The following is a 53,077-nucleotide window of genomic DNA, read 5'->3' on the forward strand; positions in this document are numbered from 1 at the left end:
TGGGCGGCGCCGGGGGCCTGGCGGGCGGCGGCGCGGGCGGTGAAGGGGGCGGGGCGGCCGCCATTCGGGTCAGGTCGGCGTGCAGTCGCACCCAGCGCGCGGCCTCCAGCGCGCGCCCGGCCTGAAGCGCCCGATTCAACCGCACCAGGGCGTGGGCCGCCATGGCCCCATAGTCGGGCAGACCGTCGGCCGTCTCGGCCTCCAGGTCGATCGGCTCGCGCAGGGGATCGGGCTGATCCTCGCGCCGCCAGCCCGCGTCCTTGGCGCGGGCGCGAAAGGTGCTGACCGCCATGCCATAGACGGCGCTGACCTCCTCGGCCGTGGAGCCGGCCAGATAGGCCGTGCCCGCCGCCTCCCACGCCTCTTTCGACAGGCGGCGATAGCCCCGGTTCTGCACCCGGTCGGCCGCGCGCGCGGCGGGGTCGGAGGTCACAAGGTCCGGCAGCCGCAACAGATGCATCGGCAGGCCGTGCGCGCGCCAGAAGGCCGCCTCGGCCTCGGGCGAGGAATCGTGATGCAGGGCGTCGCGATACGTCTGCTCCAGACCCGCCTCGCGCAGGATGCGGATCTGATCCAGCGCCTGCTGGGTCATCGCATCGTAAAACGGATCGCGCGGCCCCTCGAACCCGCCGTCGTCATAGCTGTGATCGTCGTCCATCCCATCCCCGGCCTGTCGCCCGCGCCCGACACAGGACGCGCCGCCAGTCTAAGGCCGCCCGGAAGAGTGGTAGGTTAGACGGCGTCGATTTCGCGAAAGGCGAGGGATTTCAACGGCCGGGGCAGGGACGTCGTGCATAGGTAAGGCGGCTAGCTGTGCATCCCCTCTCCCGTTGGGAGAGGGCTTGAGGCTCGCAGAGCGCAGCGATGCGCTAGCCGAAAGGGTGAGGGTCGTGCGTCCGCGGCGAGGCCGACCCTCACCCTTTCGCGCAAGTCTGATCGCCTGACGGTTCTCAGCCGCTCAAGCCCTCTCCCGACGGGAGAGGGAGGCCGCGTTCGGGTTCACGAACCGAAACGCCTCCGCCCGCTGACGCAGGAAGCGGTTGATGAAGGTGGTCTTTCCTGCCGGTCCGGCGAGGAGGGCGAGGAGGGCGAGGAGGGCGGAGGGTGGGCTTTGCTATAAACTACGCCGCCAAGAGATTGACCGCTATCACATGCATCTTTCGGTCATCCTTACACTGACTTAGTAGTCATCCGAAAATGACACGCCTCTGATTTCCATGAAGAACCGCGTGATATCCTCGAGATTTCGCTTTCTAGTGTTGGCTCTCAGTTTCACGACTTTCGATGTCGGACGAACGTTGCGTTTAGGATCGTAGAACACAACATTTCTAGCTGCCATTGGACGGAAGAAGTCATCGTTCATGACTCCTTTAGTATCGTTGAGCCAGCCGTGGCGGAAACCTTCATATGCTAATAGCCAAATCCAGTCGGAGCGCACTCGATCTTTAGTGCTCTCCGATTCCCATTTTGCTTTAGGCAACTTTCGGCCGAACAGTCCCCGGCTATCTAGGTCTAGCAAAACGAGTGCCAGAGCGCTGGAAGTGCCAGCCTCTGCCAGTTGTGCAATAGGCTTGGAATTTACGGATATGCCTAGGCCTCGGAGCGCGTAGAGTTGCCAAATAGACTCGTAAAGGTTGCCATTCATTAGATTTCGCGCGGCAAGTTCCGTAAGTCTGGGGCCTACCCTTCTGCGAGATATAGCTTTTGTGTCATGCTCAATATTAAGCAGAAGCTCGCAGACTCGAGACATAGAGCCGGGAGCAACAACAGCTGCTTTGAGTAAGAAGGATTCAAGAATTTCTACATCATCTTTAGATGTTCTGTGATTTTCAAGAACGGATAAAGCGTAATTGGTAACTGAGTGCTTCTCGTACTGTGTTTGAAGGCGGAGCGTGAGGGTTAGGAATTCTCGAAGCCGCCCGCCTGCCAAGGGGCCAGCGCGATGTGAAAGAAATGCTCCTAATTCTGAAACCCATGCCTCCTCGGTGTGTGCCACCATACGCGCAACAGACGTCTTGCTACCGTTAATCTCAAGGCCGTATGCTCTATAAACGCCGATGATTGATGCTAGAGCGCTCTCAGCAGCCTCCAACGATTTGAGACCGATAAACCAATCATCTTGGAGTCTATCAACTGCATCAACATTCAATTCGGGTTGAGAGAGTCGAAAATCATCATCTATCCGAGATGAAATGATTTCGGCTAGAATACGAGAAGTTTCAGGTCCTACTGGAATCCCGACCGTCTGATTACGGTTGCAGGCTCTCACCAAAACATCAAGCCGATCAGCAAATGAACCTTTATAGACGTTCAAATTTCCTTTTACACGCTCCTTACCGTATGCAGCCCAAGGGATAGAGTGGGTGTATATCGACGGATAAAATCTCGTTATATCGGTTTTAACCAACCAGTCGGCGCTGGCTTCTATGTAGCCTTTTTTGACCCGGTGCAGCGAAAAATTTATACCTTTCACGGCTCTTGAATGGCTCGAAGATACTTGAATCTCGTCCATGGAATAGCGCTGCCGGCTAAGCCATTTTTGAATGACCCTCCAATGCTGCGCCATCTCCATAGTTAGGAGCGCTTGAGGCAATGGATGAGTGATATGAACATCTCTGCGCTCATATCCCCTCTTTGGCGCAGAAATGACTTCTATTTCGGCATTAGGTAAAGAGTAGTTGTAACTGCCTCTTATGCGCTTTTTCTTGATTTTTTGCTGATCGGTTTTGAACAGCTTTGATGATGACCAGTCAGCGAGGATGGACTGAGCGTCCCGACTAAAATCCTCGGTGGTGAAGGCGGATGGAAGCTCTTTTGGAAAGTAGCCCTGCCTCAGGAGCGCCTTCATCACCTTGTCTTTAAACATTCTGCGCTCGCGACAAGCGTTGGGCAGTTCTAGAATAGTGGCAGCGAGTGATCATGCGTCAACCATGGCGCGAATTTGATCGACTGTCGACAGCTAGACTTTTACCTCCACCACCCCGCCGCCGGCCCGGAACTTTGCGCTCATCTCCGCCATGCCGGCTTCGGCTTCCGACAGGGAGGCGCCGGCGTCGTTTTGGGCGGCGGCGGCGTCGCGGATGTCCTGGCTGATCTTCATCGAGCAGAACTTGGGGCCGCACATGGAGCAGAAGTGGGCGGTCTTGTGGGCCTCCTTGGGCAGGGTGGCGTCGTGGTATTTGCGGGCGGTTTCGGGGTCTAACCCTAAGTTGAACTGATCCTCCCAGCGGAACTCGAACCGGGCGCGTGACAGGGCGTCGTCGTGCAGGCGGGCGGCGGGGTGGCCCTTGGCCAGGTCGGCGGCGTGGGCGGCGATCTTGTAGGTGATGACGCCGTCCTTGACGTCCTGACGGTCGGGCAGGCCCAGATGCTCCTTGGGCGTGACGTAACAGAGCATGGCCGTGCCGAACCAGCCGATCATGGCTGCCCCGATGGCGCTGGTGATGTGGTCATAGCCCGGCGCGATGTCGGTGGTGAGCGGGCCTAGCGTATAGAAGGGCGCCTCGTGGCAGTGCTTCAGCTGCTCGTCCATATTCTGTTTGATCTTGTGCATCGGCACGTGGCCGGGGCCCTCGATCATGACCTGGCAGCCCTTGGCCCAGGCGATCTTGGTCAGTTCGCCCAGGGTGCGCAGCTCGGCGAACTGGGCCTCGTCATTGGCGTCGGCGATGGAGCCGGGGCGCAGGCCGTCGCCCAGGCTGAAGCTGACATCATAGGCGCGCATGATGTCGCAGATGTCCTCGAAATGCTCGTAGAGGAAGCTCTCCTTGTGGTGGGCCAGGCACCATTTGGCCATGATGGAGCCGCCGCGGCTGACGATGCCCGTCACCCGCTTGGCCGTCATCGGCACGAAGGGCAGGCGCACGCCCGCGTGGATGGTGAAGTAGTCCACGCCCTGTTCGGCCTGTTCGATCAGGGTGTCGCGGAACACCTCCCACGTCAGGTCCTCGGCTATGCCGCCCACCTTCTCCAGCGCCTGATAGATGGGGACGGTGCCGATGGGGACGCTGGAGTTGCGGATGATCCAGTCGCGGATGTTGTGGATGTTGCGGCCCGTCGACAGGTCCATGACGTTGTCGGCGCCCCAGCGGGTGGCCCAGACCAGCTTGTCGACCTCGTCGTCGACACTGGAGAGCACCGCCGAGTTGCCGATGTTCGCATTGATCTTCACCAGGAAGTTGCGGCCGATGATCATCGGCTCGACCTCGGGGTGGTTGATGTTGTGGGGGATGATGGCGCGGCCGCGGGCGATCTCCTGCCGGACGAACTCGGGCGTCACGAAGTCGGGGATGCTGGCGCCGAAGTCCTCGCCGTCGCGGATGCAGGGCGCGTTCTGCTCGCGGCGCAGGTTCTCGCGGATGGCGACATATTCCATCTCGGGCGTGATGATGCCGGCCTGGGCGTATTCGTACTGGGTGACGGGGCGGCCCTCGACGCCCTTGAAGACGCGGTGGTTGGAGGTGTCGAAGCGCGGGGCCAGGTTCTTGCCGCTGGCGTGGCCGTTGTCCTCGGGCTTGACCTCGCGCGGATTGGCGACCGGGGCGATGTCGCCGCGATCCAGCTGCCAGCTGGATTTGACGTGGGGCAGGCCCTTCTTGATGTCGATCGTGACGGTGGGGTCGGTGTAGGGGCCCGATGAGTCATAGATGGTCACCGGCGGCTCGTTGGCCGAGGGGTGGACGGCGACCTCGCGGAAGGGGACGCGGATGTCGGGGTAGAGTTCGCCGGCGAAATAGACTTTGCGGCTGCCGGCCCGTTCTCCGGTCGGGATGGTTCCAGTCTCGCGCATGACCTGCTCGCGGGCGTCTTTCAGAGCCAACTCGACATTGGGTTCTTCAGGCAGGGCGGGCGGGGTGACTTGGATGTTCATGGCGGCCTCAAACGGTTTGAGGTCCGCCGACGTCGGGCGCGAGGGGTCCTGTGACGTCAGGACCGATAGCGTTACTCATCCCTTCGCCGGCATGACCCGGATCAGGTTCGACGGGTCAGGCGGCTACGCCAATCTCAGCCGCTCGATTGCGACCCCCCGGAGAACGCGTGCAGGCTAACCCGCGTCGCGGCAGATGTCGAGTTGTCCGAAATCGCACATAAGTCCTTGTAGGCGTGGCGGATTTATTGGGCTATGCGCAAGGCCTGGGCCGGGCGCCGGCGTCGCATGGGTGAAACGAGGATATGAGCCTGAACCTGGAACGCGTCCTCTACACCAGCCGCGCGCGGGGCAATTCGGACAGCCTGATGATGCAGGTGGACATCCTGGCCACCTCGCAGCGGAACAATGCGCGCGACGAGCTGACCGGGGCGCTGCTGATCCACGACGGGCGGTTCCTGCAGGTGCTTGAGGGCGCGGCGCAAGATCTGGACCGGCTGATGACGCGGCTGGCGGGCGATCCGCGCCATGACGAGGTGGTGGTGATCGAGCGCAAGCCGATCCCGGCGCGCGGCTTTTCCGGCTGGGCCATGGCCAGCGTGCGCGTGACCCCGGCGCTGGAGGAGACGCTGCGGGCCACGGTGGACGGCGCCGGCGCGCCTCAGCAGACGGTCGAGCGGATGCAGGACGCGGTCCTGGCCCAGGCGGCCTGAACGTCGTCTAGGGCGCCGACCAGCCCTTGACCGAGACGGCCGCCGCGCGCGGATCGGCGTCGAAGCGGAGGTAGGCCTTGGCGTGGCCGTGGCCGGGGACGTAGTCCAGGCTGGCGGTCGCGGTCTGGTCGCCCAGAACCCCTTCGATATCCACGGCGGCGGCGGTGTCGTCGCCGTCGTTCTGGACCCGGACGGTCGCCACCTGGCCTGCGGCGGTGACATCCACGGCGACGATGCGGGCGCTGAGCGCGGGCGGGGCCGTGGGCTGCAGCGCCTCCCACACCACGATGCCGATGGCGGTCAGGGTGATGACGGCGCCGAGCAGGGCCATGCTCCATTGCAACAGGGGGCGGGTCGATGCGGCGGGCTTTTTCTTCGTGGGCATGGGGTCAGACCAACAGACGGGCGGCGGCGGCGCCGATGGCGGCGGGGAAGCCCAGAACGACCATGGTCTGGACCACGCCGGCGACGGCATGGCCGTCGGTGCGGCCGAACAGGAACAGGGTGAACAGGCTGACGGCCAGGGCGATGACGTAGCCGGGCAGGGTGAAATGCAGGAAGGCCTTCATTGGATGATCGGCCTCTTCCTGACCGGCGAAGCCCGCCTTGAAGACGATCAGGTGCAGCAGGAGGATGGAGACGGCGATCAGGGCCAGGATGTGGGCGGGCGTCGCCTTGTAGGCGATCAGGATCATCTCTTCGGTCGGGGCGACGTTCAGGGCGAAGAACAGGGCGCCGGCCGCCATCAGGAACAGTTCGCCGAAATAGGAGGCCTGATCCTCATCCGTGTCGCCTCCGCCATCCCCGCTGAGCTGACGCCGGGCCAGAAGCGCGCCCATGGCGCCGGGAATGGCCTGAAGCGCGACCATGCCCAGGCCCTCGCGCGGCGGCGCGTCCCATTCGACGACGCCGAACAGGATCAGCAGCACCGAGGCGGTGATGAAGCCGACAGCCAGGGCCACGGCGGTGTCGAGCGCATCGTTGACCGGCCCGCGTCGCTTGGAGAAGCCGGCGTAATAGGCCAGGCCGTAAAGCAGCGGCAGGCCGGCGACAATGAAGGTCAGCAGCCGCCAACGGTCCATGATCACGCCCTGCGCCCACATCTCCATCGTCATCAAGAGCGGGATGTTGAACACCAGGGCGCCGGCGAAGGCGCGGCCCAGATCGCGGACATAGGCGCGCTCGCGTTGCAGATCCAAGGGCGGCGCGGCGGCGGTCATGCGGCGGCAACGCTTGGACATCGGCTTTGGCTCCGGGCCGCTTGTCGAACGGCGTTCAGGCGGCGTTCATTCGCAGCCAAGCTTGGTGTCAGCTCTAGGGAGAGGGAACGATGAAACAGATCAAGACGACCGCCATCCTGGCGGTTCTGGCGTGCGCGGGATTGACGGCCTGCGCCTCGGTGGAGGTCGGCGGCGAGCCGATGGCCCTGTCGCCCGCCATGGCCGAGCAGGCGCGGATCGGCAGCGTCACGACCACGACCGGCTGGCTGGATGCCGAGGACGACTTCGCCGACACCTTCAACGACGAGGTGCTGAGCGAAATGGGGCTGTGCGCCGGCGGCCGGCATCGGCTGAACCTGAGCATCCATGTCGAGGCGCTGAGCCGTGCGCCGCGCCTGGCCATTCTGGCGGGCGATCGCGCCGAACACCGGATGCGGGCGACCGCCGAACTGCGCGATCCGGCGCAGGGCGGTCAGGTGGTCGGGCGTTATCCGCTGGTCGTGACGGTGGATGCGGGGAGCGGGGTGCTGGACGCCCTGATGGACCGGCAGGCGGTCACGTCCCACGCCTTCGCCCAGGCCCTGTGCGACGCCGCCTTCGTCGCCCCGACGCGTGTGGCCGAGGCCGGCGCGCCGGGCTGAGGCCGAGGGCGGGGCGAAGGGGCCGGCGGCCTGGGTCTGGCGCTTTTGAATGTCACGGGCGCGGGCTATCAAGACGTCGAACAGGAAATCGTCTCATGCATCTCGCCCGTTTCGCCCGCATCCGCCTGGCCCATCTGCCGACGCCGCTGGAGCCGCTGCCCCGGTTGTCGGAAGAGCTGGGACTGGATCTGTGGATCAAGCGCGACGACTGCACCGGCCTGGCCGGCGGCGGCAACAAGACCCGCAAGCTGGAGTTCCTGCTGGGCGCGGCGTTCGAACAGGACGCCGACACCCTGGTGACGCAAGGGGCGGTGCAGTCGAACCATGTGCGCCAGACGGCGGCGGCGGCGGCGGCCCACGGTCTGGCCTGCGAGATCATTCTGGAAGAGCGGACGGGGTCCAGGGCGACGGACTATGTCGGCAACGGCAACGTGCTGCTGGACCGGCTGTTCGGCGCAACCCTGCGCACCGTGCCGGGCGGGACGGACATGGTCGCCGAGCTGGAGAAGACGGCGGCTGAGGTGCGGGCGCGGGGCGGCAAGCCCTATGTCATTCCGGGCGGCGGATCGAACCCGGTTGGGGCGCTGGGCTATGTCGATTGCGCGCGCGAGATCGTGGTCCAGGCCGATGAGATGGATCTGGAGGTCCACCGCATCGTGACGGCGACGGGCAGCGCGGGCACCCATGCGGGCCTGGTCGCCGGACTGGCGGTCATGGGGACGGACATTCCGGTGCTGGGCATCGGGGTGCGGGCGCCCAAGGACAGGCAGGAGGCGAACGTCTTCAAACTGGCCGAAGAGACGGCCGCCCTGCTGGGCCAGCCGGGCCGGGTGACGCGGGAGATGGTCGTCGCCAACTGCGACTATGTCGGCGAGGGCTATGGCCTGATCGACCAGGGGGTGATCGACGCCCTGACCCTGGCCGCGCGTCTGGACGGGATCGTGCTGGACCCGGTCTATTCCGGCAAGGCGATGAAGGGGCTGATCGCCCTGGCGCGGGCGGGGGAGTTCAAGGGCGAGACGGTGGTCTTCCTGCACACCGGCGGGGCGCAGGGGCTGTTCGGCTATCAGACCGAGATCGAAGGCGCGCTGTAGGGAGCGGCACCCGGCATGGACGCGCGCGAGGCGACGCTGGCGCTGCTGGCCGCCCGGGCCGAGGACGCCACCGTCTGCCCCAGCGAGGTCGCGCGGGCGGTTGCGGGCGAAGACGGCGCCTGGCGCGAGGCGATGAGTGACGTTCACGCCGCGGTGGACGCCCTGGTGGACGAGGGCGCGGTGCGACTGAGCTGGAAGGGGCGGCCGCTGGCGCTGCGCGCGGGGCCGTATCGGATCGCTAGGGCTCGAGGCGGTGAAGACGGGGGCGGCGGGTGACGGTACGCGAGATCGAACCAGTCCCGCCGGCGCTGTCTTTGGCGGCGGTGTTTCTGCGGTTCTTGCGGTTCGGGCTGCTGGCGTTTGGCGGGCCGGTGGCGCAGATCGCGATGATCCGGCGCGAGCTGGTCGATCAGGACCGTTGGATGTCCAGCGCGCGGTTCAACCGGCTGCTGGCGGTGTTGCAGGTCCTGCCGGGGCCGGAGGCGCACGAGCTGTGCGTGCACATGGGCATGCGGGCGCGGGGGCGGATCGGCGGTCTGCTGGCGGGCCTGGGGTTCATGCTGCCGGGGCTGATCCTGATGCTGGGGATCGGCTGGGCCTATGTGGCGCTGTCGCCGGTCGTGGGCCTGTTGGCCGGGGCGTTTCTGGGGGTTCAGGCGGCGGTGGTGGCGGTGATCGTGCGCGCCGTCTGCAAGATCGGATCGCATATTCTGGACGATCGCTGGCTGTGGGCCGTCGCCGTCGTCGGCTTTGCGGCGACCCTGGCCGGGGCGGCGTTCTGGATCGTGCTGGCGGCGGGCGGGGCGGCCTATCTGCTGGTCCGGGCCGGGCGGGTCGGTCTGGCCGTCGGGGTCGTGGCGCTGGCGGTCGTCGCGGCCTTGGCGATGCACGGGCTAGGGGACGGCGGGCCGGTGTTTGGACAGACGGCGGGGCCGGCGGGCGACGTCGGCTGGGTCGCGATGTTCTGGACGGGGCTGAAGGCGGGGCTGCTGACGTTCGGCGGCGCCTATACCGCCATTCCCTATGTGCGCGCCGATACGGTGGGGCGCGGGCTGATCGACGATGGGGCGTTTCTGGACGGGATCGCCTTTGCAGGGGTGATCCCGGCGCCGCTGGTGATCTTTTGCACCTTCGTCGGCTTCGTGGTTGCGGGCTGGGGCGGGGCGTTGGCGATGACAGCCGGGGTGTTCGCGCCGGCCTTCGCCTTTTCGATGATCTTCTATGAGCGGCTGGAGGCGGTGGTCGAGGACCGGCGGCTGCACGACGGTCTGGCCGGGGTCGCCGCCGCCGTCGTGGGCATCATCGCCGCGACCAGTGTCGAGCTGGGCTGGGCGACCTTGCAGCGGGCGCCGTCGATGGCGGCGGCCGTGGCGATCTTTACGGTCGCCCTGGCGGTGGCGTGGGCCTGGAAGAGCCGCTACGCCGTGCCGGCAGTTCTGGCCGCCGCTGCGGTCGCGGGATGGGGCGTGATGCGATGAGCAAGATCCTGGGCGTGATCGGCGGCATGGGACCGGCGGCGACGGTGGCGTTTCTGGCGCGGGTGCAGGCGCTGACGCCGGCCGAGGGCGACGCCGATCACATCCGGGTGGTGATGGACCTGAACCCCCAGGTGCCCGATCGCAACACGCAGCCGGGCGAGGCCGAGGCAGTGCTGGGGCAGATGGCCGAGGGGCTGGCGGCGGCCGGGGCCGAGGTGATCGCCATGCCCTGCAACACCGCCCATGCCCAGGCGGGAGCCATCCGCGCGGCGTGCGAGGCGAAGAGCCTGCGCTTCATCGACATGATCGCGGCGACGGCGGACGCGGCGGCGGCGTCAGGCGCCAAGCGGATCGGCGTGCTGGCGACGCCGGGGGGCGAGCGGCTTTACATTGAGGCGCTGGCGGCGCGCGGTATCGAGACGGTGCTGCTGGAGGGCGCGGACCGCGAGGCCTTCATGGGCCTGGTCTATGGGGTCAAGCGCGGCGAGGTCGGCAAGGCGGCGCGGGCAGGGATGTTGCGGCTGGCTCAGGCCCTGGCGGATGCGGGCGCGCACGGGCTGATCGCGGGCTGCACGGAGGTGCCGCTGCTGCTCAGGGCCGAGGATGCGCCGATCCCCCTGACGGATTCGGCCGAGGTGCTGGCCAAGGCGTGCGTGCAGGCGTGCGGGGAGGCGTGTCGGGTCTGAGGCGCGGTTGCGGCTTGCTCCGCGCGGCCCGCCTGCCTAGTCATGGGCGGTGTCTATTCAATCCCTGATCATCGATTGCGACCCCGGCGTGGATGACGCCGTGGCGCTGTTTCTGGCCTTCGCCGCGCCCGAGCTGGAGCTGCTGGCCGTCACCACGGTCGGGGGCAATGTTCCCGGCGCCAAGACCCAGCGCAATGCGCGCATCATCCGCCAGATCGCCGGGCGCGAGGAGGTGCCGGTGTTTGGTGGGGCAGAGCGGCCGCTGAAACGTCCGCCGGCGGGTGCGGGCGAGTTTCACGGCGTCGAGGGTCTGGGCGATCTGGAGCCGTTCGAGCCGACGGGGATCGTCGGCGACGGGCCGGCCGCCAACGCCATTGTCGATCTGGTGATGAGCCGGCCGGAAGGCTCGGTCGCCATCGCCGTTCTGGGGCCGATGACCAATCTGGCGTTGGCGATGCGGCGCGAGCGGCGGCTGGCCGAACGGCTGGGGTCGGTGGTCGTGATGGGCGGGGCGCGGTCGGAAGGCGGCAATGTCACCGCATCCGCCGAGTTCAACATCTGGGCCGATCCGGATGCGGCGGCCGTGGTGTTCGGATCGGGATGTCAGGTGGTCGCCTTCGGCCTGGACGCGACCCATCAGGTGCGCGCGACCGAGGACCGGATCGCGGCGATAGAGGCCATCGACAGCGAGGCCGCGCGGGCGGCGGCGTCGACGCTGCGGTTCTCGCAGCGGGTGGAGCGCGAGATCGTGGGCTGGGATGCAGCCCCCTTGCATGACCCGTGTCCCATCGCCTGGCTGATCCAGCCTGACCTGTTCGAAACCAAGCCCTGCCGGATCGAGGTGGAGACGGGTTCGGACCTGACGCGCGGGCATACGGCGGTCGAGTTCCGGATCGATGCGGCGACGGCGCGGCATCGCTGGGCGGTCGCGGCGGATGCGCAAGGGGTGTTCGATCTGATCGTCGCCAAGCTGAAGGCTCAGGCTCTGGAGACTCAGGCGCTGGAGGCCGGCGCATGAGGATCACCGTCGTCGGTTCGATCAACCTGGATCTGGTGGCCACCGCGCCCCAGCTGCCGGCGCCGGGCGAGACGGTGACCGGGGCGACCCTGGCGCGCCATCCCGGCGGCAAGGGCGCCAACCAGGCCCTGGCGGCCGAGAAGCTGGGGGCCGAGGTCTGTCTGATCGGCCGGGTCGGCAACGACGCCATGGCCGGCGAGGCCCTGGCCCTGATGGAGGACCTGGGCGTCGATCTGGCGGGGGTGGAGGTCGATGTGGCGGCGCCGACGGGGGTGGCTTTGATCGCCGTCGATCCGACCGGCGAGAACCAGATCGTGGTCGCGGCCGGCGCCAACCATATGGTCACCCCCGAACAACTGCCCCAGCGGATCGAGGGCGCGCTGATCGTACAGCTGGAGCTGCCGATCGAGACGGTCGAGGCAGCGGTGGGCCGGGCGACCGGCTTCGTCTGCGCCAATCTGGCGCCCGCCGCGCCGGTGTCGGAACTGCTGCTGCGCCGCGCCGACCTGATCGTCGTCAACGAGACCGAGGCGGCCTTCTATGGCGACGGCCTGCACCGGGGCGGGGGACGGGTGGTCGTCACCAAGGGCGCCCGAGGCGCGGCCATGTATCAGCGCGGCGTCGAGATGGCCTGGGCGACCCCGCCCGCCGTCGAGGCGGTCGATGCGACAGGCGCCGGCGACGCCTTCGTCGCCGCCATCACGGTGGCTTTGCTGGAAGGCATGGACCCGGCCGAGGCCCTTCGCTTCGCCTGCGCCGCCGGAGCCTTCGCCGCGACCCGCCCGGGCGCCCAACCGTCCGCGCCGGAGCGCGATCAGGTCGAGGCGCTGCTGGTTGGTTGAACGGTATCTTGCGTCCAGCAACCATGTGACACTGTAACGCTTAAACGGGTTGGCGTCGGCGTGCGGGCGGGGGTAGGTCTGGGGTTCGGGATTTGTGGGGACTTCAGACGATGATGATGCGTGGACGTGGGGTTGGGCTGGTTCTGGCGGCGGTGCTGCTGAGCGGCGTGGCGGGCGGGGCGTTCGCCCAGAATGCGGCGCCGGCTGCGGGACCGATGGTCTATCAGCAGCCGCCGGCGCCGATCGCGGACATCCTGGACGCCAGGCCGACGCCGTCGTCGATGCTGAGCCCGGATCGGCGGACGCTGGTGCTGATGGACCGGTCGAACCTGCCCAGCATCAAGGCCCTGGCCGAGCCGATGCTGAGGCTGGCGGGGACGCGGATCAATCCCAGGAACAACGGTGCGGCCGAAAGCCGGGTGGCGTGGCTGACGGGGCTGAGCCTGCAGGCGGTGGACGGCGGGCAACCTCGCGTCGTGGCCCTGCCCGACGGCGCGCGGTTCACGGCGCCGCGGTTCTCGCCGGACGCCAGGTCGCTGGCCTTCGTGCTGGACCGGCCGACGGGGCTGGAGCTGTGGGTCGTGGACGTGGCCTCGGCGCGGGCGAGGAAGCTGACCGATCCTGTGGTCAATATGACGGGCGGGACGGGTTATGAGTGGCTGCCCGACAGTTCGGGCCTGCTGGTCGAGGCGGCGCCGACGGGGCGCGGTCCGGCGCCGGACGTGACGGCGGCGCCCGCGGGGCCGAACATCGAGGAGACGGCCGGGCGGGTCGCGCCGGTGCGAACCTATCAGGACCTGCTGTCGAACCCCGGCGACGAGGCCCTGTTCGACCATTATTTCACCAGCCAGCTGACGCTGGTTCCGCTGAACGGCCGTGCACGGACGATCGGGGCGCCGGCGGTCTATCTGGACGCGTCGGTGTCGCCGGACGGCAAATACATCCTGCATGAGATCGCCAAGCGGCCCTACTCCTATGCGGTGCCGGACGACCTGTTCCCGACCGAGATCGTGGTGACGGATCTGAACGGTCGCGTGGTGCGCACGGTCGCCGACCTGCCGCTGCGGGACGATGTGCCGACCGCCTTCGACGCGGTGGCGCCAGGGCCGCGCGCGGTCGAGTGGCGGGCCGATGCGCCGGCGACCCTGACCTGGGTCGAGGCGCTGGACGGCGGGGACATCCGCCGCGAGGCCGAGTTCCGGGACCGGGTCTTCATGCAGGCCGCGCCCTTCACGGCCGAGCCCGTCAAGCTGATCGACCTGAAGGAACGGTTCGGCGGGATCGTGTGGGGCCGGGACGACCTGGCCATCGTCAACAGCCGCTGGTTCAACACCCGGCACGAGACGCGGTTCGTCGTCGATCCTTCCAATCCGGGCGAGGGCCGGGTGCTGCTGGAGCGGAACTATCAGGCGCGCTACGACAATCCGGGCCAGCCGGTGACCCAGCCGAATGCCCAAGGGCGCTCGGTGATCCGCTTCGATCCGCAGGGGCGCATCCTGATGTCGGGCGCCGGGGCGACGCCGCAAGGCGAGTTCCCCTTCCTGGCCGCGATGGACCCGGCGACGGGACGTAGCGAACGGCTGTGGACCTCGGCCAATACGGATTACGAGGCCGTGGTCGGCTTCCTGGATGCGGACGGCAAGCGAGTGGTCACGCAGCGCGAGACGCGGCTGGATCCGCCCAACCTGCAGATCCGCGATCTGACGACGGGCCAGACGACGCGGCTGACCAACTTCCCCGATCCGGCGCCGCAGCTGGCCGAGGCGACGCGGCAACTGGTGACCTATGAGCGGGCCGACGGGGTCAAGCTGTCGGGGACGCTGTATCTGCCGGCCGGCTACGACAAGGACCGCGACGGGCCGCTGCCGATGCTGATGTGGGCTTATCCGGCCGAGTTCACCGATGCGACGGTGGCGGGCCAGACGGTGGATGTGCAGAACCGCTTCGTGCGGCCGGGCGGGTCCAGCCATCTGTTCCTGCTGACCCAAGGCTATGCCATCTTCGACAACCCCTCCATGCCCATCATCGGCAAGGATGGGGCCGAGCCGAATGACACCTATGTCGAGCAGCTGACCGCCGATGCTCAGGCGGCGGTGGACGCGGTGGTGCGGATGGGGGTGGCCGACCGCGACCGGATCGCCGTGGGCGGCCACAGCTACGGCGCCTTCATGACGGCGAACCTGCTGGTTCACACCGACCTGTTCCGGACCGGGATCGCGCGGTCGGGCGCCTATAACCGCACCCTGACGCCGTTCGGCTTCCAGTCCGAACAGCGCAACTATTGGGAGGCGACCGAGGTCTATACCGAGATGTCGCCCTTCACCTATGCCGACAAGATGAACGAGCCGATCCTGCTGATCCACGGCGAGGCGGACGACAACTCGGGCACCTTCCCGATCCAGTCCGAGCGGTTCTATGCGGCGCTGAAGGGGCTGGGGGCGACGGCGCGTTACGTCACCCTGCCATTGGAGGCGCACGGATACCGCGCGCGGGAATCGGTCGGCCATACGCTGTGGGAAATGACCCGCTGGCTGGACCAGTATGTGAAGAACGCCCCGCCGAAGCCGACGGCCAACTGAGCGATCAGGGCTGGGACGCTGCGGCCTCCGCCGCGGCGTTGACGGCCGCGAGACGCGCGTCCTGCTCCGACTGGGGCGGGACGCCGAAGACGGCGCGCAGGCCGTCGGGGATCAGGGCGCGGTCATAGGGATCGAGGGTGGCCGGGGCGTCGCGGGTCTTGCGGGTCTGGGTGCCGTAGATCTGGGCCTTTTCGGTCATCTGCAGATAGCGATCCAGCGTCGCGGCGGCGATCCAGGCGCCTTCGGGCGAGCCCTTGGCCACGGCGGCGACGGCCAGGCTATGGGCCAGCAGATAATCCTCGGGCGTGGAGCCGTGCTGGAAGACGAAGGCGGCGGCGCGATAGTCCTCGCCGGTGCTGAGCGTGCCGGCGTCCAGCAGGGCGCGGGTCTGGACCCGGCGCGCGGCGTCTTCGGCGAGCATTGCTGTGACGCGGGCGCGGTCTTTGAAAAAGTCAGGCGTCAGATTCTGCCTTACGGCCTGATCGGCGGCGAAGATGGCGGCCATCTCGGCGTTGTTCTGAGGCGGAGTCTCTTGAGCCAATGCCGGAACGGCGAAGGCGAGGGCGAGGGCCGACATCGCGGCGGCGCAGGACAGGCGAGACGGGCGCATGGGAGATCTCCGCTTAAGCTTGAGCGGACATTGGTCTGCGGATTTGCGGCCGAAAGCGGGCCGCGAGATTACGGTGTCGTCACGGTTGTACGATCAGCCGCACGACCTCGCCGGCGTGGAGGCGGTCGAAGCCGGCGTTGATGTCGTCCAAGGGAATGACGCCGCTCATCAGGCGATCGACCGGCAGGCGGCCCTGGCGATAGAGGGCGACGTAGCGGGGGATGTCGCGGCTGGGGACACAGGTGCCGATGTAGGAACCCTTCAGCGTGCGCTCTTCGCCGACGAGGGAGACCACGTTGACGGCCAGCGCCGCATCGGGCGGCGGCAGGCCGGCGGTGACGGTGGTTCCGCCGCGCCGGGTCATCTTCCAGGCCGCCTCCAGCGCCCGGACCGAGCCGGCCATTTCGAAGGCGACGTCGGCGCCGCCGTTCGTCAGGGCGCGGACCTGATCGACCGCATCGGGGTCGGCGGCGCTGACCGTTTGAACGGGGCCGAGGGTGCGGGCCAGGGCCAGCTTGTCCTCGGACAAATCGACGGCGACGACGGGGCTGGCGCCCGAGGCCAGGGCGCCGAGCACGCTGGCCAGGCCCACGCCGCCCAGGCCGATGACGACCACGCTCTGGCCCGCGCGGACCTTGGCGGTGTTCACCACGGCCCCGACGCCGGTCAGGACGGCGCAACCGAACAGGGCCGCCTCCTCGAACGACAGGTCGGGATCGATCTTGACCAGGGAGCGGCGCGAGACGACAGCCCGCTCGGCGAAGGCGGAGCAGCCGAGGTGGTGGTTGACGGGCTCGCCCTCGCGGAAGATGCGACGGGCCCCGGACAGAAGCTCGCCCCGGCCGTTGGCGGCGGCGCCGGGCTCGCACAGGGCGGGACGGCCGCCAGCGCACGGATTGCAGTGGCCGCACGACGGCATGAAGACCATGACGACGTGATCGCCGATGGCCAGATCGGTGACGCCGTCGCCCAGCGCCTCGACCACGCCTGCCGCCTCGTGCCCCAGGGCCATGGGCAGGGGGCGGGGCCGGTCGCCGTTGATGACCGACAGGTCCGAATGGCACAGGCCCGCCGCCTTGATCGCGACCAGCACTTCGCCAGGGCCGGGCGGGTCCAGGGTGACGGTCTGGACCGACAGGGGGCGGCTGTCGGCGTAGGGGCGGGCGGCGCCCATGTCAGACAGAACGGCGGCGCGGGTCGTCAAGGTCATGTGGTCAAGCCTTCGTCATCAGCGACCTACCGATAGGCGCTTGACCTAACGTCGTCCAAGCTAGAGCGTCGGGATCGAGAGCGACGGTTCGCGTCGCCGAGGGAGACGACGATGCCGAAACGAGACGAGGGCGCGCTGGCGCAACGGGCGACCTACAAGGCCTTTCACATGGTCTCCACCCGCTGGGCCGACAACGACCAGTACGGCCATATCAACAACGCCAAATTCTACGAGTTCGTCGACTCGGCGGTGAACGCCCATCTGCTGATCGCCAATGCCCTGACGGAATCGATCGGCCTGGTGGTGGATTCGGGCTGTCGCTACACCTCGTCGCTGAAGTTTCCCGATGTGATCGAGGTGGGGATCAAGGTCGATGCGATCGGCACCTCCAGCGTCACCTACGGCTTTGCGGTGTTCAAGCGCAGCGTCGATGTTCCCGCCGCCATCGGCCATTTCGTCCATGTCTATGTCGACGCGGAAACGCGCCGGCCCAAGCCGCTGCCGGCGCGACTGAGAAGCGTGGTGGAGAATCTTCGCGCGGGGTAGGGGCTTTCGCCTTTCGCCTGAAATCCAGCGCCTGTTTGCGTGATGCCAATGCCTTCCGACCCCGCCGATCTCGATGACGCCTTCTATCTGAGCCTTACGGAGGCGGATGCATCAACGACCGGGGACGATCCGCGCGGAAGCCTGGAACTGGTCGTGTCCATGCGCATCGCCTTTGTCGCGCGAGCGTGGATCACGCGGGCCAATGCGCTGTTTCGCGGCCGAGGCTATACGGCGGCCCAGCGCGCGCACCTGTATGTTCTGGCGTCCAAGCCCAAGGGGCTGACGCAGTCGGAGCTGGCGGCGATCCTGCGGATATCCGAGGCGTCGCTGTCACGCCGCATCAAGCTGTCGATCGAAGAGGGGCTGGTGTCACGCCATCCGTTTTGCGGCGACGGACGCGCCAACCTGATCCGGCTGGAACCAAAGGGGCTAGAGGCGCTGAACGCCTCCGATCGTGTGGCGCGCGAGGATCGCACCCGACTGCTGGCGGGCGTGACCGACGAGGAACTGGCCATCACCGCCAAGGTGCTGAAACTGCTGACGGACCGTATTCCGCAGACGCCCGAACGGCCGGACGCCTAGTCGTGTAGATCAGTCGTCCAGACGGCCGATCAGGAACAGCGCGCCGACGGCGGTCAGGGCGCCCAAGGTGAAGGCGGTGACGATGGCGCCGGTGGCGACGGCGGTGGACACGGTGACCGGGCGGGCTTCGTACCATTCGACGATGTCGGCCTCGTGCAGGTCCTCGTCCATATAGCCTTCGGCTTCATAGATGGTGTCGTCGGCGGTCATGACTTTACGCTCCGTCTGTCTCGCCGGGATCAATACGCCCAAACGGTCGAGGTTCCACCCCCGCTGCCTATCGTGACAGGATGACGCTCTTCGTTTAGGACCGCCCGCTCAGGTTCAGAACGCTCAAAGACGATCCCATGGCCGGCCACTCGAAATTCAAGAACATCATGCACCGCAAGGGGCGCGCCGATGCGCAGCGCTCCAAGCTGTTCTCCAAACTGTCGCGCGACATCACCGTGGCGGCCAAGTCGGGCCTGCCGGATCCGGCGGCCAACCCGCGCCTGCGCCTGGCGGTGAACAACGCCAAGGCCGAAAGCCTGCCCAAGGACGTGATCCAGCGCGCCATCAACAAGGCCTCGGGCGGCGACGTCGATACGATGGAAGAAGTCCGCTACGAGGGCCGGGGCCCGGGCGGCGTGGGCATCATCGTCGAGGCCTTGACCGACAACCGCAACCGCGCGGCGTCGAACATCGGCGCGGCCTTCAAGAAGAACGGCGGCGCTCTGAGCGAGATGAACTCGGTCGCCTTCATGTGGGACAAGGTCGGCAAGATCACCTATGCCGCCGAGGCCGGTTCGGAAGACGCCGTGATGGAGGCCGCCATCGAGGCCGGCGCCCAGGACGTCGAGAGCGACCTGGTCAAGCCCGACATCTATGAGGACGCGCCGGGCCACACGATCTGGACCGCCTTCGAAGACCTGAACGACGTCGCCGAGGCCATGTCCAAGGTGCTGGGCGATCCCAAGTCCACCGCAATCGTGTGGAAGCCGCAGTCCGAAGTGCCGGTGACCGGCGAGGCGGTCGGCACCCTGTTCAAGCTGCTGGACGCGCTGGACGCCGAGGACGACGTCTCGGCGGTCTATTCCAACGAGGACATCTCCGACGAGGACGCGGCCAAGTACGCGGGCTGATTTCGAAGCTCTCGCGTCGGAACGGCCTTCGCGCTAAACTGGCGGTATGAACAGCGCCGCCGTCATTGCCGTCCTGCGTGAGCACGAAGGTGAGTTGCGTCGTCAGGGCGTAGCCCATGCCGCCTTGTTCGGATCGGTTGCGCGGGGCGACGCACGGCCCGACAGCGATCTGGACATCATGGTCCAGATCGACCCGGCGGCTGAGGTGAATCTCTACGACTACGTCGGCATCACCCAGTTCATCGGCGATCTGTTTGAGGGGCGCGCAGACGTGTCAGATCGCGAGATGCTGATTGAACAGGTCCGACGCGAAGCCGAGCGCGAGGCGATCTTTGCCTTCTGAGCCGGATCGCAAAGAGCGCCTCGCTTGGCGAGCCATTCTGGACAACAGCCTTTTGGCGCAGAGCTTCTGTGAAGCCCTGTCGGCCAACGAATTCGCGGCGGATCGCAAGACCTTCTATGCGGTCACCCGCTGTCTGGAGATCGTGTCCGAAGCCGCGCGGCGTCTTCGGGGCGCCCAACAGTCGGATCATCCGAACATTCGTTGGCGGCAGATCGAGGATTCCGGCAACGTCTTTCGGCACGTGTATCAGAATGTTGCGGAAAGCCGCGTTTGGGCGATTGTGCACGGCGAGCTGAACGATCTGATCGCCGCCGCAAATGCGGTTCTCGGCGACGAGCCGCTGCGGGAACATCAGCCGAAATAGGGCGCGAGTCGTTCGCACGGAACCGGGTCGTGCGCCGGGCGTAACGAGGCTTCACCGTTACGCCTGGAGCCCCCTATGGACATCACCCAGCTGATCCTCGACGACCATGCCGAACAGCGTCGGCTGTTTGCGATAATCGAACAGATCGACCCAAAGGACACCGATGCGCTGAGCGCCGTCTGGTCGCGGTTGTCGGCGTTCCTGGATGTGCACGCCGAGGCCGAGGAGCGGTTCTTCTATCCGGAGCTGCTGAAGCAGGGCGAGGGCGCCAACGACGCCGAGGACGGCACGGTCGAGGGCGAGACCGAAGACGCCATCGAGGACCACAACAAGCTGCGCGATGCGGTCAAGGCGGTCGAAAAGCACAAGGTCGGCACCAAGGCCTGGTTCGACGCCGTGGGCGAGGCGAACGTCGTCAACTCCAAACACATGGGCGAGGAAGAGCGGCAGGGGCTGACCGACTTCCGCATGAACGCCGACGTCGAGACGCGCCATGCGCTGGCGGTCAAGTTCGCCGCCTTCGAGGCCGAGTACATCACCGGCGTCAAGCCGGTGAACAAGGATCCCGAGACCTATATCGATAAGCACGGTTGAGGCGGTCGCTGCGACCACGATGTCGCAGCATCGTCCGTCCAAGGAACATCCGCGCCCGGCGCATCGTTGAGCGCGGATGAATCTGGGTAGTCTGGAAGGCGCCGTCCTGCCGATCCTCGGCGCGGTGATCGCGGGCGGGGTCATCGGCTTCGAGCGCGAATGGCGGGGTCGGGCGGCGGGCCTGAGAACGCACATCCTGGTCAGCCTGGCGTCAGCCCTGCTGATGCTGGCGGCCATGTCGCAGGCCGATTGGGCGTTCCGCGCCCTGCCCGACGAGAACATCGTCACAGACCCGACGCGGATGGCGCACGGCGTGCTGACGGGGATCGGGTTCCTGTGCGCAGGCGTGATCTTCCGCACCGGATTTTCGATCCACGGGCTGACCACGGCGGCGTCGCTGTGGATCACCTCGGCGATCGGCATTCTGTTCGGGGCAGGGCTCTATGCGCTGGGCGCGGGGGCAACGGTGGTCACGGCCCTGATTCTGATCGGGCTGAAGCTGATCAGCGGGCGTTTGCCGGTGCGCACGGTGGTGGACGCCGAAGTGTGCTGGGAACGGCGCGAAGAGTCGCCGGAGTCGGCGATCGAGGCGGCGCTGAAAGCCATCGATGCGGACGCGCGACACGATCGGTTCGAGCTGATCGATGGACAGACCGTGCGACGGACCTGGCGTTTGAAGGCCGCCGAGGAAAGCCAGTTGAAGCAGCTGGCGGAACAGCTGTGCGCCATACCGGGCGTGGTCGCCTACAGCCTGGACCCGCGCGACGACTGAAACCGTTCATTGCCCGATAACCCTCTTTGCGGCATGAGGGGAACGGATGGCGAACGAACCTGTCAGAATCATCGGCCTGGACCCCGGTCTGCGACGTACCGGCTGGGGGGTCGTCGTGTCCGACGGCGCGCGCCTGAGGTGGGTGGCGCACGGCGTGGTGGCCCCGCCCGAGACCGCGCCGTTCAGCGAGCGGCTGCTGCATCTGTTTGAGGCGCTGGGAACGATCTGCGCCGACCACGGCTGCGAGGAGGCGGCGGTGGAAGAGGTGTTCGTCAATGTGAACCCGTCCTCGACGCTGAAGCTGGGTCATGCGCGGGCGGCGGTGATGCTGGCGCCGGCCAAGGCGGGTCTGACGGTGGCGGAATATTCGCCGAACCTGATCAAGAAGGCGGTGGTGGGCGCAGGCCATGCCGACAAGAGTCAGATCGCCTTCATGGTCAAACGCCTGTTGCCGACGGCCGGGGACGTGAAGGCGGATGCGGCCGACGCCCTGGCGGTCGCTATCACCCATGCGCAGCTCAGGAAGCGGTCCTTGCTGGAAGCGATGCACCGGGGGGCGGCGTGATCGGGCGGTTGAGAGGCGTGCTGGCCGAGGTCGGGGAGGCGGAATGCCTGATCGACTGCGCGGGCGTGGGCTATGTCGTGTCGTGCGGGGCGCGGACGCTGGGGCGATTGCCGGCGCCGGGCGACGAGGCGACGGTGCATGTCCATTCCCAGTGGAGCGAAGATGCGGGGCCGCGCCTGTATGGATTTCTGACGCGCGACGAGCGGCGGGCCTTCACGACCCTGTTGGCCATTCAGGGCGTGGGGCCCAAGGCGGCGCTGGCGGTGCTGGATGTCCTGCCGCCCGGCGAACTGGCCTCGGCTGTGGCGCGCGAGGACAAGGCGGCGGTGGCGCGGGCCAACGGCGTGGGGCCCAAGCTGGCGCTGCGGATCGTGACCGAGCTGAAGGGCAAGGCGTTGGGCGACGCCAGTTTTGCGCCTGTCGCGCCCGGCATGCATGTCGAGATCGCACCGCCCGTTCCGTCCATCACCGGCGAGGCCGTGTCGGCCCTGCTTGGCCTGGGCGTCGCCGAGGTCAATGCGCGTCGGGCCGTGGATCAGGCGTTGTTTCGTCTGGGCGAAGAGGCGGAGCTGTCGGCGGTGATCCGTGCGGCGCTGCAGGAGTTGGGGCGGTGATTGGAAGGGAGTGGCGAGTGGCGAGTGGCGAGTGGCGAGAAGTGAGAAGTGCTAGTGAGCAAGAGGTGAGCTGCGGCGCGTCTGCGGTCTTCCGGATTCGCTCACCCCTGCGCTCACTTCCCGGCTCACTCTTCACTCTTCACTCGCCACTCGCCACTCGCCACTCAACAGCCACTCGCCACTCAACAGCCACTCGCCACTCAACAGCCACTCGCCACTCGGGCCAGCCATGACCCGCGTCATCTCCCCCGAGGCCGAGACCGGCGAATCCTTCGATCGCGCGCTGCGGCCGCAGACGTTGTCGGAATTCGTCGGCCAGTCGCAGGCCAAGGGCAATTTGAAGGTCTTCATCGATGCGGCGCGCGGGCGGGCCGAGGCGCTGGACCATGTGCTGCTGTTCGGACCGCCGGGACTGGGCAAGACGACGCTGGCGCAGATCGTGTCGCGCGAGCTGGGCGTGGGGTTCCGGGCGACCTCGGGGCCGATCCTGGCCAAGGCGGGCGATCTGGCGGCGATCCTGACCAACCTTGAGCCGCGCGACGTCCTGTTCATCGACGAGATCCACCGGCTAAGCCCCCAGGTCGAGGAGATCCTGTATCCGGCCATGGAAGATCATGTGCTGGACCTGATCATCGGCGAGGGGCCGTCGGCGCGCTCGGTGCGGATCGATCTGGCGCCGTTCACGCTGGTGGGGGCGACGACGCGGGCGGGCCTGTTGGCCACGCCGTTGCGCGACCGGTTCGGCATTCCGCTGCGGCTGGAGTTCTACACGCCCGACGAGTTGACGGCGGTGGTGCGCGGCACGGCGCGCAAGATGGGCGCGGGGATCGATGAAGGCGGCGCGCGCGAGATCGCGTCGCGGGCGCGCGGCACGCCCCGCATCGCCGGGCGTCTGCTGCGCCGGGTGCGGGATTTCGCCTCGGCCGAGGGGGCGGAGACGATCTCGAAACTGGTTGCGGCGCGGGCGCTGGCGCGGCTGGAGGTGGACGAGGCCGGACTGGACAGCCTGGACCGGCGGTTCCTGAAGGCGTTGATCGAGAACTATGGCGGCGGGCCGGTCGGGATGGACACCCTGGCGGCCGCCATCGCCGAGGCGCGCGACGCGGTCGAGGACGTGATCGAACCCTATCTGCTGCAGCAGGGCTTCATCATGCGCACGCCGCGCGGCCGCATGGCCTGCGCCAAGGCCTATGCGCATCTGGGCCTCAGCGCGCCGGCGCAACCGGCCGCCAGCCCCGTGCCGGGCGACCTGTTCGAATAGGCGTTGCCAAGCGGAGCGGGCGGGGGTTTGCTGGGGGCGAACCGGAGCCGTCGTCCCATGATCCTGCGCACCCTGGCCGTGATGGCGTTTGCGGCCGGCCTGACCGGTCTGGCGCCGCCTGCGAGAGCGGCGGCTCCCGTCTTCACCGACAAGGCCTGTCCCGGCGATTGGCCGACGGGTCTGCGCGAGGTGCGGTGCGGGACCCTGACGGTGGACGAGGCGCGCGACGGGTCGGTCAGCGATCGGCGCATCGATATCGCCGTGGTCATCTTCAAGGCCAGCGCGCCCTACAAGGACGCCTCGGGCCAGGCGCTGCCGCCGATGGTGATGTTCCACGGGGGGCCGGGCGGCGCCCTGACGCCGGGGGCGGGACGGATGCTGGCGGCGCTGCGTCGCAATCCGGAGGCCTTTGCGGTGGATCAGGACGTGATTGTGTTCGACCAGCGGGGCGGCGGGGCGAGCAACCCGTCGATGGACTGTCCGGGCGTCGAACTGACCGATGCGGGGCCGCCGTCCGACAAGGACCGCGACGGGCTGATCGCTTGTCTGAAGGGGTATCAGGCGCAAGGGATCGACCTGAACCAGTACAACGCCGCCGCCATCGCCGACGATGTGAAGGACATGGCCCAGGCCCTGGGTCTGGCCAAGATCGACCTGTGGGGCGGATCGTACGGGCCGCGCATCGAGGCGGCGGTCATCACCCACCAGCCCCGGATCGTGCGCGCCGCCGTGATGGACAGCCCCTGGCCGCCAGAGGGCAACTGGGCCGTCGGCACGCCTGAACAGGTGTCGGCGGCGGTGAAGATCATCCTGGCCAAATGCGCGGCCCAGCCGGCCTGCGCGGCGCAGCATCCGGACCTTCAGGCGCGGTTCGAGGCCGAGGCGCGCAAATGGCTGGCCGGTCCGGTGACGGGCGAGGACGGGCGCAGCTTCAACGTCGATGACCTGTCGGCCTTCCTGATGGACACGACCTATAGCGCGGCGGGGGTGCGCAGCCTGCCGGTCGATCTGGACAAGATCATCGCCGGCGACCTGACGCCGGTCGCGGAGATCGCAGAGGACCGCACCTATTATTTCGAGGGCCAGCACATGGCCCACCTGTGCAAGGAAGAACTGCCGTTCGAGTCCAAGGCGCGGCTGGCGGCCGGGGCGGCGGGCGATCCGGTTGCCGAGGTGCTGGTTCCGTCGCTGTCGCGGCTGTTCGACGTCTGCGCGGCGGTGGGCGAACGGCCGGCGCTGCCGATCGAGAACCTGCCGGTTCAGACGGACATCCCGACCCTGTTGGTCGCCGCCGAGATCGACCCGGGCTGTCCGCCGCCGCTGACCGAGGCGGCCGCCAAGGGCTATGCGAACAGCCAGGTGGTGATCGTGACCAATGCGACGCACGGCGTCATCAACGCCAGCCCCTGCACGCGCAAGATGGCGCGGGATTTCCTGCGTGATCCGTCCAGGCCGGTGGACCGGACCTGCCTGCCCGCCGCCGACACGCCGCTGGACTTCACCCTGGATGCGCCCGCCGCATGAGGGTGATGCGCCATCGCAGCCCGCTTCAGCAACGCCTGATGATCGCAGCGGCGCTGGTTCTCGCCCTGTGCGCGGTCGGCGTCTGGGTGCTGATGCAGCCGGCGAACACCCCGTCGCCCGAGCCGGCCGATGCGCGGGTGATGCGCCAGATCCGCACCCAGGCGGGGCGCGGCGCCGAGCTGCGCTACGCCGAGAATGGCGAGAGGCGATCGGTTTGCGGCTATCTCGGGCGCGTCGCCGGCGGGCCGGCGGTGGGCTTCGTCTCCATCCCCAATCGCATCCTGTTCAGCGACGACCCCCTGCCGACCGAGTTCCGCGAAATGCGCCAAAGCTACTGCCCCGGATTTTTGGAGAGGCCGGGATCGCAGGTGGTGCGCTAAAGTCCGTCTATGAACATCGACCAACCCACCGCCGGCCGTTTCGAAGGGCGCGATCACCTGTTGCCGGTGCGCGTCTATTACGAGGACACCGATTTCACCGGCCTGGTCTATCACGCCAACTATGTGCGCTATTTCGAGCGGGGGCGGTCCGATTTCCTGCGCGCCATCGGGGTGGGGCATGCCGATCTGCTGGAGGAGGCCGAGCCGCTGGCCTTCGTGGTGTCCGAGCTGAACATCAAATATCTGAAGCCCGCGCGGATCGACGACGCCCTGGTGGTACGCACCGTCTACGAGCAGGTGAAGGGCGTGCGGCTAATCATCCGCCAGAGCGTGGAGCGGGCCGGCGAGGTGCTGTGCCGGGCAGAGGTGACGGCGGTGTGCATCCATCTGGACGGGCGGCCGCGGCGGCCGTCGAAGGGTCTGGTCGAGAAGGTCACGCCGTGGCTGGCGGCCGGCGGAACCGCCGACTAGGATCGCGCCAACGAGGGGGAAACGTCATGGCCGCAGAAACCTACAAGATGTCCGCCAGCGCGGTGATCGTCACGATCCTGCTGTTCGTGCTGCTGATCGGCGGCGGCTTGGTGGGCTGTCCCTATTACAAGGTCTGGGAGCGCAAGATGGCGGGCCAGGCCGAGCTGCAATACCAGCAGGGCGCGCGCCAGGCCCTGATCGCGCAGGCCGCCGCCGAGGACGAGGCGGCGATCAAGCGCGCCGAGGCGGCGACGCGCCGGGTCCTGGGCTGGACCGACGCGGCCAAGCGCGGCTGCGCCGAACTGGGCCGGGCGGGCGATCGCCAGTGCGAGGAGCAACTGCTCAAGGACGCCGCCACCTATTCCATCGCCAAGGAAGGCCACGAGGGCGTCATCATCAGCGTCGGCGCCCCGGTCTCTGTCGCGGTCGATCCGAACGCGCGACGGACGGCGTCCGAGTAACCTGCCGTTAACCCTTATGACGCGCCTGTCAGATGACGGGCGGACGGGTCGGGGCTAAACGGGCCGGACGCCACACAATGGTCACGTCCGCTCGGTCGAAGAGGGGACGTGACGATCTCGATTCCGCCCGGAGCGCCTGAATGACCACGCCTGTCGACGCCGCGATGATGAACCCGGTCGAGCTGTTCATGACCGCCGACTGGGTGGTCAAGAGCGTGATGATCGGGCTGGCGGCGGCCTCGATCTGGTCGTGGACGATCATCATCGACAAGGCGGTCAGGTTCACGGCGCTGAACAAGCGCGCCGACGACTTCGAAAAGTCGGTTCAATCGGGCCGATCGCTGGAAGAGGTGGCGTCGCAGGCCGGACCCGAGCCGTACCACGCCCTGCCGCGCATGCTGGTGATCGCCCTGTCGGACTGGCGCGAGGCGCGTCAGCGCGGGGCGTTGAACGAGCATCAGGGCGAACTGCTGCTGGTGCGGATCGACAAGGCGATGAACAGCCTGATCTCGCGCGAGGGCCAGCGGATCGAAAACGGCCTGGGCGTACTGTCGGTGGTGGCCACGGCCTCGCCCTTCATCGGCCTGTTCGGCACGGTGTGGGGCATCATGAATGCGTTCGGGCGGATCGCGGCGGCGGGCAACACCAATCTGACCACGGTGGCGCCGGCCATTGCGGAGGCCCTGTTCGCCACGGCCATCGGCCTGGCGGCGGCCATCCCGGCCTATATCGCCTACAACAAGTTCTCGATCGACGCGGGCAAGTTCACGGGGCGCCTGGAGGCCTTCGCCGACGATCTGCAGGCCGCCGTGGCGCGCCGCCTGGGCAGCCCGTCGGCCCCGCCGCCTCCGCCCCCGCCGTCCAGCGACCTCAGCCTGAAGCGGGGCGTCTGAGCCATGGCCCTGGGCGGTGGTGGTGCGAGCGGCGGCGGGCGTCGAGGGCGCAGGGGGCGTAAAGGGCCTCTGACCGAGATCAACGTCACGCCCCTGGTGGACGTGATGCTGGTGCTGCTGATCATCTTCATGATCTCGGCTCCCCTGCTGACGGTGGGGGTGCCGGTCGAACTGCCCAAAACCGAGGCCAGCGCGGTCGAGATCAAGTCCGAACCCTTGTCGGTCAGCATCGACCAGCAGGGCGCGATCTTCGTCGGCGACAGCGAGACGGCGTTCGACGCTCTGTCCACGCGCCTGCTGACCGAGGCGGGCGGCGCCGACAAGGCGGCCGAGCGACCGGTGTTCGTGCGGCCCGACGGGCGCGCGCCCTATCAGGCGGTGGCGCGGGTGATGGCGCGGCTGAGCGCCTCGGGCTTCACCAAGCTGAACCTGATCACCGACACGGCGCCGGAGGCCTGACTCCTTTGCGTCGGCCGAGCCCCGCCATTCTGGGATCTCTCGCCCTGCACGCCGGGGTGATCGCGCTCGCCTTCGTGACCTTTTCGCACAAGATGGACGAGGACGAGACGCCGCTGGTCGCCTCGGTGCCGGTGACCATCGTGTCGGAAGAGGTGATCCAGGCGGCGCCGGCGGACAATCCGCAGCCCGAACCTTCGCCCGACGACGCCGCGACCGCCCCGGTGCAGCAGCCCGATCCCGTGCCGCCGACGCCCGAGCCGACGCCGCCGCAACCGCAGCCGCGCCCGACCCCGACCCCGCCGCGGCCCACGCCGCCGCGCCCGACGCCGACGCCCACGCCGACGCCGAAGCCCACGCCGACCCCGACGCCGCCGCGTCCGACGCCTCGACCCCAGCCGCCGACGCCTGCGCCGCCGACCAAGGCCCAGCCGACCCCGCGCCCGGCGACGCCCGCGCCCGCCCGCCCGGCGCCCCAGCGCACAGAGCCGAGCCTGGATCTGGACGCCCTGGCCGGACCGACGCGCCCGACCAACAATCGCGGCCGACCGGCGACGGGTCAGCAGGGTGCAGGCGCGGCGTCCCAGGCCACGGGCCCGCAGATCACGGCCATCTTCAATCAGGTCTATCCGAACTGGATCCTGCCCTGCGACATCCCCGGCGCGGACCAGCTGCGCATCCAGGTCGAACTGACCCTGTCGGCCGATGGGCGGATCACGCGCGGGCCCAGCCTGATCAACGCCCAGTCGTCGAACGTCTATCGCGCCGCCGCCGACGGCGCCCTGCGCGCCCTGCGCCAGACCGCGCCCTTCGACGTGCCGCAGGGCTTCCCCGGCGGTGTCTTTCGCCCGACCTTCAACACTGAAAGGGCGTGCCGCAATCGCTGATCCGCCACACCTGAAAAACGCCGTCCCGAATGTCGCCCCATTCCCCGTGAAGCTGGCGAAAGTCGAACGGCCCGGCGATAAGGGGCGGCGATCCTTCGAGACTTATGGGAGCATCTGATGCGTCTGAACCTTCTTCTGGCCTCTGTGGCGGCTGTCGCGATGGCGGCGCCCCTGACCACCGCCGCCCAGACGCCTCAGCAGAACCAGCCGGTCGAGGTCGAGATCGATCAGGGCGTGCTGCGTCCCCTTCAGATCGCGGTGGTGCCGTTCGCCGGAACGCACGGGTCGGACATCTCCAATGTGGTCAGCGCCAATCTGAAGCGGTCGGGCTTCTTCGAGCCGCTGAACCCGTCCAGCTTCATCGAGACCGGGCTGACCCTGGCCAATGCGCCGAACTTTCCCCAGTGGACCCAGATCGGGGCGCAGGCGGTGCTGTATGGCGGGGTGACAACGCGCGGCGACGGGCGGCTGGACGTCGGCTTCCGCCTTTATGATCCCTATCGCCAGTGCCAGTTGGTCAGCTATCAGTTCACGGCGACCCAGGAGCAATGGCGCCGGATCGCGCACAAGATTTCCGACGTCATCTATCAGCGCATGACCGGCGAGGCCGGCTTCTTCGATTCCCGCGTGATCTTCGTGTCCGAGGAGGGCACGCAACTGAACCGGATCAACCGCCTGACCATCGCCGATCAGGACGGGTTCAACCCGACCTATCTGACGCAGGGCGACGAGGTGATCATGTCGCCGCGCTTCTCGCTGTCGCAGCCGGACGAGATCACCTATGTGGCGCTGGGCAAGGATTACAGCCGCATCTACCTGTATAACCTGACGACCGGCCGGCGCGAGAGCTTGGGCGAGTTCGACGGTCAGGTGCTGGCGCCGCGCTTCTCCAACGACGGCAACAAGATCGCGTTTTCCATCATCCGGGGCGGCAACACCGACGTCTATGTGATGGACCTGCGCAGCCGCCAGATCACGCGCCTGACCAGCGATCCGGGCATCGACACCTCGCCGTCCTTCAGCCCGGACGGCAGCCAGATCGTCTTCACCTCGGACCGTTCGGGGTCGGCGCGGCTGTATGTCATGCGGTCGGACGGATCGGGCCAGCGACCGATCTCGCGCGGGGGCGGCATCTATACGGCGCCGTCGTGGAGCCCGACCGGCAATCTGATCGCCTTCACCAAACAGGGCGGCGGACGGTTCTCGACCGGGGTGATGAATTCGGACGGGTCCGGCGAGCGCATTCTGTCCTCCAGCTATTTCGAGGAGGGGCCGAACTGGGCGCCCAACGGTCGTTACGTCATGTTCGCACGCCAGACGCCGGGCGGGGACACGCGTCTGTGGACCGTGGACCTGTCGGGGCGCGTGGTGTCGCAGGCGGGATACAACGGACGCGGGACCGACCCGGCCTGGTCGCCGCTGCTCGACCGTGGCCCGAGCAATCTGGGCGTGAACCAGGGCACCGACAGCTGCCCCGCCTAAACGCCGCACCGACACCGTCGGAGCCTTAAAGCTCAACTGTGCGTTATCGCCTCTAGCGTCGAAAAATCGGCCGAGGCAGACAGTAAAGCCAAGCTTGAGGCCCGCCCCTTGCCAGAAACGATACGTCAGGAGACGACCCCATGAAGACTTCCCGCATTCTCAAACTGGCGATGGTCGGCTGCGCCGTCGCCGCCATGGCCGCCTGCACCCGAAAGCCCCCGGTCGAGACCGGCGTGCCCGGTCCGAACGACGGCACCACCCAACCGACGGGTCCGGCCTATCCGACCGCGCCCACCGGCCCGGTAACCGGCGGCAACATGGGTTCGGCCGCGCCAGGCACCGAACAGGACTTCGTCGTCAACGTCGGCGACCGCATCTATTTCGACCTGGATTCCTATGAGGTCCGTCCCGAGGCCATGCCGCGCCTGGACGCCCAGGCCCAGTGGCTGCAGCGCTATCCGTCCGTGACGGTCCGCATCGAAGGCAACGCCGACGAACGCGGCACGCGCGAATACAATCTGGCGCTGGGCGCTCGCCGTGCGGAATCGGTGCGCACCTATCTGATCAACCGGGGCATTCCGGCCGGCCGGATCGACACCATCAGCTTCGGCAAGGAGCGGCCGATCGCGGAAGGCTCGAACGAAGACGCCTTCGCCCGCAACCGCAACGCCCACACCGCCATCGTCTCGGGCGCGCCGCGCTGACGACCGGCTGATCGGCTGATCTGAAGGAGGCGACGGCCGCAGGGTCGGCGCCTCTTTTGGTTTCCGCGCTTGTCCTGACGCCGGCCGGGCGGCAGAACCGTCGTCACAGGGATCGGGGGATCAGCGAATGGATATCGAAGGGGCGGGCGCCGTCGTCACGGCCGGACTGGTCGCAGGCGCGATCGAAAAGCCGACTGGCAAGGCCGGCGAGGCCCACGCCCACGGGGCCTGTTCCGACTGCGGGGCCGAGACCAGCGGCAACTTCTGCGCAAACTGCGGCCAGCCGACCCATGTCCATCGCAGCCTGCTGCACCTGGGCGAAGAGCTGCTGCACGGGGTCATGCATTTCGACGCCCGTATCTGGCGCACCCTGCCGCTGCTGTGGCTGAATCCCGGCCGGCTGACGCGCGAGTGGATCGAGGGCAAACGCACGCGCTACGTCTCGCCGCTGGCGATCTTCCTGTTCACCCTGTTCGTGATGTTCTTCGCGCTCAGCTTTGCGCCGCACCCGGAATCCAAGACCGAAGGCGCAGAGATGGCCGAACGGATCGCGTCCCAGCGTGTGGGCCTGGCCGAGGCCGAAAAGGCCCTGGTCCAGATGCGGGCCGAAAGCGGCGCCCAGCCGGACCCGACGATGCAGATGGCGATCAACGCCGGACAAAAGCTGGTCGATGACCGCCGCGCGGCCCTGGCCCGGCTGGAGGTCGAGCAGCGCGAGGGGCGCCCCGACGGGCTGAAACCCGGCAGCTGGCAAGCCGGGATCAAGGACATGGCGACCGAAGAGGCCGGCGAGACCAAGCTGAAGGTCATGGGCAAGGACGCCGAGAAGGAGGGGCACGGCATCGGCGCCACGGTCCTGAAGAAGCTGCAGAACCCGGACCTGGCGCTCTATAAGTTGCAGCAGACGATGTACAAGTTCGCCTTCCTGCTGGTGCCCTTGTCCATCCCGTTCGTGGCCCTGCTGTTCCTGTGGAAGCGCGGCTTCACCCTGTACGACCACGGGGTGTTCGTTCTGTACTCGCTGACCTTCATGGCCATGCTGCTGATGCTGATGGTGCTGTCGGCGACGATCGCCGGGTGGCTGGGCGCCGTCGTCATTCCGCTGGGGCTGCTGGCCGTGCCCGTGCATGTGTTCGCCCAGATGAAGGGCGCCTATTCGCTGTCCTGGTTCTCGGCCCTGTGGCGGACGATCGCGCTGTTGGTGTTCTGCAACATCGTGGTCGGCCTGTTCATCACGGCCATCGTCTATCTGGGCTTGGGTCACTAGCTCGGCCTTGCGGCGGCCCCAAATCGGTGAAAGCTAGACGCATGACCAAGCTCTCGATTTCTCGTGCTCATCTGCTCGCCGCCGCCGCCCTTGGGGTTGTCCTGATCGGAGGCGGCGCGGTCGCCCAGCAGGCCCAGCCCAACATCATGGAGCGGACCGAGTGGGACAATCGCCGCCTGGACCAGCTGGACCGCAATGTGCGCCGTCTGGAGCGGGCGCTGACCCAGAGGAACGCCGTCGGCCAGCCCGTTCTGGTCGAGCCGGACCCCGAGGTGGTGACGCTGCAGGGGCAGTTCGCCCTGATGGACCGACGCCTGGGCGACCTGGAGGCCACGGTGCGCCGGATCAACGGCGACAACGAGCGGCTGACCTTCCAGCTGGACGAGGCCACGCGCGAGAACGAGACGCTGAAGACGCGTCTGGCCGACGCCGAGGGGCGGCTGCAGAAGCTGGAAACCCAGGCCGAACTGAATGCGCCGATCGAGGCGACCTCGCCCACCGGCGACGCGACGCGCGATCTGGCGGCGGCGGTGGCCCTGCTGGCGACCGACAAGCCGCGCGGCGAGCGGGCGCTGGAAACGGTGATCGCGGCCTGGCCCGATACGCCGCAGTCGCGTGAGGCCAACTCGCGTCTGGGCGACCTGCGGGTGGCGGCGAACGACAAGGCGGGGGCGGTGCCCTATTACGCCGCCGCGCTGAAGGATTGGCCGCGTATCGGCTGGGCGGCGGATACGACTCTGAAACTGGCCGACGCCCTGTTCGCGACGCAGCGGAAGCCGCAAGGGTGCGCGGCCCTGGCTGAATTCACGCGCCGCTATGCGCCCGCCGCCTCCGACCCGCAAAAGGCGCGGGCGGCGCAGTTGAAGACGACGGGTTCCTGCGCCTGACGCCTGACCCGGATGTCAGAGCGCGAGCGTTCGCGCGGCTGGATGCGCGACTGACGCAGGACACGGGCCGGCCGCTGGCGCTGGCCCTGTCGGGGGGCGGAGACTCCATCGCTCTGTTGCGGCTGACGACGGAGTGGGCGCGGACGCGTGGGCGTTCGGTGCTGGCCCTGACCGTCGATCACCGGCTGAATGCGGACAGCGGTCGCTGGACCGAGTTTGCGGGCCGGGCGGCGCGGGACGCCGGGGCCGACTGGCGCGGGTTGAGCTGGGACGGGGACAAGCCCGCGACTGGGCTGACGGCCGCGGCGCGGGCGGCGCGGCATGGGCTGATTGCGGATGCGGCGCGCGCGGCGGGGGCGTCGGTCGTCCTGTTCGCCCACACCGCCGATGACATCGCCGAGGCCGATCTGATGCGGAGCGAAGGCTCGACCCTGGGGCGGGTGCGCGAATGGTCGCCGTCGCCGGCCTGGCCCGAAGGGCGAGGCCTGATGCTGTTGCGGCCGCTGCTGGGCGAGCGGCGGGCGGCGTTGCGGGACTGGCTGGCGGGGCAGGGGGCCGACTGGATCGAGGACCCCGCCAACGCCGATCCCCGCTTCGGCCGCAGCCGGGCGCGGCAGGCGCTGGCGGGCGCGGCGCCTCGGTTGATCGATCAGGCGTCGGCCCAAACCGGGGCGCGGCCGACGATGGACGGCGAGGCCATGGCGCGCGTGGACCGGGACGTGGGCGCGCGGGCGCTGGCGGCGGCCCTGGTCTGCGTCGGCGGCGGATCGACGCCGCCTCGGGGGGCGCGGCTTGAAGCCCTGATGGCGCGGCTGAAGGCGGGTGAGGATTTCGCGGCGACCCTGTGCGGGGCGCGGATCGAGGCTGTCGGCGCGGCGGTGTGGCTGATGCGTGAGGCCGGCGAACTGCGCAGGCGGGACATTTCGCCGCTGGCGCTGGTGCCCGGCGTCGAGGCGGTCTGGGACGGGCGGTTCGTCGTCTGCGCCGATCGTCCGGGCTGGTCTGTGGTTGCGACGCGGGGGCGGTTGGCCCGCCTGTCGGAGGCCGACAGGGCCGAGATCAATCGACTGCCGGCAGCGACGCGCGGGGCCTGGCCTGTGTTGATCAGGGACGGCGCTGTGGCCCCGGTTCTTGCAGGCGAAGGGGTCGAACGGCGCGGCCTTGTCGCGGAACGGCTCAGGCTGGCGCTGGACGAAACGACGCACGAAGACGACCTGATTTCCGCCACCCGATAGCGTAACGCTGATTAAGCCCCTATTTTCCCAGACAGACACATCCAGACCGTCGATCCCATCGGGGTCGCGGACGACCGAGGACCTCAATGAACCTGCGTAATCTGGCTATCACCGGCGTGATCATTCTGGCGTTGCTGGCGGGCTATGCGGCGCTGTCGCAGGGCGGCGCCATGAACGGCGTGACGGGCCAGCCGGCCGGCAAGCCCGAGGCCATCAGCTATTCTCAGCTGGTGCAGCGCGTGAACGCGGGCGAGGTCAAACAGGTGACCATCCGCCTGGACAAGGTGAACGGCGAGCTGAAAAACGGCGAACGCTTTACCTCCACCACCGTCTATCCGAACGAACAGCTGGTGGCCCAGATGCTGCAGGCTGGCGTCGAGATCGACGCCAAGTCGGGCGGTCAGTCGATCTGGATGAGCCTGCTGCTGGGAATCCTGCCGATCGCGCTGCTGATCGGGGTGTGGATCTTCTTCATGCGCCAGATGCAGGGCGGGGCGAAGGGCGCCATGGGCTTCGGCAAGTCCAAGGCCAAGCTGCTGACCGAGCACAAGGGCCGCAAGACCTTCGACGACGTCGCCGGCGTGGACGAGGCCAAGGACGAACTGCAGGAGGTCGTCGACTTCCTGAAGGATCCGGGCAAGTTCCAGCGTCTGGGCGGCAAGATCCCCAAGGGCGCCCTGCTGGTCGGCCCTCCCGGCACCGGCAAGACGCTGCTGGCCCGCGCGGTCGCGGGCGAGGCGGGCGTGCCCTTCTTCTCGATCTCGGGTTCGGACTTCGTCGAGATGTTCGTCGGCGTCGGCGCCAGCCGCGTGCGCGACATGTTCGAACAGGCCAAGAAGAATGCGCCCTGCATCATCTTCATTGACGAAATCGACGCCGTGGGTCGCCATCGCGGTGCGGGTCTGGGCGGCGGCAATGACGAGCGTGAGCAGACGCTGAACCAACTGCTGGTCGAGATGGACGGCTTCGAGGCGTCCGAGAACATCATCCTGATCGCCGCGACCAACCGTCCCGACGTGCTGGACCCGGCGCTGCTGCGTCCCGGCCGTTTCGACCGCCAGGTGGTGGTGCCGAACCCCGACGTCTCGGGTCGCGAACGCATCCTGCGCGTCCACATGAAGGACGTGCCCCTGGCCGCCGACGTCAACGTCAAGACCATCGCGCGCGGGACGCCCGGCTTCTCGGGCGCCGACCTGGCCAACTTGGTCAACGAGGCGGCCCTGATGGCGGCGCGCAAGGACCGTCGCATGGTCACCCACCGCGACTTCGAAGACGCCAAGGACAAGGTGCTGATGGGCTCTGAACGTCGCTCCATGGCGATGAACGAGGAAGAAAAGCGCCTGACCGCCTATCACGAGGCCGGTCACGCCATCGTCGCCATGAACGTCAAGATGGCCGACCCGGTGCACAAGGCGACCATCGTCCCGCGCGGCCGGGCGCTCGGCATGGTGATGCAGCTGCCGGAAGGCGACCGCTATTCGATGAAGTATCAGCAGATGATCGACCGGATCGCCATCATGGCGGGTGGTCGCGTCGCCGAGGAGCTGATCTTCGGGCCGGAGAACATCACCTCGGGCGCCAGCTCGGACATCGAACAGGCGACCAAGCTGGCCCGCGCCATGGTCACCCGCTGGGGCTTCTCGGACAAGCTGGGCACCGTGGCCTATGGCGAGAACCAGGAAGAGGTGTTCCTGGGCCACTCGGTCGCCCGCAGCCAGAACATCTCCGAAGAGACGGCGCGCACCATCGACGAGGAAGTCCGTCGCCTGGTGACCTCGGGCTGGGACGAGGCGCGCACGATCCTGACCACCAAGGCCGAGGACCACGAGAAACTGTCTCAGGCCCTGCTGGAATACGAGACCTTGTCGGGCGAGGAGATCAAGGACCTGCTGGAGAAGGGCGTCGCGCCGAACCGTGACGAGAACAACTTCCCCAACGCCGGGCCTTCGGTCTCGGTGCCGGTGACGCCGGTGTCGGACGGCACGGACATCGAGGTCCCGGTCGCCGCGCCGGCCGCGACCAGCGTGCCGACCGTTCACTGAACCCAGGCCTGATCTGAAGATGGACCCGTCGGGAGAGCGATCTCCCGCGGGTTTTTCTTTGGGCGCCTTGCTGACCCACTGGCCAGAGCAGCAAACATTTTGACGAACAAGTTTGCATCACAAACATGTCTGTGAAATATGGCGGTCTCAATCGTGGGAGGGACGTCATGTTGATATCGAAATCAGAGCAGGGGGAGCGGCTGCACGGGCTGGATGCCTTACGCGCCGGGGCGCTGCTGCTGGGGGTGGTGCTTCACGCCAGCCTGTCCTTTGTCCCGCCGCAGATCTGGATCGTGGCGGACGACAGCCGGTCGATCGCCGCCGCCTGGCTGTTCTTCGCCATCCATCTTTTTCGCATGACGGCCTTCTTCCTCATCGCGGGTCTGTTCGCGCACAGGATGCTGGCGCGGCGAGGTTGGGTCGCTTTCGCCCAGGATCGGGTGGTGCGGATCGCCGGGCCGCTGGCGGCCTTTTGGTTTCCGGTCATGGCGGGGATCGTCACGGCCCTGGTCTGGAATGCTCATGCCAATGGTCTGGTGACGCCCGGCGCGCCGCCGCCGCCGCCGCCGACCTATGACTGGACCAACTTTCCGCTGACCCACCTGTGGTTTCTGTGGGTGCTGACCCTGTTCTACGCCGTCGTCCTGATCGTGCGGGCGTCGCTGGCTGTGCTGGATCGCAACGGACGGGCGGGCCCGGTGGTGGACAGGATCACCGGCGCGCTGATCGGCCCGTGGACGCCTGCCGTGCTGGCCGCGCCCCTGGCCCTGGCCCTGTGGCTGGACCCGAAATGGATCGCCTTCTTCGCCGTGCCGACGCCGGACGCGGGCGTGATCCCGAACACCTCCGCCCTGATCGGATTCGGCCTCGCCTTCGGCCTGGGCTTTGCGCTGGACCGGCGGCGTGATCTGCTTGACCGTATCGCCAAATGGTCGCCGCTGTTCCTGTGCGTGGCGCTGGTTTCGGGCGTCGCGGCCTATGTGCTGGCGGGCGGACCGAGCATCGCGCCGATGGGCGAGCCGACGGCCGGCAAGGCCCTGGCCGCCGCCGTCACGGCGGTCGCCGTCTATGCCTCGGCCCTGGCGGCCATGGGACTGTGCCTGCGGTTCGCCTCGGGCCACAGTCCGGTTCGGCGTTACCTCTCCGACGCCTCCTACTGGATCTATATCGTGCATCTGCCGCTGGTCATGCTGGCCCAGGTCTGGGTGCAGGATTGGGCTGGGCCGTGGTGGGTGAAGCTGATCGGCGTGTCGGCGGGCGTCTTCGCCGTGTGCCTGACGTCCTACGAACTGCTGATCCGCCACAGCTTTATGGGGCGGTGGCTGAATGGCCGGCGCGTGCCGTGGCGCAACCGGCCTGCGCCTGCCCTGATCCCCGCCGAATAATTTGCAAACCCTTCCGGCGGCGTCCATCCGAGGGACGCGCCCGTCGCACAGGAATCACACAGCGATGTCCGACAAGTCCCGCACCGGCCCGGAGGCCGACCTGGCCTTCATGAAGGCCATTGTTCAGGGCGGCAATAATCCCAGGGCGACCCTGACGCTGGGCGTCGCCTATCTGGCGGGCGGTCTGCTCTATGGTCTGCAATGCCTGTTCCATATCGGTCAGGTGTGGGGGATCGTGCGCTGGCCGCCTCTCGGAAATCTCAGCTTCGTGGTCGCCATCACGGTCGCCTTCCTGATCGTCCTGACCTGGGCCGTGCGTGAAGACCGCAAGACGGGGACGGCCGGCCCCATCGTCACCCGTACCCTGAATGCAGCCTTCAGCGGCGCGGGCATGGCCAATCTGGCGATCATCATCGTGTTCGGCGTGGGCGCGCGCCGCGATCAGGACTTCGCGGTTTGGCTCTATTATCCGGCGATGATTTTCGCGCTGCAGTCGGCGGCCTGGTTCGTGGCCTACAGTCTGAAAAAGAAGCCATGGATGCTGGCGACGTCGTTGGGCGGCTGGATCACGGCGGTCGCGCTGGGCGTGCTGGTGCGCGACGCCGTGATCTATCTCTACGTCTGCACCTTCGCCCTGTTCGTGCTGTTCGCAGGACCGGGCTGGATCATGACGCGTGCGGCGCTGAAGGCCCGCGCCGTCGATACGGACGCCGGCTGATCCATGGGGCTGGACGCGCTCGGCAAGATCGACGAGGTCATCCACGGCCGGATGCGGCTGGGGATCATGGTCTATCTGGCCGATGCCGAGGCCGCCGACTTCACCGAGCTGAAGACCGTGCTGGAGGCGACGCAGGGTAATCTGTCCGTCCACATCAAGAAGCTGGAGGAGGCGGGATACGTCGCCGTGGCCAAGAGCTTCGTCAACAACAAGCCCCTGACCCGCGTGTCCATCACAGCGGCAGGGCGCAAGGCCTTCGCCGCCTATCTGGAGGCGCTGGGCGGCCTGATCGGGCGGTCGGCCTGATGGCGCCAATGGTGGTCGATCCGGGCAAGGTGCGGGCGTTCGAGACGCCCGAGGCGTTCGAGGCCTGGCTGGCTGCGAACCACGACCGCGCGACCGAGCTCTGGATCCGCATCTTCAAGGTCAAGTCGGGCGTCGCCTCGATCACCTGGGTCGAGGCGGTGGACGTGCTCCTGTGCTGGGGCTGGATCGACGGGATCAAGAAAAGCTTGGATGCCGACAGCTTCCTGCAGCGCGTCTCGCCGCGCGGCAAGAAGAGCGTCTGGAGCCAGATCAACGTCGCCAATGTCGCGCGCCTGATCGAGAACGGGCGGATGACGCCGCACGGGCTGAAACACGTCGAGGCGGCCAAGGCGGACGGGCGCTGGGACGCGGCCTACCGCATCAAGGGCTCGACCGCGCCCGACGACCTGATGGCCGCCATCGACGCCGAGCCGCAGGCACGGGCGACGTTCGACACTCTGACGGCGCAGAACAGGTTCGCCCTGACCTATCGCACCGAGGCGCCGAAGACCCCGGCGGGCCGCGTCAAGGCCATCGCCCGCCTGGTGGAGATGCTGAAACGGGGCGAGACGCCCCACCCGCAGAAGAGGGCGTGACCGTGTCGATTCCGCAGGTGATGGGCATCGTCAATGTGACGCCCGACAGCTTCTCGGACGGAGGGCGGTGGGCCTCGACGGAAGCAGCGATCGATCAGGCCGTGCGGCTGGTCGCGGACGGGGCTGATGTGCTCGATATCGGCGGGGAGAGCACGCGGCCGGGAGCCGAACCGGTAGGGGAGGCCGAGGAGATCGACCGGGTCGCGCCGGTCATCGCCGGCGTCCGCGCGCGCTGGGGCGGAGCGATCAGCGTCGATACGATGAAGCCCGCCGTCGCCCGCGCCGCCGTCGCGGCCGGGGCGACGATGTGGAACGATGTGACGGCGCTGAGCCATGCGCCCGAGAGTGCGGCGGTCGCGGCCGAGCTGGGTTGCGACGTGGTGCTGATGCACATGCAGGGCGAACCCCGCACGATGCAGGCGGACCCGCGCTATGACGACGTGGTGGGCGAAGTCCGGGATTATCTGCGTGGCCGGGCCGAGGCGGCGATGGCGGCGGGTGTGGCGCGCGAGCGGATCTGGCTGGATCCCGGCATCGGGTTCGGCAAGACCCTGGCGCACAACATGGCGCTGACGGCGCGTCTGGACGCGCTGATCGATCTGGGCTTCCCGGTGCTGTACGCCGCCAGCCGCAAGCGCACGATCCAGGCCATCGATCCAACGGCGACCCTGGCGACCGACCGGCTGGGCGGGTCGCTGGCGCTGGCGCTGGAAGTCGCGCGGCGCGGGGCGCGGATGGTGCGGGTCCACGATGTGCGCGAAACGGTGCAAGCGCTGAAGGTTCAGGCTGCACTTATGGCGGCGGTGACAGCGGCGGAGTGAAGGCCCGCGACGGACGGTCGCAGCCGGTGTAGAGGGCAGGTCTGCAACAGCCCTAATGCGCCACATGCCCCTGACCGCCTACATCGCCCCCATCGTCATGCTGTGCCTGTCGAACGTCTTCATGACCTTCGCCTGGTACGGCCATCTGAAGTTCGATCACAAGCCGCTGTGGATCCTGGTCATCGCCAGCTGGGGCATCGCCTTCTTCGAATACTGGCTGGCCGTGCCGGCCAACCGGATCGGCATCCAGGTCTATTCGCCGGCCGAACTAAAGACGATGCAGGAGGTGATCACCCTGTTGGTCTTCGCCGGCTTTTCGGTCCTGTATCTGGGCGAGAAGTTGACGGTGAACCATCTGGTCGGGTTCGCCTTCATCGCGTTGGGGGCATTCTTCATCTTCAAGGGGCCGCTGGGCGGCTGATCGCGGCTTGCTCCGGACCGCGGCCTGTTCCATCTGGTCGCCATGTCCTGGGTGATGTCGATCAATCCATGGGCGACGCTGGTCGTCGCCGGTCTGCTGGAGGTCCTGTGGGCCTCGGGCCTCAAGAACGTCGGCGTCAGCCGGCCGTGGACCTCGCTGGGGGTTGTGATCGCGCTGGCGGGCAGCATGATCCTGTTGTGGGTCGCCACGCAGAAGCTGCCGATCGGCACGGCCTATGCGGTCTGGACCGGCATCGGGGCGGTGGGTGCAGCGGTGGTCGGCATCCTCGTTTATGGCGAGCCGGCGACGGCGGTCAGGGCCGTGTGCATCCTGCTGATCGTGGCGGGCATCGTCGGGCTGAAACTGTTTTCGGGAGCGGCGGCATGAGCGCGCTTCATCAAGGTCGGGTGCTCATTCTGGCCGGGTCGGACAGCGGCGGCGGCGCGGGTATCCAGGCCGACATCAAGGCCGTGACGATGATGGGCGGGTTCGCCGCCACCGCCATCACGGCTATCACGGTGCAGAACACCCTGGGGATCCACGGGGTCCATCCGCTGCCGCTCGATTTGATCGCAGCACAGGCGCGGGCGGTGCTGGAGGACATCGGGACCGATGCGGTGAAGACTGGCATGCTGGGCTCGGTCGAGGTGGTCGAGACGGTCGCGGCCCTGCTGGACGAAGCGGACGCTCCGGCGGTGGTCGATCCCGTCATGGTGGCCAAGGGCGGGCACCCGCTGTTGCCCGATGCGGCGGTCGAGGCGGTGAAGCGGCTGATGATCCCCCGCGCGGCGCTGCTGACGCCCAATGCGCCGGAGGCCGAGGCCCTGACGGGGTTCGCGGTCCACGATCTGGACGGACAGAGGCGGGCGGGCGAGGCGCTGCTGGCCATGGGGGCGCGGGCGGTGCTGATGAAGGGCGGGCATGTGTCGGGGCCGACGGTGATCGACCTGCTGATGACCGCAGACGGCGAGACGGTGCTGGAGGCCGAGCGCGTCGACACCCGCCACACCCACGGCACCGGCTGCACTCTGGCGAGTGCGTGTGCGGCCGGGCTCGCGATGGGGCGGCCGCTGGAGGTCGCGGTGGCGGAAGCCTGGGCCTATGTCGGCGAGGCGATCCGCCGGGCGCCGGGCCTGGGCGGCGGGCACGGGCCGCTGGATCACGGCTGGCCGGTGCGGGGATGAGCGAGCTGGAGGCGGAACTGGCCGCCATCGTGCGCGCCGACGCTGGCCTGATGCATGTCCTGACGACCGTCAGGGCGCTGGACTTGCCCGACTGGCGATTGGTGTCGGGGGCGGTCTATCAGGCCGTGTGGAACGCCCGGACGGGGCGGCCGGCGGGCTATGGGGTCAAGGACTACGATCTGGCCTATTTCGACGCGTCGGACCTGTCCTACGAGGCCGAGGACGTCGTCATCAAACGCGTCGCCGCCGCCTTCGACGAACCGTTCCGCAGCCAGGTCGAGGTCCGCAACCAGGCGCGCGTGCACCTGTGGTTCCAGAACCGGTTCGGCGAACCCTATGCGCCGTTGCCTTCGACGGATGAAGCGCTGGGGCGGTTCGTGGCGCCGACCTTTGCGGTCGGGGTGCGGCTGGAGGCTGACGACCGCCTCAGCATCGCCGCGCCTTTCGGGCTGGACGACGTGTTCGCCCTGACGATCCGCCCCAACCCGAACCGGCCGCTGGCCAGGGGCTGGGCAAAGGCCGTCGACAGCGCGCGGGCGCGCTGGCCCGAGCTGACGGTGGTCGAACCCTAGAAGGGGCCGTGCTTGCCGTTCGAGGAGAACTCGGGCGGGGCGGCCTTGTGGACGTATTGTTCGGCGACCAGCCAGGCCTTGAAGGGGCGCAGGCACCCCAGGCACAGGGCGACCAGGATCGGCAGGGTCACCACCAGATGCACCCAGATCGGCGGGTGGACGGTGAAGTCGAACACCATCAGCAGGATCATCCCCACCACCCCGACGGCCGTCATGACGAAGAAGGCCGGCCCGTCCGCCGGATCGGCGAAGGCGTAGCTGAGCCCGCACGTGGGACATTCGGTCTGCAGCGTCAGATAGCCCTTGAACAGCGGACCCTTGCCGCAGCGGGGGCAGCGACAGGCCAGGCCGGTCTTCAGGGTGCTGAGGCGCGGATAATCGGTCATCTGGCGACTATGGGCGCTTAAAACGGCGCTGTCGCGTGGATCGGTTGTCCTAAGGCCATCCCTCATCACGGTGAACGGCGGTTAACTGCGATTAAAGGCCTTGTGCGGCATGGGTCGGGAGATATGTCCGGGGCCTCGCCGACAAAGCGCATCCTGAAGACGACCGTGGCCGCCGCCACGGCCGGCGCCGTCGTGTTCGCGCCGATGGCGCCGCTGGCCCAGGAGGTCGGGCGCTCGCGCGATCCGCTGTCCATCAATATCGGCGCTAACGCCGAGTTCACGCGAGTCGAGTTCGGCGGCGTGATCGGGGTGCGTTCGCGGGTCAGCCGCGAGGGCGACATGGTCGTCGTGCGGCTGGGAACCACCGCCGCGCCCGACGTCTCGCGGCTGAAGGTCGATCCGCCGGCCGGGGTGAAGTCGGTCGAGACGCGGCCGAGCCGGGGCGCGGGCGGCACGGACCTGATCCTGACGCTGGAACAAGGCGCGGATGCGCGCTCGGGCGTCGCGGACGGGGCGGTTTGGCTGAACCTCTATGCGCCGGGCAAGGCGCCGGAGGGCGGGGACGCCGCCAAGCCGCAGACGACCAAGGCCGTGGTGCCGGTGCGGGCCGAGACGGCCGGCGGCAAGACCGTCTTGACCTTCGACTGGGGCGCGCCGGTAGGGGCGGCCGTCTTCCGCCGGGGCGATGCGGTCTGGGTCGTGTTCGACACGGCCGCGCGCATGGATATGAGCGGCGCCAAGGCGCTGGGGTCGGCCAAGAACGCCCAGTGGGCGGCCGGGCCGGGCTATACGGCCCTGAGGATCGCCGAACCCGAAGGGCTGGGCGTCTCGGCGCAGGGCCAGGGCGGGACCTGGACCGTGACCCTGGGCGGCCCGGACGGTGCGGCGGGCGGGGTGGAGGTCGGCCGCTCCGACGACGGCGCGCCGGTGCTGGTGGCGCAGATGGCCGGGGCGACCAAGGCGGTCTGGCTGACCGATCCGCTGGTCGGGGACCGGTTCGCGGCGGTGACGGCCCTGGCGCCTGGCAAGGGTTACGCCGGCGGACGGCGCACGGTCGATCTGAGCCTGATCCCGACCGCGCAGGGCCTGGCGGTCGAAACGTCGGCCGACGACCTGAAGATCGAGGCGTCGGGTGATCTGGTGACGCTGAGCCGGCCCAAGGGGCTGGCCTTGTCGTCGCCGGCGGCCGGGCTGGAGACGGGCGACCACAATGCGGATGCGCCCAAGCGGGCGGCCTATCCGGCCCTGATCGACGAGGCGTGGTCCGCGACGGGTGAGGCGGGCTTCTCGGACCGCTATCGCCGGCTGCAGGATGCGGCCGGGCTGGAGACGATCGCGGCGGCGGACAATCCGCGTGCGCCGATCGAGGCGCGGATGGCGCTGGCGCGGTTCCTGGTCGGGTCGGGCCTGAACTATGAGGCCATCGGGGTGCTGAACGCCCTGATCGCCAAGGCGCCCAACCTGCAAGGCGAGCCCGAGGTGCGCGGCCTGCGCGGCGTGGCGCGCGTCGGCGTCGGGCGGCTGGAGGAGGCCCAGGTCGATTTCGCGGGCGCGACCCTGGCCAACGATCCGGCGACCAAGGTCTGGCTGGGCTATATCGCCTCGGAGATGGGCGACTGGGAGGGGGCGCGTCGCAACTTCGCCGCCGGCGCCCCGGCCATCGACAGCTTCCCCAAGGAATGGCGCGCGCGGTTCGGCGCGGCCCACGCCATGGCGGCGATCCAGTTGAATGATCTCGCCGCCGCCCAGCAGCTGTTGGCCTATGTGTTCAGCCAGGATGCGCCGGCGGTGGATCAACTGACGGCGCGGCTGGTGCAGGCGCGGATGTTCGAGCTGAACGGCGACAAGAACCGGGCGCTGGCGGTCTACAAGGCCGTGGCGCGCGCGCCGCTGGATGGGATCGCGACGCCGGCGAAACTGGGCGCCATCAGCCTGGAGCTGGACAAGGGCGCGATCACGCCGGATCAGGCGACGGCCCAGCTGGAACAGCTGAAGTGGCGCTGGCGCGGGGATGCCACCGAGATGGCGGTCGTGCGCAAACTGTCGGGCATCTATCTGCAACAGGGGCGATACCGCGAGGCGCTGGACGCCCTGCGCGGCGCGGGCAAGCGGATGGCGGGCGTGCCGGGCGCGGCCGAGGTGCAGGCGGATCAGGCCAACGCCTTCCGCGCCCTGTTCCTGGACGGGGCGGCGGACGGTTTGCAGCCGGTGCAGGCGCTGGCGCTGTTCTATGACTTCCGCGAACTGACGCCGATTGGGGCGGACGGCGACGAGATGGTGCGGCGTCTGTCGCGCCGGCTGATCGACGTGGACCTGCTGGATCAGGCCGCCGAACTGCTGAAGCACCAGGTGGACGAGCGTCTGGACGGGGTGGCCAAGGCCCAGGTCGCGACCAATCTGGCCACCGTCTACCTGATGGACCGCCAGCCGGAGAAGGCGTTGCAGGCCATCTGGGGCTCGCGCACCACCCTGCTGCCTAATGCGATGAACAGCGAGCGCCGGGCGCTGGAGGCGCGCGCCCTGATGGATCTGGGCCGGTTCGACCATGCGCTGGAGGTGCTGGACCGGGATCAGTCGAACCCGGCGCGCGAGGTGCGGGCCGACATCTTCTGGAAGCAGCAGAAGTGGGGCGAGGCGGCGCCGATCTATGAGGCGCGGCTGGGCGATCGCTACAAGACCTCGACCACGCCGCTGACGCCGGCCGAGGAAAGCTGGCTGATCCGTGCTGGCGTCGGCTATTCGCTGGCGGGCGATCGGGCCGCGTTGCAGCGGCTGAGCGGGCGCTTTGGGCCGATGGTTCCCGGCGCGCGGTCCGCGGCGGCGCTGCGGGTCGCGCTGGACGACACTCTGTCAGGCGTGGCGGGGACGGGCGACTTCGCCAATCTGTCCAGCCAGGCCGACACCTTCGTCGGCTGGGTCAACAGCGCCAAACAGGCGTTCAGAAAAGAAGCTGACGCCAAGAGCGCCGCCTGAAATTGAAACGGGCGGAGATCGCGTCGCGACCCCCGCCCGTCGTGCATTGCCGGTCCTGCATCGCAGGACCGAAAAGGCTTAGCCGTTGACGGCGTCCTTCAGCGGCTTGGAGACGCGGAAGCGCACGGCCTTGGAGGCGGCGATCTTGATGGTCGCGCCGGTGGCCGGGTTGCGGCCTTCGCGCTCGGCGCGGTCGGCGGTGTCGAAGACGCCCAGGTTCGAGATGCGGATGTCGCCGCCCGACTTCAGGGTCGAGTGGATGTTTTCGACGATCGCGGTCAGCACCTTGCCGGCGTCGGCCTGCGAAACACCAGCGTCCTTGGCGACGGCGGCGATCAGTTCGGCTTGAGTGGTCATAAGAAGCGTTTCCAGTGTTAGTCGCCCGATTCCGAGCGAGGACCGGGGGATCAACACGGATTTCCCTACGCTTTGCAAGCGCCGATGACGCTTAAAGCCATATGGGGCGGGAGATTATCCGGTACCGGACGCCCGCTGGAAGCTCTCGACCAGGCTTCCAGCGACCAATCGCCAGCCGTCCACCAGGACGAAAAAGATCAACTTGAAGGGGAGGGAGACGACCACCGGAGGGAGCATCATCATGCCCATGGACATCAGCACGCTGGCCACCACCAGATCGATCACAAGGAACGGAACGAAAAGGAGAAATCCGATTTCGAAAGCCTTCTTCAACTCGCTGATCATGAAGGCCGGCGTGACCACGCGCAGGGGCAGGTCCTGGACGTTCTGGGGCGGGTCGATCTTCGACAGCCGGGTGAACAGGGCGAGGTCCCCGCGGTCCACCTGGGCCAGCATGAAGGTTTTTACGGGTTCGGACGCCTGATCGAAGGCCTGGGGCAGTTCGATCTGCTGATCCATCAGCGGACGGATGCCCGAATCATAGGCGTCCTGCCAGGTCGGGGCCATGACGATGGCGCTCAGGAACAGCGACAGGGACACCAGGACGGCGTTCGGCGGCGACTGTTGCAGGCCCAGCGCCGTGCGCAGCAGCGACAGGACCACGATGATCCGCACGAAGCTGGTGGTCATGATGACGATGGACGGCGCCAAGGACAGGACGGTCATCAGACCGACCAACTGGACCACGCGCTGGGTCAGGCCGGCGCCGGTGCCCAGATCAATGTTCAGGGCCGAGCCGCTTTGCGCCGCCTGCTGAGCCAAAGCCGCGACAGGCCAGGCCAGACAGACCAGGGTGGTGAACAGCGACAGCAGGGCCGCGCGTTTCAGCTCGGCGCCGGTCGGCTTGACGAAGACGGCGGGCTTCACTGGCCGCCTCCCATTTTACCGATAGGGGGCTGACGCGGTTCGATCAGTTCGCGGCCTTCGCCCAGCAGGATCAGCCGTTCCTCTTCGTCGACGCGGACCAGAACGAGGCGACGGGCGGGGTCCAGCACCAGGGTCTCGACGACCTGAAGCCGGCGCTCGCCGCGCTCCGCATTCAGCCGCGCCAGGATTTGCGGCGCATAACGGCGCGCAGCCCAGGCCGCGATCCCGATCAGGCCGAGGGTGAAGGCCAGGCCGAAGACCGCCCGGGCGAGATCGAGGAAATTCATGACGCTGCAAAGGCCCCGCGCAGTCCGCGCTTAGACCCTGAATGTTAACCAGCACGGTTAACGACCCGTTGAGATAACCCCCTATTAACCATCCAGGCGGCATTTTCTGCCCATCGCGCGCATTCGCGTCGCACGGGAGACCGCCATGGGCGTCGCCGACATACCGCTGCTGGGGCAGATCAAGGGCCGACTGGGCTGGCTGGACGCCCGCCAGCGGGTCATCGCCGAGAACGTCGCCAACGCCGATACGCCGGGCTTCGTCGGGCGCGACCTGAAACAGCCGACCGACTTCGCCGCCGCCATGCGCTCGGGCGGGGGTCTGCAGATGGTGCGCACCAATGCGGCCCATATCGCGCCGGCCGGTTCGCCGGTGCGGTTCGCTCCGACCAAGGCCCCCGATTCGGAGACCACGCTGGACGGCAACTCGGTGGTGGTCGAAGAGCAGATGCTGAAGATGGCCGAGAGCCGCATGGCCTATGACGCCGCCATCGGCTTCTACCAGAAATCCATGTCCATGATCCGCATGGCCGCCAAGCGGCCGGGCGCCTGAGCCGATGGCCGAGAAGGACTGACCCATGCCTGATCCCATCCCCCCTTCGAACAGCGCCATGGCGGTGGCTGCCTCGGCCCTGAAGGCGCAGCAGTCGCGCATGCGCGTGATCGCCGAGAACATCGCCAACGCCCAGTCGACGGCGCGCACGCCGGGCGGCGAGCCTTATCGCCGCCAGATCCCGGTCTTCCAGGCGCGCGAGGTCGATGGGGCGACCGGCGTCACCCTGGCCGAGGTCCGGCCTGACCAGGGCGACTTCAAGATGGACTATGACCCGTCGCACCCTGCAGCGAATGCGCAGGGCTATGTGATGCGGCCCAATGTCGACACCCTGGTCGAGGCGATGGACATGCGCGAGGCGCAGCGCGCCTATGAGGCCAATCTGAACGTCATCGAGACGGCGCGGTCGATGGACAGCCGCACCCTCGACATCATCAAACGCTGAGGACTAGGCCATGAATCCGATGATGGCCGCCAAGGCCTATGCCGCCGTCCAGGGCGGCGCCATGCCGACAGCAGCCCAGGCGCCCGGCGTCGGGGACGGCGGCTTCGCCGACCTGGTCAAGAACGCCATGACCGACATGACCCAGCAGTCGCGCGCGGCCGAAACCCAGATGACCCGCTCGGTTCAGGGCCAGGGCAATCTGATCGACGTGGTCACGGCGCTGAGCTCGGCAGAGGCGTCTCTGGAAACAGTGATCTCGGTCCGCGACCAGGTGATTTCCGCCTATAAGGAAATCATGGCCATGCCGATCTGACAGCGGGTCAGAAGTAGCGTTCGCCGATTCGCAGGGTGTCGCCGGGCGAAACACGCGCATCGGCGGTCAGCGGCTGGGCCTCTTCGACCGGTGATCCGGCGCGACGCACGAAGACGCGGCGCGTGTTGGCGCGATAGGTGAAGCCTTGTGCCGTCGCCACGGCGTTCAGCACCGTCAGGTCCGGCAGATAGGGGTATTCACCCGGCCGATTGACCTCGCCCAGGATGTAGATCGGCCGATAGGTCAGGACCTTGGCGGTGACGCGCGGCTGGTTCAGATAGCCCTGGCTCAAGGCTTGAGCGACGGCGTCCTGAAGCTGGGCGCCTGTCAGGCCGGCAGCCTGGACCTCGCCGATCAGGGGCAGGGCGATCCGGCCGTTGGCGTCGATCACGAACTCGCCGCCCAGCGCCGCCTCGCCGAAGACGTCGATGCGCACCTTGTCGGCGGAGGCGAGCCGATAGTCCGACACGCTCTGAGGCGCCAAGGCCGTCAGCCCCAGCGACAGGATCGCGACCAGCAGGCCGATGCCTCCTTTTGCCCTCACTGTCATCGCCCCCAATCGTTCCGGGTGTGAAGGCTAAACGTTTAGGTTGTTCGGGTCTAGGGGCGGTCCGACAGGATACGGGCGGCGAGATCGCGGGCCTGGCCGCGCAGGTCGGGCACGGCCGTCATCTCCCAGAAGGCGCCGCGCGTCAGGGGGCCGATGGCGTGAAGACCGCGCGCTGGGGCGCCTGCGCCGTCCAGCAGACCGCCCTCGTCATCGACCTGCAGCCCAAGGCCCAAGGGGTCGGGGCGACCATAACCCTTGTCGAGGATGTCGCGGATCATCGGTTCGGTGCTCTTTGAGATCACGCCCAGCGGCCCGGTGCAGTTCACGACCAGGTCGAACCGCTCCTTGATGGCGCGCTTCTTTCCGCGCGGACGCCACGAGACCTCGATGACGTCGGTCGCTTTCAGCTCGGTCAGCTTGCCGGCGAGGATCGTCAGCTCGCCGCCGGCCAGCATGGAATGAATGTCGCGGGCCGGACCGGGCGACAGGCGGTGGCGATGCACGTCCCACAGGGGACGCAGATGGCGCAGGAAGCGGCTGCGCTCCACCCGCGACCAGCCGCGCCAAATGTCGCGCGCGGAATGGCGCAGGCGGTCGAACACGGCGCGCCAATCGGCCTCGGCTGTCGCGGCGCGGATCTGGCGCAGGATTTCGGCCGGGCTGCCCGAAAAGGCGCCGACATAGGGCGTGGGCGGAACGGTCGCGTGGGCGCGAGGCAGAAGGCCGTGACGCGACAGGGCGGTCAGCCTACGGCCTGGCCGGCGCAGGGTGATGGCCGCATCCACCATCGTCAGGCCCGAACCGATCAGCAGGACGTTGCGGGCGTCGCGCGCCGTCTGAGGATCGAACCGCCAGGGGTTTTCGACATAGGCGGGGGAGGCGCGCACCGCGTCCTCGACGCCGGGGGGCGAGGCGGGCTCCAGATTGCCTAGCGCCAGCACGACCTGATCGGCCGCGATCTGTCCGTCGCTGGTCAGGATACGCCAGCCGTCGTCCTGGCGATCGATGGACTGAGCCTCGGCGCCGATCAGGTTCAGTCGGTCGGGGGCGTCGTCCAGCGCCTCGTCCAGCAGGGCTTGAAGATAGTCGCCGTAGACGCCGCGGGTGATGAAGCCGTCCTGGGCACGCCACGACGGCTGTTCGGCCAGCCAGTCGGCGAGGTGGCTGGGCTGGTCGGGAAAGGCGCTCATATTGTCCAGGCGGACGTTCAGCAGATGGCCGGGATTGCCGGTGTCATAGGCGGTGCCGGGACCGAAAACGCCGCGCCGCTCGATCAGGGTGACGCGCACATCGCGCGAGGCCTTCAGCAGATTGACGGCGGTCAGCAGACCGCTGAAACCCGCGCCGACGATGGCGACATGCGGTCCATTCTGCTGCGGCACGCGCACCCCCGTTTTCCGTTTCCGTCGCTGGCGATAACACGCGCCGGGCCAGAGGGATCATGGCGATAAATATCTATCTGACCAGTAGGAATAACGTGATCAGCGGTTGCGACCCTTGGCCTTGCGGATGTCGCGCACCGCCAGCGGGAGCAGCGTCCAGGGCTCGACGCAGTAGCGGACGAACAGCCGTTTCGGATCATGCAGCAGGCGATAGGCCCATTCGATGCCGGCGCGTCCCATCCAGCGCGGGGCCGCGCTTTGAACCCCCGCCTCATAGTCGAAGGCGGCGCCGACCGACAGGATGACGCAATCGGGCAGGCGCTCGAAGTTTTCGGCGATCCATAGCTCCTGGCGCGGCATCCCCATGCCGACGAACAGGATATGGGGCTGGAAGGCCGTGATCCGATCCAGGACGGCGGCGTTCTCGGACGAACCGGGCCGGGCGTCGAAGAAGCCGTGGTGGATGGCGATGTCGGTGTCCGGATAGCGGAGCTTCAGCCGGCGAGCCGCCTCGTCGCCGACGCCGGGCGCGCCGCCGATGGACATAACGCGCCAGCCCTCGCGGTTCGCCACACTCCAGAAATGGTCGCGCCAGTCCAGATAGGTGCAGCGGTGAAAGCCCCGGCTGTGCAGGCCCAGGGCGCGCGAGAAGGCCAGCAGCGGCGTCGAATCGACCTCGATCAGATCGGCCCTGTCGTAGAAGGCGTCGAGTTCAGGCCGTTTCTGCATCAGATACAGGCTGTGCAGATTATGATTGGCGATCAGGCTCTTTGCGCCCTGCCGCACCGCCTGCTGAATATGGTGCAGCACCTCTTCGGGCTTCACCAGATCCATCGGTTGACCCAGGATCGTGACCCGCTCGCGGGCGCGCCGGTTCTGGCGGAACGGCGCGCGCGGCCGGGCGCGGCGCTCCGTGACGAAGCGCTCCGGCGCAGAGGGGCTGAGAGACGGGTCCGCCATCAGGCGCTTGTAGGCGACCTGGCCTCAAGACGGGGTTAGGAAACAGGCTTAGCGCCCATTAAGTCGTCGCCGAACGCGGATCGAAAATGAGGTGCGGCCAGGCTTGCCGCGCCGCGTGCGCAAGAAATCTCGCAAAGGCGAAAAATCCTTGTTGACCCCGCCCGGAGCCTCCCTTAGAGGTCCGCGCCTTCCCGATGGAAACGCCGCAAGGCGGTGCCGACGGGGCCCAGATGGCGGAATTGGTAGACGCGCTGGCTTCAGGTGCCAGTGGCTTAACGGCCGTGGAGGTTCGAGTCCTCTTCTGGGCACCATCTTTCAGAAAGCGTCGCACCGAACGGTGCGGCGCTTTCTTCGTTTTGGCCTATCGCCTCGCGCGCGGCGGCGTTTTTTGTGGCCTATCGGAATGCGCGCGGCGCATTCCTGCTTGAGGCCGCTTTGTGATTGCGGCGCGCGGCGCTCAGCATTGCTGTAGGCCGTTTCGCGCGCCGCGTTCGCCGTGTAAGAGCCTGAGCATGACCGTTTACCTGCATGAGGGCGACCTGCCCGACGATCTGGACCTGGGGTCCGAGGTCGCCATCGATTCCGAGACGATGGGCCTGCGTTTCCGCCGCGATCCGCTGTGCGTGGTGCAGCTGTCGTCGGGCGACGGAAACGCCCATGTCGTGCGGCTGAACCGGCCCGCCTACGACTGTCCGAATCTGAAGCGGCTGCTGACCGATCCGGCGGTGACCAAGATCTTCCATTTCGGACGGTTCGACATCGGCATGTTCCTGCTGCACCTCGGCGTCGAGACGCGGCCGGTCTATTGCACCAAGATCGCCTCCAAGCTCGCGCGCACCTATACCGACCGGCACGGGCTGAAGGACGTGGTGCGCGAGACGGTGGGCGTGGACCTGTCCAAGGCGCAGCAGTCCTCGGACTGGGGCGCCGAGACGCTGAGCCAGGCGCAGCTGGACTATGCGGCGTCGGACGTCCTTTATCTGCATGCGGCCAAGGCCAAGCTGGACATGATGCTGGCGCGCGAGGGGCGAACCGAACTGGCTGCTGAATGTTTCGACTTCCTGCCGACGCGGTCGGCGCTCGACCTGGCCGGCTGGGACGAGACCGACATCTTCGCCCACAGCTGAGGCGCGCTTGACCGAACACGGCGAACAGTCCCGTATCGAGGCCGACGAGGCCAGGGTCGCCCTGGCCGGCGCCCGCTGGCGCGCGCGCTCGCGCCGGGTGAAGCTGTATCGCCGTGTCCTGCCGATCGTCATCCTGGTGCTTGCGGGCGGCGCCCTGACCTGGACCGTGTTCCGCACCGTCATGTCGGGGGTGGAGCGCAAGGCCAGCCAGAGCCAGGAAGTCCGGCTGGACGCCCCCCTGTTCCACGGCCAGGACGCGCAAGGCCGCGCTTTCACCGTCGGCGCCCAAGGCGCCGTGCGCGACCCCAATACCGGCAAGTTCAAACTGATCGGTCCTGCGCTGAAGCTGAACCTGGGCGGACGCAAGGTCACCGAACTGACCGCCGACGGCGGCATCTACGACGAGCA

The 53,077-nt window shown here is 67.8% G+C and carries 62 protein-coding genes, 1 tRNA gene and 1 riboswitch (2 of these 64 only partly in view); of the genes, 48 read left to right on the forward strand and 15 right to left on the reverse strand.

Going from position 1 to position 53,077, the window contains the following annotated elements; all coding sequences use genetic code 11:
• From Q9R14_RS15350 to thiC, 3 genes are all read right to left on the reverse strand, one after another.
• A protein-coding gene (locus tag Q9R14_RS15350; RefSeq protein WP_306002943.1) for a hypothetical protein crosses the window boundary here: on the reverse strand, window positions 1–658 show its 5' portion. The gene continues 209 nt to the left of window position 1, outside the view; only the first 658 of its 867 coding nucleotides appear in the window; the start codon lies at window positions 656–658; its stop codon lies beyond the left edge, outside the window.
• A 522-nt stretch (window positions 659–1,180) separates the two neighbouring features.
• Window positions 1,181–2,866 (reverse strand): RNA-directed DNA polymerase, encoded by a 1,686-nt coding sequence (locus Q9R14_RS15355; protein ID WP_306002944.1) that lies wholly within the window; start codon window positions 2,864–2,866, stop codon window positions 1,181–1,183.
• Window positions 2,867–2,959: 93 nt separating this feature from the next.
• Window positions 2,960–4,789, reverse strand: coding sequence for a phosphomethylpyrimidine synthase ThiC (thiC, locus tag Q9R14_RS15360; protein WP_306004164.1), 1,830 nt, complete (start codon window positions 4,787–4,789; stop codon window positions 2,960–2,962).
• 141 nt (window positions 4,790–4,930) lie between these two features.
• Window positions 4,931–5,039: riboswitch (TPP riboswitch) on the reverse strand.
• 133 nt (window positions 5,040–5,172) lie between these two features.
• Between thiC and Q9R14_RS15365 the strand changes: the two genes are divergently transcribed.
• Window positions 5,173–5,580 carry a BLUF domain-containing protein gene (locus Q9R14_RS15365; protein ID WP_242077323.1) on the forward strand — a complete coding sequence of 136 codons (408 nt, stop codon included), beginning with the start codon at window positions 5,173–5,175 and terminating at the stop codon, window positions 5,578–5,580.
• A gap of 7 nt (window positions 5,581–5,587) precedes the next feature.
• Here Q9R14_RS15365 and Q9R14_RS15370 read toward each other — a convergent pair whose 3' ends face one another.
• A complete protein-coding gene (locus Q9R14_RS15370) occupies window positions 5,588–5,965 on the reverse strand; it encodes a hypothetical protein (RefSeq protein WP_306002945.1) in 378 nt (125 codons plus the stop codon).
• Between the two features lie 4 nt (window positions 5,966–5,969).
• On the reverse strand, window positions 5,970–6,821 hold the full coding sequence (locus Q9R14_RS15375; protein WP_306002946.1) for a TIGR02587 family membrane protein: 852 nt from the start codon (window positions 6,819–6,821) through the stop codon (window positions 5,970–5,972).
• 89 nt (window positions 6,822–6,910) lie between these two features.
• Here Q9R14_RS15375 and Q9R14_RS15380 point away from each other — a divergent pair, with 89 nt between their 5' ends.
• The 8 genes from Q9R14_RS15380 (at window position 6,911) to Q9R14_RS15415 (ending at window position 15,138) form a co-directional block, all read left to right on the forward strand.
• Entirely contained in the window at window positions 6,911–7,441 is a 531-nt protein-coding gene (locus Q9R14_RS15380; RefSeq protein WP_306002947.1) for a hypothetical protein, read from the forward strand.
• A gap of 95 nt (window positions 7,442–7,536) precedes the next feature.
• Window positions 7,537–8,535, forward strand: coding sequence for a D-cysteine desulfhydrase (locus tag Q9R14_RS15385; protein ID WP_306002948.1), 999 nt, complete (start codon window positions 7,537–7,539; stop codon window positions 8,533–8,535).
• Between the two features lie 15 nt (window positions 8,536–8,550).
• Window positions 8,551–8,811, forward strand: a complete 261-nt coding sequence (locus tag Q9R14_RS15390; protein ID WP_306002949.1) for a DUF3253 domain-containing protein — start codon at window positions 8,551–8,553, stop codon at window positions 8,809–8,811.
• Complete coding sequence (gene chrA / locus Q9R14_RS15395; protein ID WP_306002950.1) at window positions 8,808–10,013, forward strand: chromate efflux transporter; 1,206 nt, start codon at window positions 8,808–8,810, stop codon at window positions 10,011–10,013. Before Q9R14_RS15390 ends, chrA begins: the two co-directional genes overlap by 4 nt.
• A complete protein-coding gene (locus tag Q9R14_RS15400; protein WP_306002951.1) occupies window positions 10,010–10,699 on the forward strand; it encodes an amino acid racemase in 690 nt (229 codons plus the stop codon). Before chrA ends, Q9R14_RS15400 begins: the two co-directional genes overlap by 4 nt.
• Window positions 10,700–10,748: 49 nt before the next feature.
• Window positions 10,749–11,717 (forward strand): nucleoside hydrolase, encoded by a 969-nt coding sequence (locus Q9R14_RS15405; RefSeq protein ID WP_306002952.1) that lies wholly within the window; start codon window positions 10,749–10,751, stop codon window positions 11,715–11,717.
• Window positions 11,714–12,559: a ribokinase gene (locus Q9R14_RS15410; RefSeq protein WP_306002953.1), complete on the forward strand. Its 846-nt coding sequence runs from the start codon at window positions 11,714–11,716 to the stop codon at window positions 12,557–12,559. Before Q9R14_RS15405 ends, Q9R14_RS15410 begins: the two co-directional genes overlap by 4 nt.
• A gap of 110 nt (window positions 12,560–12,669) precedes the next feature.
• On the forward strand, window positions 12,670–15,138 hold the full coding sequence (locus Q9R14_RS15415; protein ID WP_306002954.1) for a prolyl oligopeptidase family serine peptidase: 2,469 nt from the start codon (window positions 12,670–12,672) through the stop codon (window positions 15,136–15,138).
• A gap of 4 nt (window positions 15,139–15,142) precedes the next feature.
• Here Q9R14_RS15415 and Q9R14_RS15420 read toward each other — a convergent pair whose 3' ends face one another.
• Together Q9R14_RS15420 and Q9R14_RS15425 are read right to left on the reverse strand one after the other, a co-directional pair.
• Window positions 15,143–15,748 (reverse strand): hypothetical protein, encoded by a 606-nt coding sequence (locus tag Q9R14_RS15420; RefSeq protein ID WP_306002955.1) that lies wholly within the window; start codon window positions 15,746–15,748, stop codon window positions 15,143–15,145.
• Between the two features lie 79 nt (window positions 15,749–15,827).
• A complete protein-coding gene (locus Q9R14_RS15425) occupies window positions 15,828–16,958 on the reverse strand; it encodes a zinc-dependent alcohol dehydrogenase family protein (protein ID WP_306002956.1) in 1,131 nt (376 codons plus the stop codon).
• Window positions 16,959–17,069: 111 nt separating this feature from the next.
• On the opposite strand from Q9R14_RS15425, the gene Q9R14_RS15430 reads away from it, so the two are divergent.
• Window positions 17,070–17,504 carry a thioesterase family protein gene (locus Q9R14_RS15430; protein WP_017506452.1) on the forward strand — a complete coding sequence of 145 codons (435 nt, stop codon included), beginning with the start codon at window positions 17,070–17,072 and terminating at the stop codon, window positions 17,502–17,504.
• 48 nt (window positions 17,505–17,552) lie between these two features.
• Window positions 17,553–18,086, forward strand: a complete 534-nt coding sequence (locus Q9R14_RS15435; protein ID WP_306002957.1) for a MarR family winged helix-turn-helix transcriptional regulator — start codon at window positions 17,553–17,555, stop codon at window positions 18,084–18,086.
• A 9-nt stretch (window positions 18,087–18,095) separates the two neighbouring features.
• Here the strand turns inward: Q9R14_RS15435 and Q9R14_RS15440 are convergent, their stop codons facing one another.
• Window positions 18,096–18,296: a hypothetical protein gene (locus Q9R14_RS15440; RefSeq protein WP_055753936.1), complete on the reverse strand. Its 201-nt coding sequence runs from the start codon at window positions 18,294–18,296 to the stop codon at window positions 18,096–18,098.
• Window positions 18,297–18,433: 137 nt separating this feature from the next.
• On the opposite strand from Q9R14_RS15440, the gene Q9R14_RS15445 reads away from it, so the two are divergent.
• The 30 genes from Q9R14_RS15445 (at window position 18,434) to Q9R14_RS15590 (ending at window position 42,412) form a co-directional block, all read left to right on the forward strand.
• Window positions 18,434–19,207 carry a YebC/PmpR family DNA-binding transcriptional regulator gene (locus Q9R14_RS15445; RefSeq protein WP_045809692.1) on the forward strand — a complete coding sequence of 258 codons (774 nt, stop codon included), beginning with the start codon at window positions 18,434–18,436 and terminating at the stop codon, window positions 19,205–19,207.
• Between the two features lie 46 nt (window positions 19,208–19,253).
• Entirely contained in the window at window positions 19,254–19,550 is a 297-nt protein-coding gene (locus Q9R14_RS15450) for a nucleotidyltransferase family protein (protein WP_306002958.1), read from the forward strand.
• Window positions 19,540–19,914: a DUF86 domain-containing protein gene (locus tag Q9R14_RS15455; RefSeq protein ID WP_371929734.1), complete on the forward strand. Its 375-nt coding sequence runs from the start codon at window positions 19,540–19,542 to the stop codon at window positions 19,912–19,914. The genes Q9R14_RS15450 and Q9R14_RS15455 overlap by 11 nt, the downstream gene beginning before the upstream one ends.
• 75 nt (window positions 19,915–19,989) lie before the next feature.
• Window positions 19,990–20,508, forward strand: a complete 519-nt coding sequence (locus Q9R14_RS15460) for a hemerythrin domain-containing protein (protein WP_306002960.1) — start codon at window positions 19,990–19,992, stop codon at window positions 20,506–20,508.
• A gap of 76 nt (window positions 20,509–20,584) precedes the next feature.
• Window positions 20,585–21,280, forward strand: a complete 696-nt coding sequence (locus tag Q9R14_RS15465; RefSeq protein WP_306002961.1) for an MgtC/SapB family protein — start codon at window positions 20,585–20,587, stop codon at window positions 21,278–21,280.
• Window positions 21,281–21,326: 46 nt separating this feature from the next.
• Window positions 21,327–21,845, forward strand: coding sequence for a crossover junction endodeoxyribonuclease RuvC (ruvC, locus tag Q9R14_RS15470; protein WP_055753940.1), 519 nt, complete (start codon window positions 21,327–21,329; stop codon window positions 21,843–21,845).
• The gene (gene ruvA / locus Q9R14_RS15475) at window positions 21,842–22,459 is read left to right on the forward strand and encodes a Holliday junction branch migration protein RuvA (protein WP_306002962.1); all 618 of its coding nucleotides are present in this window, start codon (window positions 21,842–21,844) and stop codon (window positions 22,457–22,459) included. The genes ruvC and ruvA overlap by 4 nt, the downstream gene beginning before the upstream one ends.
• A 229-nt stretch (window positions 22,460–22,688) precedes the next feature.
• Window positions 22,689–23,720 carry a Holliday junction branch migration DNA helicase RuvB gene (gene ruvB, locus Q9R14_RS15480; protein ID WP_306002963.1) on the forward strand — a complete coding sequence of 344 codons (1,032 nt, stop codon included), beginning with the start codon at window positions 22,689–22,691 and terminating at the stop codon, window positions 23,718–23,720.
• A 57-nt stretch (window positions 23,721–23,777) separates the two neighbouring features.
• On the forward strand, window positions 23,778–25,244 hold the full coding sequence (locus tag Q9R14_RS15485; protein WP_306002964.1) for an alpha/beta hydrolase: 1,467 nt from the start codon (window positions 23,778–23,780) through the stop codon (window positions 25,242–25,244).
• A gap of 5 nt (window positions 25,245–25,249) precedes the next feature.
• Window positions 25,250–25,624 carry a hypothetical protein gene (locus Q9R14_RS15490; RefSeq protein WP_306002965.1) on the forward strand — a complete coding sequence of 125 codons (375 nt, stop codon included), beginning with the start codon at window positions 25,250–25,252 and terminating at the stop codon, window positions 25,622–25,624.
• 9 nt (window positions 25,625–25,633) lie between these two features.
• Window positions 25,634–26,095 (forward strand): tol-pal system-associated acyl-CoA thioesterase, encoded by a 462-nt coding sequence (gene ybgC, locus Q9R14_RS15495; protein WP_306002966.1) that lies wholly within the window; start codon window positions 25,634–25,636, stop codon window positions 26,093–26,095.
• A gap of 26 nt (window positions 26,096–26,121) precedes the next feature.
• Window positions 26,122–26,556 carry a hypothetical protein gene (locus Q9R14_RS15500; protein ID WP_045809702.1) on the forward strand — a complete coding sequence of 145 codons (435 nt, stop codon included), beginning with the start codon at window positions 26,122–26,124 and terminating at the stop codon, window positions 26,554–26,556.
• 140 nt (window positions 26,557–26,696) lie between these two features.
• On the forward strand, window positions 26,697–27,449 hold the full coding sequence (gene tolQ / locus Q9R14_RS15505) for a protein TolQ (RefSeq protein WP_306002967.1): 753 nt from the start codon (window positions 26,697–26,699) through the stop codon (window positions 27,447–27,449).
• A gap of 3 nt (window positions 27,450–27,452) precedes the next feature.
• Entirely contained in the window at window positions 27,453–27,908 is a 456-nt protein-coding gene (locus Q9R14_RS15510) for an ExbD/TolR family protein (protein ID WP_306002968.1), read from the forward strand.
• Between the two features lie 5 nt (window positions 27,909–27,913).
• Window positions 27,914–28,792 (forward strand): hypothetical protein, encoded by an 879-nt coding sequence (locus Q9R14_RS15515; protein ID WP_306002969.1) that lies wholly within the window; start codon window positions 27,914–27,916, stop codon window positions 28,790–28,792.
• Between the two features lie 117 nt (window positions 28,793–28,909).
• Window positions 28,910–30,274 carry a Tol-Pal system beta propeller repeat protein TolB gene (gene tolB, locus Q9R14_RS15520; protein ID WP_306002970.1) on the forward strand — a complete coding sequence of 455 codons (1,365 nt, stop codon included), beginning with the start codon at window positions 28,910–28,912 and terminating at the stop codon, window positions 30,272–30,274.
• A gap of 140 nt (window positions 30,275–30,414) precedes the next feature.
• The gene (gene pal / locus Q9R14_RS15525; protein WP_039246161.1) at window positions 30,415–30,978 is read left to right on the forward strand and encodes a peptidoglycan-associated lipoprotein Pal; all 564 of its coding nucleotides are present in this window, start codon (window positions 30,415–30,417) and stop codon (window positions 30,976–30,978) included.
• 127 nt (window positions 30,979–31,105) lie between these two features.
• Window positions 31,106–32,245 (forward strand): DUF3667 domain-containing protein, encoded by a 1,140-nt coding sequence (locus Q9R14_RS15530; RefSeq protein WP_306002971.1) that lies wholly within the window; start codon window positions 31,106–31,108, stop codon window positions 32,243–32,245.
• A gap of 41 nt (window positions 32,246–32,286) precedes the next feature.
• On the forward strand, window positions 32,287–33,132 hold the full coding sequence (locus Q9R14_RS15535) for a tol-pal system protein (RefSeq protein WP_242077299.1): 846 nt from the start codon (window positions 32,287–32,289) through the stop codon (window positions 33,130–33,132).
• Between the two features lie 50 nt (window positions 33,133–33,182).
• On the forward strand, window positions 33,183–34,367 hold the full coding sequence (tilS, locus tag Q9R14_RS15540) for a tRNA lysidine(34) synthetase TilS (protein ID WP_371929797.1): 1,185 nt from the start codon (window positions 33,183–33,185) through the stop codon (window positions 34,365–34,367).
• 86 nt (window positions 34,368–34,453) lie between these two features.
• A complete protein-coding gene (ftsH, locus tag Q9R14_RS15545) occupies window positions 34,454–36,409 on the forward strand; it encodes an ATP-dependent zinc metalloprotease FtsH (RefSeq protein ID WP_137722393.1) in 1,956 nt (651 codons plus the stop codon).
• Window positions 36,410–36,576: 167 nt separating this feature from the next.
• Window positions 36,577–37,794, forward strand: a complete 1,218-nt coding sequence (locus Q9R14_RS15550) for an acyltransferase family protein (RefSeq protein ID WP_306002973.1) — start codon at window positions 36,577–36,579, stop codon at window positions 37,792–37,794.
• Window positions 37,795–37,858: 64 nt separating this feature from the next.
• Window positions 37,859–38,512 (forward strand): hypothetical protein, encoded by a 654-nt coding sequence (locus tag Q9R14_RS15555; protein WP_306002974.1) that lies wholly within the window; start codon window positions 37,859–37,861, stop codon window positions 38,510–38,512.
• Between the two features lie 3 nt (window positions 38,513–38,515).
• Entirely contained in the window at window positions 38,516–38,818 is a 303-nt protein-coding gene (locus Q9R14_RS15560; RefSeq protein ID WP_295240363.1) for a transcriptional regulator, read from the forward strand.
• Window positions 38,818–39,414, forward strand: coding sequence for a YdeI family protein (locus tag Q9R14_RS15565; protein ID WP_306002975.1), 597 nt, complete (start codon window positions 38,818–38,820; stop codon window positions 39,412–39,414). The genes Q9R14_RS15560 and Q9R14_RS15565 overlap by 1 nt, the downstream gene beginning before the upstream one ends.
• 20 nt (window positions 39,415–39,434) lie before the next feature.
• Complete coding sequence (gene folP / locus Q9R14_RS15570) at window positions 39,435–40,235, forward strand: dihydropteroate synthase (RefSeq protein WP_306004165.1); 801 nt, start codon at window positions 39,435–39,437, stop codon at window positions 40,233–40,235.
• 64 nt (window positions 40,236–40,299) lie between these two features.
• Entirely contained in the window at window positions 40,300–40,656 is a 357-nt protein-coding gene (locus tag Q9R14_RS15575) for a DMT family protein (protein ID WP_017506765.1), read from the forward strand.
• A gap of 42 nt (window positions 40,657–40,698) precedes the next feature.
• Window positions 40,699–41,043 carry a multidrug efflux SMR transporter gene (locus tag Q9R14_RS15580; protein ID WP_137722388.1) on the forward strand — a complete coding sequence of 115 codons (345 nt, stop codon included), beginning with the start codon at window positions 40,699–40,701 and terminating at the stop codon, window positions 41,041–41,043.
• Window positions 41,040–41,840, forward strand: coding sequence for a bifunctional hydroxymethylpyrimidine kinase/phosphomethylpyrimidine kinase (gene thiD, locus Q9R14_RS15585; protein ID WP_306002976.1), 801 nt, complete (start codon window positions 41,040–41,042; stop codon window positions 41,838–41,840). Before Q9R14_RS15580 ends, thiD begins: the two co-directional genes overlap by 4 nt.
• A complete protein-coding gene (locus Q9R14_RS15590) occupies window positions 41,837–42,412 on the forward strand; it encodes a nucleotidyltransferase family protein (RefSeq protein ID WP_306002977.1) in 576 nt (191 codons plus the stop codon). Before thiD ends, Q9R14_RS15590 begins: the two co-directional genes overlap by 4 nt.
• Here the strand turns inward: Q9R14_RS15590 and Q9R14_RS15595 are convergent.
• Window positions 42,409–42,798: a DUF983 domain-containing protein gene (locus Q9R14_RS15595; RefSeq protein WP_161639515.1), complete on the reverse strand. Its 390-nt coding sequence runs from the start codon at window positions 42,796–42,798 to the stop codon at window positions 42,409–42,411. The genes Q9R14_RS15590 and Q9R14_RS15595 overlap by 4 nt on opposite strands.
• 123 nt (window positions 42,799–42,921) lie before the next feature.
• Here Q9R14_RS15595 and Q9R14_RS15600 point away from each other — a divergent pair, with 123 nt between their 5' ends.
• Window positions 42,922–45,771 (forward strand): hypothetical protein, encoded by a 2,850-nt coding sequence (locus Q9R14_RS15600; protein ID WP_306002978.1) that lies wholly within the window; start codon window positions 42,922–42,924, stop codon window positions 45,769–45,771.
• A 78-nt stretch (window positions 45,772–45,849) separates the two neighbouring features.
• Here Q9R14_RS15600 and Q9R14_RS15605 read toward each other — a convergent pair whose 3' ends face one another.
• The 3 genes from Q9R14_RS15605 to Q9R14_RS15615 all read right to left on the reverse strand — a co-directional run bounded on the left by Q9R14_RS15605 (window position 45,850) and on the right by Q9R14_RS15615 (window position 47,342).
• Window positions 45,850–46,128: an HU family DNA-binding protein gene (locus Q9R14_RS15605; RefSeq protein WP_017506838.1), complete on the reverse strand. Its 279-nt coding sequence runs from the start codon at window positions 46,126–46,128 to the stop codon at window positions 45,850–45,852.
• A 114-nt stretch (window positions 46,129–46,242) separates the two neighbouring features.
• The gene (fliP, locus tag Q9R14_RS15610) at window positions 46,243–47,055 is read right to left on the reverse strand and encodes a flagellar type III secretion system pore protein FliP (protein ID WP_039244769.1); all 813 of its coding nucleotides are present in this window, start codon (window positions 47,053–47,055) and stop codon (window positions 46,243–46,245) included.
• Complete coding sequence (locus Q9R14_RS15615) at window positions 47,052–47,342, reverse strand: flagellar biosynthetic protein FliO (RefSeq protein WP_292079183.1); 291 nt, start codon at window positions 47,340–47,342, stop codon at window positions 47,052–47,054. Before Q9R14_RS15615 ends, fliP begins: the two co-directional genes overlap by 4 nt.
• A gap of 145 nt (window positions 47,343–47,487) precedes the next feature.
• On the opposite strand from Q9R14_RS15615, the gene flgB reads away from it, so the two are divergent.
• The 3 genes from flgB to Q9R14_RS15630 are packed head-to-tail and all read left to right on the forward strand — an operon-like array spanning window position 47,488 to window position 48,650.
• Entirely contained in the window at window positions 47,488–47,892 is a 405-nt protein-coding gene (gene flgB / locus Q9R14_RS15620; protein WP_017506835.1) for a flagellar basal body rod protein FlgB, read from the forward strand.
• Window positions 47,893–47,917: 25 nt separating this feature from the next.
• The gene (flgC, locus tag Q9R14_RS15625; RefSeq protein ID WP_369796239.1) at window positions 47,918–48,337 is read left to right on the forward strand and encodes a flagellar basal body rod protein FlgC; all 420 of its coding nucleotides are present in this window, start codon (window positions 47,918–47,920) and stop codon (window positions 48,335–48,337) included.
• 10 nt (window positions 48,338–48,347) lie between these two features.
• The gene (locus Q9R14_RS15630; RefSeq protein WP_045809720.1) at window positions 48,348–48,650 is read left to right on the forward strand and encodes a flagellar hook-basal body complex protein FliE; all 303 of its coding nucleotides are present in this window, start codon (window positions 48,348–48,350) and stop codon (window positions 48,648–48,650) included.
• A gap of 7 nt (window positions 48,651–48,657) precedes the next feature.
• Here the strand turns inward: Q9R14_RS15630 and Q9R14_RS15635 are convergent, their stop codons facing one another.
• The 3 genes from Q9R14_RS15635 to Q9R14_RS15645 form a co-directional block, all read right to left on the reverse strand.
• Complete coding sequence (locus Q9R14_RS15635; RefSeq protein WP_306002979.1) at window positions 48,658–49,200, reverse strand: polysaccharide biosynthesis/export family protein; 543 nt, start codon at window positions 49,198–49,200, stop codon at window positions 48,658–48,660.
• Between the two features lie 50 nt (window positions 49,201–49,250).
• Window positions 49,251–50,588, reverse strand: a complete 1,338-nt coding sequence (locus tag Q9R14_RS15640) for an FAD/NAD(P)-binding protein (RefSeq protein WP_306002980.1) — start codon at window positions 50,586–50,588, stop codon at window positions 49,251–49,253.
• A 93-nt stretch (window positions 50,589–50,681) separates the two neighbouring features.
• Window positions 50,682–51,542 (reverse strand): WecB/TagA/CpsF family glycosyltransferase, encoded by an 861-nt coding sequence (locus Q9R14_RS15645; protein ID WP_306002981.1) that lies wholly within the window; start codon window positions 51,540–51,542, stop codon window positions 50,682–50,684.
• A gap of 224 nt (window positions 51,543–51,766) precedes the next feature.
• Between Q9R14_RS15645 and Q9R14_RS15650 the strand changes: the two genes are divergently transcribed.
• The 3 genes from Q9R14_RS15650 to lptC form a co-directional block, all read left to right on the forward strand.
• Window positions 51,767–51,853 (forward strand) — tRNA-Leu (locus tag Q9R14_RS15650).
• A 201-nt stretch (window positions 51,854–52,054) separates the two neighbouring features.
• Window positions 52,055–52,669, forward strand: coding sequence for a ribonuclease D (locus Q9R14_RS15655; protein ID WP_306002982.1), 615 nt, complete (start codon window positions 52,055–52,057; stop codon window positions 52,667–52,669).
• A 7-nt stretch (window positions 52,670–52,676) separates the two neighbouring features.
• On the forward strand, window positions 52,677–53,077 hold the 5' portion of the coding sequence (gene lptC / locus Q9R14_RS15660; RefSeq protein ID WP_045809723.1) for an LPS export ABC transporter periplasmic protein LptC. It continues 259 nt past the right edge of the window; the window shows 401 of its 660 coding nt (coding positions 1–401); the start codon lies at window positions 52,677–52,679; its stop codon lies off the right edge, out of view.

Origin of the sequence: Brevundimonas sp. C43 (assembly GCF_030732185.1) — a bacterium.
GTDB lineage: Bacteria > Pseudomonadota > Alphaproteobacteria > Caulobacterales > Caulobacteraceae > Brevundimonas > Brevundimonas diminuta_C.

What these genes read in the sequence shown, in the direction of transcription:
- Q9R14_RS15615 (WP_292079183.1), bottom strand. Translation starts at nt 47,342, where the DNA reads ATGAATTTCCTCGATCTCGCCCGGGCGGTCTTCGGCCTGGCCTTCACC.
- tolB (WP_306002970.1), top strand. Translation starts at nt 28,910, where the DNA reads ATGCGTCTGAACCTTCTTCTGGCCTCTGTGGCGGCTGTCGCGATGGCG.
- thiD (WP_306002976.1), top strand. Translation starts at nt 41,040, where the DNA reads ATGAGCGCGCTTCATCAAGGTCGGGTGCTCATTCTGGCCGGGTCGGAC.
- Q9R14_RS15555 (WP_306002974.1), top strand. Translation starts at nt 37,859, where the DNA reads ATGTCCGACAAGTCCCGCACCGGCCCGGAGGCCGACCTGGCCTTCATG.
- Q9R14_RS15575 (WP_017506765.1), top strand. Translation starts at nt 40,300, where the DNA reads ATGCCCCTGACCGCCTACATCGCCCCCATCGTCATGCTGTGCCTGTCG.
- Q9R14_RS15645 (WP_306002981.1), bottom strand. Translation starts at nt 51,542, where the DNA reads ATGGCGGACCCGTCTCTCAGCCCCTCTGCGCCGGAGCGCTTCGTCACG.
- tolQ (WP_306002967.1), top strand. Translation starts at nt 26,697, where the DNA reads ATGACCACGCCTGTCGACGCCGCGATGATGAACCCGGTCGAGCTGTTC.
- Q9R14_RS15655 (WP_306002982.1), top strand. Translation starts at nt 52,055, where the DNA reads ATGACCGTTTACCTGCATGAGGGCGACCTGCCCGACGATCTGGACCTG.
- ruvC (WP_055753940.1), top strand. Translation starts at nt 21,327, where the DNA reads ATGGCGAACGAACCTGTCAGAATCATCGGCCTGGACCCCGGTCTGCGA.
- Q9R14_RS15445 (WP_045809692.1), top strand. Translation starts at nt 18,434, where the DNA reads ATGGCCGGCCACTCGAAATTCAAGAACATCATGCACCGCAAGGGGCGC.
- thiC (WP_306004164.1), bottom strand. Translation starts at nt 4,789, where the DNA reads ATGCGCGAGACTGGAACCATCCCGACCGGAGAACGGGCCGGCAGCCGC.
- Q9R14_RS15535 (WP_242077299.1), top strand. Translation starts at nt 32,287, where the DNA reads ATGACCAAGCTCTCGATTTCTCGTGCTCATCTGCTCGCCGCCGCCGCC.
- Q9R14_RS15430 (WP_017506452.1), top strand. Translation starts at nt 17,070, where the DNA reads ATGCCGAAACGAGACGAGGGCGCGCTGGCGCAACGGGCGACCTACAAG.
- Q9R14_RS15415 (WP_306002954.1), top strand. Translation starts at nt 12,670, where the DNA reads ATGATGATGCGTGGACGTGGGGTTGGGCTGGTTCTGGCGGCGGTGCTG.
- Q9R14_RS15450 (WP_306002958.1), top strand. Translation starts at nt 19,254, where the DNA reads ATGAACAGCGCCGCCGTCATTGCCGTCCTGCGTGAGCACGAAGGTGAG.
- Q9R14_RS15510 (WP_306002968.1), top strand. Translation starts at nt 27,453, where the DNA reads ATGGCCCTGGGCGGTGGTGGTGCGAGCGGCGGCGGGCGTCGAGGGCGC.
- Q9R14_RS15420 (WP_306002955.1), bottom strand. Translation starts at nt 15,748, where the DNA reads ATGCGCCCGTCTCGCCTGTCCTGCGCCGCCGCGATGTCGGCCCTCGCC.
- Q9R14_RS15550 (WP_306002973.1), top strand. Translation starts at nt 36,577, where the DNA reads ATGTTGATATCGAAATCAGAGCAGGGGGAGCGGCTGCACGGGCTGGAT.
- Q9R14_RS15500 (WP_045809702.1), top strand. Translation starts at nt 26,122, where the DNA reads ATGGCCGCAGAAACCTACAAGATGTCCGCCAGCGCGGTGATCGTCACG.
- Q9R14_RS15380 (WP_306002947.1), top strand. Translation starts at nt 6,911, where the DNA reads ATGAAACAGATCAAGACGACCGCCATCCTGGCGGTTCTGGCGTGCGCG.
- flgC (WP_369796239.1), top strand. Translation starts at nt 47,918, where the DNA reads ATGCCTGATCCCATCCCCCCTTCGAACAGCGCCATGGCGGTGGCTGCC.
- Q9R14_RS15370 (WP_306002945.1), bottom strand. Translation starts at nt 5,965, where the DNA reads ATGCCCACGAAGAAAAAGCCCGCCGCATCGACCCGCCCCCTGTTGCAA.
- Q9R14_RS15435 (WP_306002957.1), top strand. Translation starts at nt 17,553, where the DNA reads ATGCCTTCCGACCCCGCCGATCTCGATGACGCCTTCTATCTGAGCCTT.
- folP (WP_306004165.1), top strand. Translation starts at nt 39,435, where the DNA reads ATGGGCATCGTCAATGTGACGCCCGACAGCTTCTCGGACGGAGGGCGG.
- ftsH (WP_137722393.1), top strand. Translation starts at nt 34,454, where the DNA reads ATGAACCTGCGTAATCTGGCTATCACCGGCGTGATCATTCTGGCGTTG.
- flgB (WP_017506835.1), top strand. Translation starts at nt 47,488, where the DNA reads ATGGGCGTCGCCGACATACCGCTGCTGGGGCAGATCAAGGGCCGACTG.
- Q9R14_RS15580 (WP_137722388.1), top strand. Translation starts at nt 40,699, where the DNA reads ATGTCCTGGGTGATGTCGATCAATCCATGGGCGACGCTGGTCGTCGCC.
- Q9R14_RS15590 (WP_306002977.1), top strand. Translation starts at nt 41,837, where the DNA reads ATGAGCGAGCTGGAGGCGGAACTGGCCGCCATCGTGCGCGCCGACGCT.
- Q9R14_RS15485 (WP_306002964.1), top strand. Translation starts at nt 23,778, where the DNA reads ATGATCCTGCGCACCCTGGCCGTGATGGCGTTTGCGGCCGGCCTGACC.
- Q9R14_RS15375 (WP_306002946.1), bottom strand. Translation starts at nt 6,821, where the DNA reads ATGTCCAAGCGTTGCCGCCGCATGACCGCCGCCGCGCCGCCCTTGGAT.
- Q9R14_RS15385 (WP_306002948.1), top strand. Translation starts at nt 7,537, where the DNA reads ATGCATCTCGCCCGTTTCGCCCGCATCCGCCTGGCCCATCTGCCGACG.
- Q9R14_RS15530 (WP_306002971.1), top strand. Translation starts at nt 31,106, where the DNA reads ATGGATATCGAAGGGGCGGGCGCCGTCGTCACGGCCGGACTGGTCGCA.
- Q9R14_RS15605 (WP_017506838.1), bottom strand. Translation starts at nt 46,128, where the DNA reads ATGACCACTCAAGCCGAACTGATCGCCGCCGTCGCCAAGGACGCTGGT.
- Q9R14_RS15440 (WP_055753936.1), bottom strand. Translation starts at nt 18,296, where the DNA reads ATGACCGCCGACGACACCATCTATGAAGCCGAAGGCTATATGGACGAG.
- Q9R14_RS15630 (WP_045809720.1), top strand. Translation starts at nt 48,348, where the DNA reads ATGAATCCGATGATGGCCGCCAAGGCCTATGCCGCCGTCCAGGGCGGC.
- Q9R14_RS15425 (WP_306002956.1), bottom strand. Translation starts at nt 16,958, where the DNA reads ATGACCTTGACGACCCGCGCCGCCGTTCTGTCTGACATGGGCGCCGCC.
- Q9R14_RS15490 (WP_306002965.1), top strand. Translation starts at nt 25,250, where the DNA reads ATGCGCCATCGCAGCCCGCTTCAGCAACGCCTGATGATCGCAGCGGCG.
- Q9R14_RS15400 (WP_306002951.1), top strand. Translation starts at nt 10,010, where the DNA reads ATGAGCAAGATCCTGGGCGTGATCGGCGGCATGGGACCGGCGGCGACG.
- Q9R14_RS15600 (WP_306002978.1), top strand. Translation starts at nt 42,922, where the DNA reads ATGTCCGGGGCCTCGCCGACAAAGCGCATCCTGAAGACGACCGTGGCC.
- Q9R14_RS15565 (WP_306002975.1), top strand. Translation starts at nt 38,818, where the DNA reads ATGGCGCCAATGGTGGTCGATCCGGGCAAGGTGCGGGCGTTCGAGACG.
- Q9R14_RS15465 (WP_306002961.1), top strand. Translation starts at nt 20,585, where the DNA reads ATGAATCTGGGTAGTCTGGAAGGCGCCGTCCTGCCGATCCTCGGCGCG.
- Q9R14_RS15355 (WP_306002944.1), bottom strand. Translation starts at nt 2,866, where the DNA reads ATGTTTAAAGACAAGGTGATGAAGGCGCTCCTGAGGCAGGGCTACTTT.
- Q9R14_RS15410 (WP_306002953.1), top strand. Translation starts at nt 11,714, where the DNA reads ATGAGGATCACCGTCGTCGGTTCGATCAACCTGGATCTGGTGGCCACC.
- ruvB (WP_306002963.1), top strand. Translation starts at nt 22,689, where the DNA reads ATGACCCGCGTCATCTCCCCCGAGGCCGAGACCGGCGAATCCTTCGAT.
- Q9R14_RS15560 (WP_295240363.1), top strand. Translation starts at nt 38,516, where the DNA reads ATGGGGCTGGACGCGCTCGGCAAGATCGACGAGGTCATCCACGGCCGG.
- Q9R14_RS15365 (WP_242077323.1), top strand. Translation starts at nt 5,173, where the DNA reads ATGAGCCTGAACCTGGAACGCGTCCTCTACACCAGCCGCGCGCGGGGC.
- ybgC (WP_306002966.1), top strand. Translation starts at nt 25,634, where the DNA reads ATGAACATCGACCAACCCACCGCCGGCCGTTTCGAAGGGCGCGATCAC.
- Q9R14_RS15460 (WP_306002960.1), top strand. Translation starts at nt 19,990, where the DNA reads ATGGACATCACCCAGCTGATCCTCGACGACCATGCCGAACAGCGTCGG.
- Q9R14_RS15390 (WP_306002949.1), top strand. Translation starts at nt 8,551, where the DNA reads ATGGACGCGCGCGAGGCGACGCTGGCGCTGCTGGCCGCCCGGGCCGAG.
- Q9R14_RS15635 (WP_306002979.1), bottom strand. Translation starts at nt 49,200, where the DNA reads ATGACAGTGAGGGCAAAAGGAGGCATCGGCCTGCTGGTCGCGATCCTG.
- Q9R14_RS15595 (WP_161639515.1), bottom strand. Translation starts at nt 42,798, where the DNA reads ATGACCGATTATCCGCGCCTCAGCACCCTGAAGACCGGCCTGGCCTGT.
- pal (WP_039246161.1), top strand. Translation starts at nt 30,415, where the DNA reads ATGAAGACTTCCCGCATTCTCAAACTGGCGATGGTCGGCTGCGCCGTC.